Below are 57,671 nucleotides of genomic sequence, written 5' to 3'. Positions count from 1 at the left end.
GGGGCGTGCGGGCCCTTGACCAGATGGATGTAGCGGCCGTCCACCAGGTCGATGGGCAGACAATCGTCGATATCCATGACCGCGTCGGTGTGGGCCTGGGACCAGTGGCGCAACAGGTGCTGCTTGCCCTTGCTCATGGCTTCGCGTTTGTCGCGCGCGACCAGCAACAGGTAGTGATGGGCCTCGCCAAAACTGTTGGCCTCATAGCCGCCGAGGTTGATGAAATACAAGTGCGGCGCATCACCGTGCGGCGCCAGTTGGCTGAATTGGACCTGCCAGCCGTCGACACCCTCGACCGCCATCCACGAATCGATATGCACGCCCTTGGGGCTGCCAAACCAGGCGTCGCGCAATTGCGGGTAGGTGGCCTGCAGGGTATCCGCCACGGCAAACGCCACATCGTGTACTTCGATCCGGGCCCTGGGGTGCTTGCCCCCGAGCATGACAACAAACAGCATTGCGAGTGATTCCTGGCGATTGATCAAAGGCCAACCATACTGCGATTGAACCCTTTTGTCCGGTCAATGCCACACTGTTAATTCGCCAACTCATCAGGAGGTTGTCATGCGTACTATCGATCTGGCCGGCGTTCCCGTCCCTGTCATTGGCCAGGGCACCTGGCGCATGGGTGAAGACCCGGACCGGCACCGCGCCGAAGTGGGCGCCTTGCAACTGGGCATCGACGAGGGCCTGACCCTGATCGATACCGCTGAAATGTATGGCGAAGGCGGTGCGGAAAAGGTGGTCGGCGAGGCCATCCAGGGCAGGCGCGACCAGGTATTTTTGGTGAGCAAAGTCTATCCGCACAATGCCAGCCGCACCGGCGTGCCCCGTGCGTGCGAAGCGAGCCTTCAGCGCCTGGGCACCGACTACATCGATCTGTACCTGCTGCACTGGCGCGGCCAATACCCTCTTGAAGAAACCGTCGAGGCGTTCGAGCGTTTGCGCGAAGCGGGCAAGATCGGCCGTTGGGGTGTTTCCAATTTTGATGTGGCAGACCTGCAGGAACTGGCATCCCCCGTGTGTGCAACCAACCAGGTGCTCTACAACATTGAAGAGCGTGGTATTGAATTCGACCTGCTGCCGTGGTGGCAACAGCACCATTTGCCACTGATGGCTTACTGTCCTGTTGCCCAGGGCGGTGCGCTGTTGGCCAGCCAGACGCTCAAGGAGATTGCCCGTCGTCATGAGGCCACTCCCGCGCAAGTCGCTCTCGCCTGGGTCTTGCGTCAAGACGGCGTAATCGCCATCCCCAAGGCGGTCACTCCCGAACACATACGGCAGAACGCCGCCGCTGTGAAGCTGGTGTTGGACGAGCATGACCTGGACGCGATTGATCGCGTGTTCGGCGCGCCCAAGCGCAAGCATCCGCTGGCGATGGTGTAGTGCCGGCAGGAACGGTGCCTTCCCTGGACCGTTCCCGCCTACGCCGCGGTTAGCCGGCCACAGGGCTGCGCCAGTCATCCGAGCCGGACGTGCCGGCTACTTCATGGGTCCAGACGATCTTGCGATAGCTGAAATACACGTCCTCCAGGTGGGTGAAATGGGCGTTGTCCGGGTCCTGGCAATTGGGCATGCGCGACTGGATGTCCACAATCGTCGCGCCTTCCAGTTCAACGGTGAAGTAGTGCTCCTGGGTGCCTGCCGAAGAGGTACGAAACCATTCCAGCCGGCACGACACTTCTTCCCCCGAGGTCAGTGCACTGAATAGCAGGGGCGAGGACTTGTCGAAGACCTTGCTCACCATCAGCGGTTTATGCACACGCTGGCCGGTCGGCTGGCCCGATTGCGGATCCCGGGGAATGATCACCTGATGCGCGAACGCCTGCACCAGGATCTGATCTTCATGGCCTTCCTGATAAATGTTTCCTACCGAGTCCTGGGTAAATGTACCTGCGGTGATCAAGCCTTGTTTGACACCGGTGATGGAGAGGTACGCGGGTGTTGGCATGACGGGTTTCCTTGTCTGGTTAAGTAGGTACTCCCGAACAGCAAAGTTGCCGGGCGGGTAAATGCCTATAACAAAAAGCGTGCCTGAAAGTGCGTGCCCCAATGAAATAAAGGCGATGCCGTTGGAAAAATTTAATACGCCAGGGAGTTATGAGTTTTTTAGTAATTAAAGTTGCACACAACTGCGCAGTTAATTGCTCGTGATGATGAGTGAGTCATTAAACGCAGGTGCGGGTAACTGAAGGGTTTTCTCGCTTATTAAGTGCGCAATTCATTGCGCAGGCCTTGATTTCAAGGCGTTGTAGGAAATTCCTTAAGTCCCGCCCTGCGGCTTGCTGGTTGTTTTTAAGGTGGCTAAGGTTTGTTCACTTCGTAGCGTGTTGAACGCGGGGTTAGCGGCACTCTGATCCGTATTTCTCGGTATCTGGTTTGCCTATTCAGCCTTATTAGTTGTGTGCGGCCAAAAAATGGTTCATTCAGAAAAGCTTTGCGCTTATTACCAGGAACTTGCACGAAGCCCTTGTTCGCCGGGGAATTTCGCCGGCAACGACGTGCGTTTTTCGAGTGAGTTTGAAACCGTGGAAACCGAGGTCGCCAAGACACACTCGATACATGGTGCGAGCCTGCCGGATTGGCAGCAGGTCTGCGAGCTCAGTGAGCGCTTGCTGCGTGAGCAATCCAAGGATCTGCGCGTCGCTGTATGGCTCACCTGGGCACTGCACCAGCGTGATTCATTTCCCGGACTGCTGGCCGGTCTCGTCTTGCTGGTTTATCTCTGTGAGCACCACTGGGCACAGGTGTATCCCGCCAAGCCACGCACCCGCGCTGCCGCGTTGGGTTGGCTGGTGGCGCGCCTTGACTCGCTCTTCTCGCACAACCTGTCTCTTGTCGACCAGTTGCCGTTGTTCCGGGCGCTGCATGAACACCTCGTGCGCCTTGATGAGTTGTTGAACGAGCATCTGGGCAGCGACGCCCCGTTGTTGTTGCCGAGCCGGCGTCAACTGGCGGAGCGCCTGGCGCGTGCCACCCAGGGCGGCGAGGAGCCGGCGGGCATCGCGGGTGTCATTGCCCAGGTCAGGCAGGCGAGCACGCAACTGTTCAAGCCTGAATCGCCCATCAACAACGAGAAGGATGCCCACAAAGCGCTGCGCGCCTTACAGGAACAGGCCCGAACGTTATGTAGCTGGTGGTTGCGCCACAATGCCACCGACCTGCGGGCCTTGCGTCTGGGGCGAACCCTGGCCTGGCTGAGCCTCGTCAACTATCCCGATGCCAACAGCGAGGGGGTGACGGCCTTGCGCCCGCTGGCTCCCGACAAGCTTAAGCGTTACCAGGATCGTCTCGGTCATGGCCATCACGCCGAGCTGTTGCTTGAGCTCGAGGCCAGCCTGGCGGGCGCATTGTTCTGGTTTGATGGCCTGCGCATGGTCTGGGAATGCCTTGAAGCCTTGCACGCAAGCCAGGCAATGACTGAGCTGGAAATGAGCTTCGCGCTGTTATTGCAACGTTTGCCGAACCTGCCTGAATTGCGCTTCGACGACGGTACGCCGTTTGCGGCCCCCGCGACTGGTGAATGGATCACGCTCCACGTGATTCGCCACCTGCACAAACCCGAGCCTTTCACGGCTGTCGCCGATGTCGGCAGCGAACCCTGGGAAGCCGCCTTGCAGGCGGCCATGCCGAGCCTGCGCCAGGAAGGGCTCAAGACTGCAGTGGGCGTGCTCAAGCAAGGTTTGCAGAGCGCATGCAGTGAACGCGCGCGCTTTCATTGGCGACTGGCGCTGGCCAGGTTGTGCATACGGGCGGGCAAGCCTGACCTGGGCAGGATTCAACTGGAACAGCTGGACCTCGAATTACAGCGCGCGGGCCTGGACCGCTGGGAGCCGGAACTGGCCCTGCACGTCGGCAGGCTTTTGTACCGCTGCTATGACCTGTTGCCGCAAAGCCACGCCGTGCGCGAAAGCAGGGAGGCGACGCACCGCCGGCTGTGCCATTTCGATCTGGAAACGGTACTCGAATAAAAATCATCAAAAGGAGTAACACCATGGCCAAAGACGGTTCGGTAGCACCCAAGGAACGTATCAATATCACCTTCAAACCCGCCGTTGGTGGTGCGCAGGAGGAAGTCGAGCTGCCCTTGAAACTGCTGGCGCTGGGGGATTTTTCACAACGCGAGGACCCACGCAAGCTTGAAGACCGCAAGCCTATCGGCATCGACAGGAACAGCTTCGACGAGGTGTTGGCCAAACAGGCCCTGAACTTGACATTGAGCGTGCCCAATCGCCTGCAGGAAGACGCTGACGTCGACGATCTGGCGATCCAGGTGCGGATCAACTCGATGAAGGATTTCAACCCCGCCAACCTGGTCGAGCAAGTACCTCAGCTGCAAAAGCTGATGGTGCTGCGAGAGGCATTGGTGGCGCTCAAGGGGCCGCTGGGCAACACCCCGAGCTTTCGCAAAGCCATTGAGCAGGCACTGGCCGATGACGACTCCCGTGCTCGGGTACTGGCCGAGTTGGGGCTGAGCAACGCTGATGCCGAACCTATTCAGTAAAAGGACACTGACACCATGACAACTCCCCAGCATGACCCGCAGCCCCTGCCAAAAGCCGCCGACGAGTGCAGCATTCTCGACAACATCATTGCCCAGACGCTACTGAGTGCCGATGACGAGGCGTACAGCATTGCCAAGCGCGGTGTGTCGGCGTTTATCGAGGAACTGGTCAAGCCCCACAACCGCGAAGAACCAGTCAAGAAACGGCTGGTCGATCGGATGATCGCCGAGATCGATGCCAAGCTCAGCCGGCAGATGGACGAGATTCTGCACCATCCGGATTTCCAGGCCCTGGAGGCGGCCTGGCGCGGGCTGCAACTGCTGGTCGAGCGCACCAACTTTCGTGAGAACATCAAGATAGAGCTGCTGAATGTCTCGCGGCAGGACCTGCTGGACGATTTCGAGGATTCCCCGGAAGTTACCCAGTCGGGGCTCTACAAGCACATCTACAGTGCGGAATACGGCCAGTTTGGCGGGCAGCCGGTAGGGGCGATCATCGCCAACTACTTCCTGTCGCCCAGCGCGCCTGATGTAAAGCTCATGCAATACGTGGCTGCTGTTGCCGGTATGGCTCACGCCCCTTTCATTGCGGCGGCCGGGCCAGGTTTCTTTGGTCTGGAAAGCTTTACCGGCCTGCCTGACCTCAAGGATCTGCGGGATCATTTCGAAGGCCCTCAGTTTGCCAAGTGGCAGAGTTTTCGCCAGAGCGAAGATGCGCGCTACATCGGCCTCACGGTCCCGCGCTTTTTGCTGCGCACGCCGTACGACCCCCTCGAATGCCCGGTCAAGACCTTTGCCTACCAGGAGACTGTGGTCAACAGCCACGAACACTACCTGTGGGGCAATACGGCCTACGCCTTCGCTACACGCCTGACCGACAGCTTCGCGCGTTTTCGCTGGTGTCCCAACATCATCGGCCCCCAGAGTGGGGGAGCGGTCGAGGACCTGCCGTTGCATCACTTCCAGAGCATGGGCGAGATTGAAACCAAGATTCCTACCGAGGTACTGGTTTCGGACCGGCGCGAATATGAGTTGGCGCAGGAAGGGTTCATCGCCCTGACCATGCGCAAGGGCAGTGACAACGCGGCCTTCTTTTCCGCCAGCTCCGTGCAGAAACCCAAGACGTTCGGCATCAGCGAGGAGGGCAAGGCAGCCGAACTGAACTACCGGCTGGGTACCCAGTTGCCTTACATGATGGTGGTCAATCGCCTGGCTCACTACCTCAAGGTTCTGCAGCGTGAACAATTGGGCTCGTGGAAGGAACGGACCGACCTGGAGTTGGAACTCAACAAGTGGATTCGCCAGTACGTGGCGGATCAGGAGAATCCCAGTGCGCAAGTGCGCGGGCGGCGTCCACTGCGCGCAGCGCGCATTGTCGTCAGCGATGTCGAGGGGGACCCGGGCTGGTACCGCGTCAGCTTGAGCGTACGCCCGCATTTCAAGTACATGGGGGCGGACTTCACCTTGTCCCTGGTCGGCAAGCTCGATAAAGAATGAGTCGAAGCCAGGGAATGCGCCACTGCAGAAGCCTCTTCGAGCGCCTTGAGCCCGACGCCTGCGCCAGTGTGTGCCGCGTGACGTCCGTCGCGGCGCATTTGACGAAAATGCTCAGCACCCGCGCAGGCAGCGTCCAGACATTGCCGGATTACGGCTTGCCTGATCTCAATGATATGCGGCTCAGCCTGCACGAATCCCTGACGCAGTCGCGGCTGCTGATCGAGCGCTTCATCCAGGCCTACGAACCTCGGCTGGTGAATGTACGCGTCAGGGTGCTGCCCCGCGTGCACGAAACGTTGGCATTGGCATTTGCCATTGACGCCGGACTGCTCATTGACGATGGCACCCAATCTGTCGTGTTCCATGCGCGCCTGGCGGATGCAGGGCAAGTGGAGGTCTGCGCAGATGGCCTTTAACCGTTATTTTCAAAGCGAGCTCAGTGCCCTGCGGCAACTCGGGCGGCGCTTTTCCGAGCGCAACCCGGCCCTGGCACCGTTTCTCGCCGAGGCCGGTCAGGACCCGGATGTGGAGCGTTTGCTGGAGGGCTTTGCATTCCTGACCGCGCGCCTGCGTCAGAAGCTGGATGACGAGCTGCCTGAGCTGACGCATTCCTTGATGCATCTGTTATGGCCCAACTACATGCGGCCGATGCCTGCTATGAGCATCCTGCAATTTGACCCGTTGAAGTGCGCCGGCCCCAGTATTCGAGTGGCACGGGATACCGCCGTGGAAAGCCTGCCCATCAAAGGCGAACGTTGCCGTTTCAAAACCTGCTATGCCATCGACGTCATGCCGTTGCAACTGCGTAGCCTGGACTATACCTGCCAGGGCGCAGTGGACTGGTTGGACCTGCGCCTGACCATGAGCGCAGCGGGCAATTTCAGTGCGTTGACATTCGATTCGTTGCGCCTGCACCTGGCCGGAGACCGCTCTGTCAGCCAAGGCCTGTACCTGGGCCTGTTGCGCCATCTGCACAGCATTGAGTTGCAACTGTTGGACCAGGACGGTTCGCCGGTCAACGGAATCGATGATCAGCCTGCCACGCTAAGGCTCAGCGCCGGCCAGGTCCGGCCGGTGGGTTTCGCAGAGGAACACGCACTGATTCCCTACCCGCAAAACACCTTTTGCGGTTATCGCCACTTGCAGGAATATTTCACGTTTCCCGAGAAGTACTTGTTTGTCGATATCGAAGGCTTGGCTGCCCTCCATCGGTTTCCCCAGGAGGTGCTCAAGCAGGCGCACGGCATGCTGTTGCGCTTCGAGCTACGCGGCCAGGGCCGTGCGCTTGGGCGGCCCACCCTGGACAACGTGAAGCTGTACTGCACGCCGATCGTCAACCTGTTCAATCACGATGCGATACCCATTCGGCTGGACGGAAAACAGGACGAATACCTCCTGCTGCCCGGGGAATACTCCCCGGCAAATGCCGGTGTGTTTTCGGTTGATCGTGTTACAGGATGGCGCCCCGGTGGCCTGGGGCATCAGACGTACGTGCCCTTTGAGTCGTTCGAGCATGAAGGCGACCTGCAGACTACGGGCGCGCGCCCCAGCTTCAGCATTCGTCAACGGCCTTCGGTACAGCATGATGGGCTGGCTACCTGGATAAGGTTTGATGGTCGCCGCGAGCAGGGCCCGGAAACCCTGTCAATCGAGCTGACGTGCACCAATGCCGGCCTGCCGCGACAGTTACGGGCCGGTGAAATCAACCAGCCCGGCGAGCACGCCCCGGAGTCGTTGACGTTTGGCAATATCTGCGCGCCGACCGCGAGTTTTGCGCCGCCGCTGGACCAGGACTATCTCTGGAAGCTGATCAGCAACATGTCGCTCAACTATCTGTCGTTGACCGATATCAACGCGCTGAGGGTGATTCTCGAAACCTACGATCTGCCGCGCTATCACGATCGACAGGCGCTGAACATCAGCCGGAAAAAGTTGGGGGCGCTGCGCTCGATCCAGCATGAAGCGGTTGACCGTTTACACCGTGGCCTGCCGATTCGCGGATTGCGGGTGGACCTGACCGTGGACCCTCTGGGGTTTGCCGGCCAGGGCGATCTGTTTGTGTTCGCTTCGGTTCTCAATCAGTTCTTTGCGCTGTACGCCAGCCTCAATTCCTATCACGAGTTGCGAGTTATCAGCACACAAGGAGACGTGTACCTATGGCCGTTCCAGATGGGTCAGCAACCCCTGCTTTGACTCGGCTTTGCCGTGGCATCCGCGAATACACGCTGTTCCAGGCGGTGGTGCAGGTGGTCGCACGCTTGCGCCAAGCCCATCCACGGCTGGATGAGGAGGCGCTGTACGACCTGCTGGAGTTCCAGGCCAATCCGGGCCTGGGGTTTGCGGGGCACGATATTGACCGCGTGGAGTTTTTCATGGACCACGAGACGTTGCGGGCGCGCCTGCGCATCAATGTGCTGGGGTTGTTCGGCGCCGGTTCACCATTGCCCGCGTTTTACGCTGAGCAGGCATTGGCGGAACGCGCGGGTGGTAATCCCACGCGGGATTTCCTCGACATGTTCCACCACCGATTGCACCGCCTGATGTTACCGATCTGGCGCAAGTACCGTTACCCGGCCTGTTTCCTACAGGGCGCCAGTGATGGGTTTTCGCAGCAGATGTTTGCGCTGATCGGCCTCGGCAGCCACGCGCTAAGGGGTGCCTCGCGTCTCGATTGCAAGCGCTTGCTGCCTTACCTCGGGCTTCTGAGCCTGCGAACGCACTCGGCTGCGCTGATCGAGACCGTCCTGCGGTATTACTTCAAACATGCCTCGGTGTTCATCGAACAGTGGGTCGCGCGCACGGTGGACGTTGCGCCGTCGCAGTGCAATGACTTGGGCCGCGCCAACTGTGGGCTTGGCCAGGACCTGATGCTGGGGCGCCGGATCGCCGACCGCAGCGGCAAGTTCAGGGTGCATATCACCGCGTTGGGTTGGCAGCGCTTTCACGATTTTCTCCCCACGGGAACGGCGTATGCCCCGGCGTGTTCGCTGGTGCGTCTGACCGCGCCGGACGCGCTGCAATTTGACCTGCGCCTGGTGCTGGCGCCCGGCGAAATCCGGGCGCTGCACATCGGCGCTGACAATGTGTGCCGCCTGGGTTGGACCAGTTGGCTGGAGCATGAACGAGCCGAGGGTGCGATCACACTCGCCGGGCATTTTCATTAAGGATCGATGAGCATGATTAATGTGGACCTGCAACAACTGATCCGCACGTTGACGGACCAGACCCGCCGTGACCTGACGCGTGCCGCCGAGCGCTGCATGACGAGAGGCGGCCATGAAGTGTTAGTGGAGGATCTGCTCCTGGCCTTGCTCGAGCATCCCGCCGGGCTGATGGCCAAGGCGTTGTCCGATGCCGGCGTTGCCGTGGGCGAACTGCAGGCGGCCTTGCAGCCCAGGAGTGAGCAGAGTGCTACACGCAACCCGGTATTCGCCCAGGCCTTGGTGCTGTGGTTACAACAGGCGCTGGTCATTGCTCACGCGCAATTGGGTCAACGTTTCGTCGATCACGGCGCGCTGTTGCTGGCACTTTTACAGCACCCGCTGGAACATGCGGGCAGCGGGTATTACGCCGTGCTCAGCCGCCTGGACACAAGCAGGCTGCAGGATTTCCTGAAAAGCCGGCCCTGCGAGAATCAGCCGATTGCCAACGAGTCGCTGTTGCAGCGCTTTACCCAGGACCTCACCCGGCAGGCTCGTGAGGGCCGGATAGACCCCGTGCTGTGTCGTGAGCGTGAAATACGCCAGTTGATCGATATTCTGCTGCGGCGGCGCAAGAACAACCCGATTCTGGTGGGGGAGGCCGGGGTGGGGAAAACGGCGATCGTCGAAGGCCTTGCGTTGCAGATCGTCGCTTTGCAAGTGCCCGAGGCCCTTAAAGCAGTGCGCGTGCTGGTCCTCGATATGGGCCTGCTGCAAGCGGGGGCCGGCCTCAAGGGCGAGTTCGAGCGGCGTCTCAAAGGGGTAATCGATGAAGTGAACGCATCACCGCAGCCGGTGATCCTGTTTATCGACGAAGCCCATACCCTGGTTGGCGCCGGCGGCCAGCCGGGAGGCCTGGACGCGGCCAACCTGCTCAAGCCGGCGCTGGCTCGCGGCGCACTGCGTACGATTGCCGCCACCACCTGGTCGGAGTACAAGCGCTACATCGAAAAGGACCCGGCCCTGGCGCGGCGCTTCCAGCCGGTACTGGTCGAGGAACCCGGTGTCGAGCAGGCGGTAACGATTCTGCGGGGACTGGTGCCTGTCTATGAAGCGAGTCATGGCGTGTATGTGCGTGATGATGCAGTGGTGGCGGCCGCTCGCATGAGCGCACGCTATCTTGCAGGCCGACAGCTGCCGGACAAGGCAGTGGACGTGCTGGACACCGCCTGTGCCAGTGTTCGCGCGCGTCAGGCCATGCCGCCACAGGCATTGCAGGCGGTACGCGCCGAACTGATCGAGGGTCAGCGGCAGGCGCGGGCGCTGGGTCGAGACGCCGAACTCGGTTTGCCGGTGGACACACAGGCCTTGCAGGCGTTGAAGCTGCGCCTGGAAACCCTCGAGCACGAGGGCCTGGCACTTGAGCGGCGCTGGCTTGAGCTGGGTGAGCAACCGTTGGCCAAACCTGAGGTGTGCCCGCGTGGCATAGCGCACGTCATCAGCGCGTGGACCGGTATTCCCACTGAGCAGCTGGCCTTCGAACCCAATGAAAAAGTCCTGGGTTTTGCCGAGGCTTTGCGCGCGCGCGTGCTTGGGCAGGAACACGCCGTCCAGGCCCTGGATCGTGCCTTGCGTGCGGTCGCCGCCGGGATCGACAAGGTCGATGCGCCTGTCGGGGTGTTTCTGCTGGTGGGGCCAAGCGGCGTCGGCAAGACCGAAACGGCGCTGGCGCTGGCCGATCTCCTGTACGGCGGTGAGCAGTTCGTCACCACGATCAATATGTCGGAATACCAGGAGAAGCACGCGCTTTCCCGACTGATCGGCGCGCCACCGGGTTATGTCGGTTATGGCGAGGGCGGGGTATTGACCGAAGCCGTACGCCAGCGCCCCTATTCGGTGGTGCTGCTCGACGAGGTGGAGAAAGCCGATCCGCAGGTTTTGAACCTGTTTTACCAGGTCTTCGACAAAGGCCGTGCCAATGATGGCGAAGGGCGGGAAATCGACTTTCGCAATACCGTGCTGCTGATGACTTCCAACCTGGCAAGCGACTGTATCAACGCGCTCTGCGCAGACGGTCAACGACCTGATCCCCAGGTGCTGCAAGACGCGATTTACCCGGTACTGCGTGCCCACTTCAAGCCCGCCTTGCTCGCCCGCATGCGTGTCGTACCGTATTACCCGATTGGGGAAAAGGTGCTGCACGAGGTGGCCGCACTCAAACTGGCGAGCCTTGGCCAGCGGCTGCAGCAACGCCAACTGGCGTTCACCTGGTCGCCGGGATTGGTTGCGCACATGACCGAGCGTTGCGCTGACGGTGACAGCGGTGCGCGGTACATCGACCAGTGGATCGAGCGGCATTTATTGCCGCAGATGGTGGATGGCCTGCTCGGCGCCATGGCCGCGGACGCACCGCTTGCCTCGGTGCATGCCCGATTGGATGGCAACGGCCAGCCCGTCTGTGAGTTCAGCCAATGACCGAAAAAAGCCTTGAGCAACTGCCTGATCCGCTTGCCCATGCCAGCGCCATGCTCGACTGGTTCACACGAATCGGCCTGGACACTGACGTCGCTTCATTGCCCGGTGTGTGCGTTTCGGCTGCGGCCCACATGAGCGGCTGTGAACTGAGCCAGTTGTACCGGCTCGATGAAGAAACCGGCCGGCTCGATCTGATCGCCCAGCACCTGAGCGCGACACCCTCGCTGGTGGTTGCGGCTGCAGCTATCGATCTGCGGCAGGTGCCGTTGCTGCGCGACACCGTGAACCAGGGCGTTGCCGTCCATGTGAATGACGGGCAGGACAGCCCCTACGACACGACTTTCTTGCCAGTGCTCGCGTCACCCTGGCGCGCCCTGTTGAGTGTGCCGCTGTTCAACCGCCTCAATGCAGTCACGGGCGTGCTGCTATGCGCCGCTCAACGCCCGGCGCGGTTACAGGGGTACGCGTGCTCGCTGGGCCGGTTCGGCAGCTTCGCCTTGCACCAATTGGCCCTGTTGCGCAGCCTGCGGTGGGTGCCGGCTGTTGCACCGCAAGGGCCCGAAAAGTCGCTGGTCGACACTTATGGCCTGATTGGCGGCAGCACAGCAATGGCGCGGACCTGCCAATTGATCGCCAAGGTGCTGCATACCCCTTATACCGTCCTGCTGCGGGGCGAAACCGGCACCGGCAAGGAAGTGGTGGCTCGGGCCATCCACCTGGCAGGGCCGCGCGCGGCCAAGGCATTTGTGGTGCAGAACTGCGCAGCGTTCCCGGAAGGCTTGCTGGAGAGTGAGCTGTTCGGCTACCGAAAAGGCGCGTTCACTGGTGCCGAGCGCAACTATGCCGGGCTGTTCGACGCGGCGCATGGCGGCACGTTACTGCTGGATGAAATCGGCGACATGCCGCTGTCCCTGCAAGCAAAGCTATTGCGGGTATTGCAGGAAGGTGAAGTTCGCCCATTGGGCGCCAGTGCCGCGCACAAGGTTGATGTGCGCATCATCGCGGCCACCCACCGCGACCTGGCGGCCATGGTCGCCGCAGGCAGCTTTCGCGAAGACCTTTATTACCGCCTTGCCCAGTTCCCCATCCAGTTGCCGGCCTTGCGTGAGCGGGATGGAGATGTGCTGCAACTGGCACGGCATTTCGCCGCCAAAGCATGCGCAAGCCTGGGGAGGACGCCTGTGCAGTGGTCCAATATCGCCCTTGATCAACTGTCGAGTCATCCCTTTCCCGGCAACGTGCGTGAACTCAAGTGCCTGGTGGAGCGAGCCGTGCTGTTGTGTGACGACAACGTGATTCTGCCGGTGCACCTGTCGCTGCCCCAGGCGGTGGCCAGCGCCGTTGATGATGTAACGCTGCGCCAGCGTATGGAGCGGGTAGAGCGGGTGTTCCTGCTCGATTGCCTGCACAAGAATCGTGGCAACCGAACCCGTACCGCACGGGAACTGGGGGTTGCACGGCGCACGCTGCTGTACCGGCTTGCGCGCTTGAACATTGCCTGCGGCGATGCCGGCGTGCCTATTCACCGAGGAGAAACCTGATGCTTGATCGTCCCCGACACCTCGTCGTGCTTGTGCTGTGTCTGCTCGGCGGTTGTAACGCCAACTATGTATTCGATGACGCCCAATACCGGCCTTTGGGTGAGCCTCAGGCGGTCATCCGTGGCCGCTGAACAGAGGAGGGAGCCTGACCATGCAACTCGTGTTTGAAGTCAGTGAGGCCGCAGGCGCCGGTTCGGCGTCCACGGTGCGCAAGGTTTTTGACGGCGTCGGCGGCGTGATTGGCCGTGGCTCCGGCTGTGACTGGGTAATCCACGATCCCAGTCGCTTGCTCTCCAGCCACCATGCTCTGGTGGGGTGCCGGGAAGGACGTTACTTTCTCACCGATATCAGCAGCAACGGTATCGGCATGCCAGGCAGTGGCGAACGACTGCGCAAGGGGCAGGCGCGCTTGATCGAGGATGGCGATGTGTTCGAACTGGGGATGTTGTTGGTACGCGCGCGGTTGATGGAACCTGCTCAACCCTTCGACGAGCAGTCGATCAGTACGGGGACACCGATTCCCGATGACGCGTTCCTGGGGCTGGACCCGTTGCAGGCGCTGGACCTCGAGCACCAGCGGCATAATGCCTCGGATGAGCTGGCGGCGTTGAGTACAGGTGTTGGCGAACTCGGCGCGTGGGCTGATCGGTATGCCGCAGACCGTGAACATGTCGCGATACCGTGCCGGGTCGAGCCCGTCAGAGAGATGCCGGCGGTTGAGCCGGTCGCGATGGCAACCTCGCCCGACGAGGTCTTCTGGATCGCGTTCGCAGCCGCGCTTGGGCTGGACCTGGGCAGGCTTGACAGCGCTGCCCGAGAAGCGCTGGCAATCAAGGTTGCGCGCTTGTTTCGGCTGGAGGTAGAACGCCTGCAAAGCAGCCTGCGCACCTGTGAGCAATTGCAGGGCGAACTGGCAACGCTGCCTGCCGACGCGTTGCGCACCGCCCACAACCCCTTGCGCAGTTGTATCGATACCGACGCAGCGTTAACCGCGATATTGGACATGGCGCAAGTGGCCCCGTTGTCTGGCGAACAGGCGATCGCCCAGGCGCACCGGGCGCTGCAAGTGCATCAGGTCGCGTTGCTGAGTGCCTGTCGAAGTGCGTTGCGTAACGCTCGGGCCGCTTTTGCTCCAGGCCATTTACTGGCATGCGCCGAATTTCAGGAAGCAGCCCCCCGATGGAGTTCCGACGGCGCGCGCTGGCGGGCATACCTGCGTCACTACCGGCGCCTGGTGGCGGATGGGCAGTTCGACGAGCGACCGCTGGGCAGCGACTTCGCCAGGGCCTATGAGGAACAGGTGCGCCTGATCTCAACCCTGCACAACGATTATCCAGGATGACGTTCATGTATCGAGCCGCGCTCACATCGTTGTCGCTCATGCTCGGCCTGTTGGCTGGCTGCAGCGCTCTATCGCCGTTCTCGACGTTGACCAAACTGGACCTGGTACTGAGCGCCAATGAGCGCGTCAACCCGGATCTTCAGGGTCGACCCTCGCCGGTCGTGCTGCAGTTGATTGAACTGCGCCATGGCGTTGCCTTTGAGAATGCCGACTTCTTCAGCCTGTATGACAACGCCGAGCAGGTTTTGCCGAAGGACTGGGTGAGCAGTGAGGAAGTTGAACTGCGCCCGGGCGATAGACAGGCACTCAAGTTGAGGGTCGAGCCAAACAGTCATTTTGTCGGCGTTCTGGCGGCCTATCGCGACTTGCCGCACGTTCAGTGGCGACTGCTCGTTCCGCTCACCGCCCGGCAATTGAACCGTGCCGAGCTGGTGCTGGACCAGGACGGAATCCGGCTTGCCGACCCGCGTTCCGACAAGGAGGTGCAGTGATATGCACGCACATAAAGTCATATGGCAGGAAGGCATGCTGTTGCGGCCACAGCACTTGCAGCACAACGACCGGCATTACCAGCAACAGCTCAACCAGACGCGTCTGCTGGGCCCTGATGCCTGGGGATTCCTCACGCTGGAGTTCGATGTGCAGTACCTCAACCTGGGCAAGCTGGTGGTCACTCAAGCCAGCGGTGTGTTGCCGGACGGCACTCTGTTCGACCACGGTACCGCCATGGAACCGCTGGTATTACAGGTGCCCGCCAATGCCGGGGAACAGGCCGTTTACCTGGCGCTGTTACTGGCGACCGACAATCAGATTGAAGCCCGTCAACCGGAGCAGGGCGATGTCCTGGCGCGCTACCTCAGCTGTGAAGTGGAGGTGGGCGACTCGAATGCCGGGACCGGCTCGCGTTGCCTGATTCATTGCGCGCGGCCTGATCTGCGTCTCCTGCTGGGTGAGCGGCAGCGGGAACAGGGTTACGTCACACTCAAGGTCGCACAGGTGCTGGAGTCTACCGACGCGGGGGGCGTGCGCCTGGACGCGGAGTTCGTGCCTACGTTCATGTTTATGCAGGACCGCGGGTATGTCGCTTCTTGTCTCAAGGAGGTGATCGGCTTGCTTGCGTCGCGAGGCGATGCCATCGCCGCGCGGATCAGGGGGGAGAGCACCGCCGCCGGCACTCAGGTGGGCGATTTTCTGATGCTGCAAGTCATCAATCGTACCGAGCTTGCGCTGCGTCACTGCTTGAGCCAGGCCCGGGTTCGCCCTGAGGCGGTGTTCAGTGCACTGCTCGCGCTGCTCGGCGAGTTATCAACGTTCGCCAGCGATAGCAGGCGCGCTGAGCTGGACGTGCATTACCGGCACGCCGACCAGGGGGCAAGCTTCCGTGGGCTGATGGAAGCAGTGCGTGGCGTGCTGTCGGTCGTGCTGGAACAACACTCTATCGAGTTGACGTTGCAACAACGTCAGTACGGCGTACTGGTTTGCCCGGTAAGCGACTTGAAATTGCTGGGCACTGCGACGTTCATCCTGGCGGCCTCCGCGCAGTCTGATTCGGAGCAATTACGCCAACGCCTGCCAGCGCATCTGAAAATCGGTCCCGTTGAGCGCATACGCGAGCTGGTCAACCTGCATCTGGCGGGGATCAAGGTCAAGCCACTGCCCGTAGCGCCGCGCCAGATTCCGTTTCATGCCGGCAAGACGTATTTCATGCTGGACATGAGTGCCCGCGACATCGCACAGCTGCAGCAGTCGGGTGGGTTCGCCTTCCACGTGGGGGGCGAGTTCTCCGGGCTTGAGTTGACCTTCTGGGCCATCAGGAATTGAACGCTATGGACAGTGAATATTCGCAGGATGAAAAGACCGTCTTGCTCGACCGCGACGGCCTTGGGTCCGCACAAGGGCCGCTCACGCAGTTCCCTTCGCCGCCACGCTACGAACAGTTACAGGATCGGATGATCTATGCGAGCCAGGCATTGGACGCACACAGCTTCACGACAACGCTCAACCCCTTGGTGGTCGCGGCTTGGGAAGTATTGTCGCAAGTGGTCCGGCTCAAGGGCTGCTCCGGTCGTGAAAACCTCGTCACGATCAACGATCGATTGTCATCGGCGGTGACTCAATTTGAAACCCGTGCCCTGCAGGGAGGCGTTGAAAACACTCAGGTCATGTCTGCGCGCTACGTGTTGTGCAGCCTGATTGACGAAGCCGTCGTCACCACGGCGTGGGGCGCTCGAAGCGACTGGTCGAAGATGAGTCTGTTGAGCCGCTTTCACCACGAGACATTTGGCGGCGAGAAGGTCTTCCAGTTGCTTGAACGCCTGGCGCGTGACCCGATAAAAAACGTGGCGATGCTTGAGTTGGGGTACCTGTGCCTGTCCCTGGGGTTCGAAGGAAAGTTTCGCGTGATGGAGCGGGGGATGCTGCATCTCGAGGCCGTCCGCGATGGCCTGTATCGACAGATCCGGCAGGTGCGTGGCAACCCGTCGTCGGCGCCGGTCTTGCCGACCGGGCAGAGACGCGCGCGAAGCAGGTGCATACGCGTCATCCCTGCCCGCTGGTGTGTTGCCTTCACGCTGTGCTGTTTGCTCGCGATGTACGCCGGCTTCTGCTGGGTGTTGGAGCGAGAAAGGGCGAACGCGCTGCAGCCTCTTCAACTTTCGGCGTCGGAGCTTACCCGCACGCCCTTGTAAAAAAACGCAGGGAGCAATGAATGAACGCATTTTTCAAGGGCGTGGGCGCCGTGCTGGGCAGAGTCTGGGTTTGGAGCCTGATACTGGTGCTTTGCTGCGCTGTGCTGGTGTGGTGTGTCGGGCCACTGCTGGCTGTGGACGACCACCGGTTCTGGCAGGGCGCGACTGCCCGCCTGGTCACCATCAGCGTTTTGTTTCTGCTGTGGGGGTTGGCGATGGTCATGGCGGGTGGGCACCGCGCCGCCGCCCGCGAAACGCCCGATTCGCCCGCGAGCCAACCTGCGCTGGCGGCGGTGGAGGAGGAGCGCAAGCACGTCCGTGGCCGTTTCAGGGAAGCGCTGCACCGGTTGAAAACCTCCCCTCGCTATGCAGAGCGTAATGCGCGCTGGCGCCATGACTTGCCCTGGTATTTGGTGATCGGTGAACCGCGCAGTGGCAAGACCCAGCTGTTGGAAGCAGCCGGGTTGCGGTCACCGCTCGATCAGATGGACACAGGGTCCACAGGCAGCAGCGCACAGTGTGACTGGTACTTTGCCGACGACGCTGTGCTCATCGACACGCCAGGGCGCTATCTGCTTCAACCCGACCGTTCGGTGGATGTCGCCGGCTGGACCACACTGTTGAACAGGCTGAAGTGGCGGCACCGAGTGCGTCCGCTCAACGGCGTAGTGGTGACGCTTTCGGCGGACAGTCTTCTGAGCGCTAACGAGCACGACCTGGAGCAGTTGGCACGCCACGTGCGTTCGCGCCTGCAGGAAATCCAGCAGGTGCTACATGTGGATGTACCCGTTTACCTGGTGTTGACCCAGGCTGATCGACTGTCGGGGTTCACCGAGTACTTCGACTCACCCTCGGCGGACGATGTCGACGCGGTGCTGGGCCAGCCGCTGGGGGCTGAGAAGGCGGGCAATGACATGACCCAGGTTCGCCAGGCGTTCGAGCAGTTGCTGCAACGTTTGCACACTGAATTGATCGAGCGATTGCACCAGGAACGCGATGTCGAGCGTCGCAGGCAGATGCTTGAGCTTCCCCGGCAGGCGGCGCGAATGGGCGAGCAGTTGTGCCTGTTCATCGAGTGGGTGTTCGGTGCCCATCGCTACCCGCGCAGCAACGGTTTACGCGGGTTCTACCTGACCTGTGCCAGTGACAGGCGCAGCTATTTCGTACAGGGGCTGTTCAGCCGGGTGATTTTTGCCGAGGCGGATCTGGCCGCGTTGCAGAGCCGCGAGCGACAGCGCATCTGGCGGCGCAACGGCTTGCTGGGGAGTGCCGTTGCGCTGGTTCTGGCGTGTGCCGGTGGGCTGTGGATGCACAGTTACGCGATCAACCAGCAGCGTTTGGCTCAGATCGCTGCACTCAGCGCGCCCGTTGCTCCGGGTAGCGATGAAACCTTGACGACCCTGGCGCTGCTGGACGCGCGCTGGGCGGCAACCCGCCTATTTCCCCCCGCAGGCGACACTGCGCTGATTGAGCGTGCCGGCCTGTATCAAGGCGAGGTCAGCCGTCCATGGGTGACGCGCGCCTATGAGCAGGCGTTGCAGCAGCGACTGCTGGGCCGCACCGCGGCCCTGCTGGAAGAGCAGGTACGCGCCAGCCTCGGCGACAGGGAACGCCTGCTCGACAACCTGCGTGCGTACCTGATGCTCAATCTGCGCGAGCGGCGTGATACCGCGTGGCTGGCGCAGCATATGGCGAGCTTTTGGTCGCTGCGGTTTGCCGGTGATACGCCGGTACAGACGCGCCTGAATGAACATTGGGCGCGACTGCTCGAACAGCCGTTTTCAGCACCGCTCAATGACGAGTTGGTGGCCCAGGCGCGTGCCGCGCTGCGGGGAGAGTCATTGGCCGATGTGGTGTATAGGGTGCTGCGCGAACAATCGCGCGACCTGGAGCCGTTGCGCCTGGCCGAGGGCAAGGTATTTGCGGCCATCGAGCCCTCTGTTCCCGGTTTCTACACCAAAAGGTATGTGCAGTACTTCCAAACCCAGGGCCCTCGGCTGGTGAACGCCATCGCCCAGGATAATTGGGTACTGGGGGAAGGCACTGACTTGAGCGCCGAGGATTTGCAGCGTCTGATGACCGAACTGCAACAGCGCTACTTCAGCGAATACGCCCAGGCCTGGAGCGACGTCCTCGGGCGTGTCAGGCTGTTGCCAACCGACAGCCTTCGCGGGGATGCTGAACGGCTCGCGGGGCTGACCTCGGCGCAATCGCCGGTACTGCTGTTATTGCAGCAGCTTCGTGAGAACACCCGTTTACTGCCTGGCCTGGAGTTGCCGGCCACGGCGGCCCAGCCGGCAGGTGCGTCGGGCTCCATTGCCAAGGCGGCGTTGGCGCAGGGGCAGGCAAGCCTGGGCGACTCGGCGCGCCGGGCGTTGCAGCGGCGGTTTGAACCGCTGCATCAATTGCTGGACGAGCAGCAGAATCCCGGCGCCGAGCTGGCCCGGGGGTTGGGCCTGCTCGACCAATTGCACCTGCAATTGGCGGCGCTGAACCGTGAGGGTTCGCCTGAGCAGGCGGCTTTTTTACGGGCAAAGCGGCGCATGGACGGCCAGCAGGACGTGCTGGGTGACCTGCGTGAAGCGGCCGCCCGTCTGCCGCTTCCGCTGGCCGGATGGTTCGAAGGGATTGCCGAAGAAACCTGGCGCCATGTGCTGGACCAGGCCTATGCCCACGTCAATCAGCACTACCAGAGCGAGGTGCAGGGTCTTTACGCCAGGACGATTCGCCAACGGTATCCGTTCACTGCCCACGCCACGAGTGATGTGGCCCTTGAGGATTTTCGCGAGTTTTTCAAACCCCAGGGCGTCCTGGCGCGTTTTTACGAAGCTTACCTGCGTCCTTTTGTCAGCGCCGATGGCACGCGCTACCGGTTACGCGGACTGGACGGGCAGGGTTTACCCCTCTCGCGCTCGCTGCTGGATCAATTGACGAAAGCCCAGCTTATCCGGCGTGGCTTCTTCACCGAGGAGCAGGGCGAGCTGGCCGTGCGTTTTACCCTGGCGCCCTACAGCCTGGATCAGTCGGTCAACCGCGCGACTTTGCGCTTGGGTGGACAGCAGCTGGAATACCGGCACGGCCCGATCATCCCCATGGCGTTCCGCTGGCCCATCGAAGCGGACAACGGTCGTGCCAGCCTCGTGCTGGAGCGAGGCGCCGAACTGCGGCCCCTGGGTATCGAGAAGAACACCGGCGCCTGGTCGTTGTTCCGGTTTTTCGACCTGCTGCACCGAGAGCCTGCCACCGGCGGCAACGCGCAGATCGTCAAGGCCGACCTGGCCGGGCTGCGCGCCTATTACCTGCTGGCGAGCCAGCGAACACCCAGCCCATTTGAAATGGACACGTGGCGCACCTTTCGCCTGCCGGAGCAACTGTGAGCCCCACATGGCGCAGTGCCGGGCGTACACAGCGCGGGCAATCACGGCCGCGTAATGAGGATGCCTTGCTCGATTGCCCGCAGCTGGGCTGTTGGGCCGTGGCGGACGGCATGGGCGGGCACCGGCACGGCGATGTCGCCAGCCAGTGGGTGATCGGCAGCCTGGCTGCGTTGCCCGCGCGGGGCAGTCTTGATCAGCGGGTCGATGCGGTCCGGCAGAGCTTGCAGGGTGTCAATCAGCGGCTGGCGAATGCGCGGCAGGCGCCAGGGGCATCCGGCAATGCCGTGACAGGCAGCACGGTGGTGACGCTATTGCTGGAGCACGGGCGTGCGGCGTGTGTGTGGGCGGGGGACAGCCGCTGTTATCTGTGGCGCGAGCAGACCCTGTACCAGCTGTCCCGGGATCATTCGCTGTTGCAGCGTCTTATGGACGAGCGTCGGCTGAGTGCAACCCAGGCTCGCGCTCACCCTGATGCCAGAGCCTTGACCCGTGCGGTTGGCGGGCACTCGCCCTTGCGCCTGGAGGTGCTGGAGCTCAGGACCCGCCCCGGCGATGTATTTTTACTGTGCAGCGATGGTCTCTACCAGGCCCTCAGCCATGCCCAACTGGGCCGGGCGTTGAGCGCCGGCGGGCCGCGACAGGTTGTGGACAGATTGTTCGCCAGCGCGCTGCACACTCCGGCGCGCGACGACCTGACCGCCGTGGTGGTGCAGTCATGAAGACAGGATCGACTCCGCTGTTGCTGGTCGGGCGCTACCACCTTGAGCACGTCTTGGGCCGGGGTGGAATGGGCGTGGTGTACCGCGCGCGCGATCTGTTGCAGGAGCAGTTCGGCGAACCTTGTTCAGGTGTGGCGCTCAAGCTGCTGGACGAGTCTTTATCGGCGTGCCCGGATGCCCATGTATTGCTGCACAGCGAGTTTGCGTTGTCTCGGCGCCTGCGCCACGAACATGTAGTGAGGATGTATTCGTTTGAGGTGGATACCTGCAGCCAGATCGCTTTTTTCACCATGGAGCTGCTGCATGGCATGACGCTTGACCGGTTGCTGCTGGAATGTCCCGACGGACTGCCTTGGTCCGAACTGCAACCGATTGCCCTGCAACTGCTGGATGCGTTGGCTTACGCCCATCAACACAACGTGCTGCATGGCGATATCAAACCGGCCAATGTCATCGTGGGAGAAGAGGGCGTGCGCCTGTTCGATTTCGGCCTGGGGCAGTCCATTGTGCAAACCACAGCGGACTTGCCGAGTGTGAGTCGCAGCCGGTTGAATGCCTGGACTCGCGCCTATGCAGCGCCTGAGTTACTCGCCGGTGGCGCATTGACGCCCGCGGCCGACCTGTATGGCGTGGCGTGTGTTCTGTATGAGCTGGCCCAGGGGCGTCGCCGTGACGATCACCCGCCGGGCCACAGACTGTCACGGCCCACGCAGTTGCCCCGGCGTTGCTGGCCGGCACTCCATACTGCGTTGGCGCCGGACCCGCAACGGCGGACCCTGACGGTGGCCGAATTGCGCGAGGCCATCGGTTGCAAGCGGCCTCGCTGGTACGGCTGGCCGCCGCGTCAGCCGCTCAAGTCATGCAGTTGGCAGTAGTCGGCCCAGCTCATGCCGGCCATCTGTGCGACTTCCTTATGCACCTCAAGGCGCTGGGCTTCGAAGGCTTGGCTGGAGTCGGTCGTCAGCTTGAGGGTCAGCTCCCAGGCGAACAAGCCTTCGCGCTCGGCCTGCGCCTCGAATGCTTCGTATAGACGCTCGGTACGATACTGCGCCACGCTTTCCCCCCTGGCTTGGGCGGCCAGAGGGTTGAGGCTGTCCAGCTCGGCGGCGACGTCCGGGTGTTCGCGCAGGAATCGGTCCAATGCGCGTTGATAGTTATCGCCAGGTGCTGACAACGCCAGGCCCTCAGTGAGAGGGATGGGTGTCGACGTCGGGCGCGTGCCTGCCGACGTGACGCCGAGCGCGCTTGCGCGACCTGCGCTGGATCCAGCGCTGCACCGGCGCCAATAAAAAGAACATCAGGTAGGCGACGAGCACCAACGCCAGGTCTATCCAGGTTTCCGCGACGGGCCCGGTGAACAGTTCGATGACATTCTTGATCACAAATAACAGCACCACACTGCACAACCACAACAGGATGGTGACGAACAGAGGACGCATGGGGCTGGACTGCTTATCGTGCATGGTAAAGCTCTCTCCTTTGTGCCTGCTTGCATACAGGCCGTATTCCCTGAGTAGACACCCGGCGTTAGCCAGGTTGTAACATCCTTCGACACACGGAAAGCTGCGGATGATACCGACTCAGGCAGGGTTAGGGAGCAGCACACGTCAGAAAGTTCGATTTTTTATGTGGGTATTTTCCTATGTCTCCGAGTTTTTCGCCGAAAGCGCCAGTGGCGATGGCAAAAAGCTTTCGCTCCGAGCATAAGGGCGTGTAGCGTTGACGCGTATTCCGGCGCTGATCTCCAGAACCCGTGAATACGGGCAGAGGGAGGCTCATGGCGCAAACGCTGTTCAAACTTTTCCTTACCCAGCGCCTGGCGGCCCTGGCCAGTATCGAGTCGTTGCGTGCGATTCGCGAGGGATTGTTGTGGATCCTGCCCTGCCTGCTGGTCTCCGCCGGTTTCCTTATCCTGTCCGAATGCGCCAGGATGCTCGGGTTCAGCCCTCAGACCGCCAGCTTCCTGGCAGGTCTGCATGACCGCATCAGCGCGGTCATCCCGCTGCTGGTCGCCGCCTCCATCGGTTACATGCTAGCCATTCAGCACCGCTTGCCACAGCTGCCGATCGCCTTCTTGTGCCTTACCCATGTGGTGGTGGCCACGTTTCTGTTGCGTGAATACCCTCGAGCGTCGGCCACCTTTCTGCTGTTTATTGCCATCGCTTCGCCGCTGATCAATGTGCCCGCCGTTGCCTGGCTGCACCGTTTTCGTTGGACACGCCTGGTCTATGAAGACCTGATCGGACACAACCTCAAAGGCACGATCAACATGGTGCTGCCCGGCGCGATCAGCGTGTTGGCATGGGTGGTGGTGCTGTCGTTGCTGCTGCAGATCCCCTACGTGGCGCAGTGGCAGGGGCCGCAGGTACTCAATGCGTTACAGGCGCCCTATGGCAGCGGTTTGTTCGTGACCTTGATGAACTCGCTGTTGTGGTTTTTCGGCATTCACGGTGTGTACGCCCTGCAGCCGCTGTTCGATGTGCTGGATCAGGCCGTGACGCTCAACGCTGCGGCGCTGGCTGCGGGGGAGCCGGTGCGGTACCTGCTCAACAGTGGCCTGTTGGGCAGCTTCGCGTTTATCGGCGGGTCAGGCAGCGCATTGTGCCTGCTCCTGGCAATTCTGCTGTTTTCCAGGAGCCGGTCCATGCGGTTGCTGGCGATGGCCAGCTTGCCGCTGTCGTTATTCAATGTCAGCGAAGTGCTGTTGTTCGGTTTGCCGATCATCCTCAACCCGCGGTTGTTCATCCCGTTTCTGTTGGTGCCGGCGTTGAACGCGATGGTGGCGTTGGCAGTGGTGCAATTGGGCTGGGTGTCGCCGGCAGTGACCAGCGTGCCGTTTACCGCGCCGGTGTTGCTCAATGCTTACCTCAGTACCCATGGCGACGTCGCCGCCGTGGTGCTGCAGATTGTGCTGACGGGCCTGGGCACGCTGGTGTATGCGCCTTATGTACGGGCGATCCATCGCCAGGCCAGTGAGGGCGGCACGGTGTACCTCAAGTCACTGGACATGACGTTTCGCGGCCTTGAGGAGAAAGGCCGGTTGCTGGAGTTCGACCCGATCCTGGCTTCCCATCGCACCCTGGCCCGCCAGGCCATTGAGCTGAGCCGCATCCAGCAGATCAGCGATTACGATTTCTACCTTGAGTTCCAGCCCCAAGTCTCCACCCGTACCGGCTTGTGCACCGGCTGCGAAGCCTTGATGCGGGCCCGGGACGCCCAGGGCACGGTGCATTCGCCCTGGGAGTTCCTGCAATGGCTGGCGCAGGCGCGGTTGATGCCCGACGTGGACGTGTGGGTGGCGTCCCAGGCCGTGCGCCAACATCAAAAGTGGAAGAAGGCCGGTTTTGAATTGCCCATCACCATTAATGTGTCCAGCTTCACGCTCAAGGACGCGGCCTATGGTGATCGCCTGGTGGAGATTCTCGCCCAGGCCCACGGCTGGGTGTCGGTGGAGATCACTGAAGACGCGCTGGTCAGCGATATCCAGGCCGCCCGTCAGACCATTGGCAAACTGCAGGCGTTGGGGGCCAAGGTGTATATCGATGATTTTGGCACCGGGTTTTCGGCGTTGAGTTACCTGCACCAGTTTCCGGTCGATTTCATCAAGATCGATCGCAGCTTCGTGGTCGCCCAGCACGATCCCAAGGGCGCGCAGGTACTGACGGGCATGCTGCGTTTCTGCGAGGCATTGAACCTGGGCGTGGTGGTCGAAGGGGTCGAGACCGCCGAGCAACTGGCGTTCCTGAATACGGGAGCCGAGTTGTTTATTCAGGGATGGTATTTCAGCAGGGCGTTGCCTGGGGATGAGGTGCCGCAGTTTGTGCGCGAGCGCGCCGCGTTGGCTTGATCAGGTGGGCAAGGCGCCCCGGTTGGAATGTGGGAGCGGGTGGGCTCCCACATTTTTACGCCATCTAGGCGGCCTCGTAGGCCCGATTGGTCTGTTCAATCTCCTCGACCAGCCCATCGATCCCCTGCAGCCGGGCACGATTGTCATGATCCCATGGGTGAAAACCCGGTTTGAAATAGTGCAGCCATGGCCGCAGCATGCGGGGAAACACGCCCTTGGGGCCATACAGAAACTTGAGCATGCGCCAGCACCCCTTCACCAGCCCGCCCGACTTGCGGTCGGCAATCAGCAGGCGCACGTGGAAGTCGAACACCACCAGCCAAAAAAGCACCGTGGTGAACAGCATGGTGCCGGTGCGCAACAGGTAGCGCCCGGGCCCAGGCTTGATCACCTTGTTCCACACATCGAAGGCCACTGCTTTATGTTCGGTTTCTTCCAGGGCGTGCCAATACCACATCTGCCGGTAGCCCTTGAGTGAATCGCCAAAACGCGACGGGTCGCTCAGCAGGATCTCCGCGAGCATCGCGGTGTAGTGCTCAAGGGCGATGGTCACCGCCAGATTGAATGACGGTGGCAGGTGTTTCTTCTGCAGGTCCAGGAAGAATTTCAGGCGCCGGTCGAGGCGGTGCGCAGGCAGGCCCGCTGCGTGCAGCAGCTCGTTGTAGGCCACGTGTTCACGGCTGTGCATGGCCTCCTGGCCGATAAAGCCCTGGATTTCCTTCTTCAGGTCCGGATCGTCGATGCGGGTGCGGTAATGGCGCACGCTGTCCATGAAAAACAGCTCGCCCTGGGGAAACAGCAGCGACAGGGCATTGAAAAAGTGCGTCACGAACGGGCCTTGCTCATGCCAGTTGGTGATGCGCCCGGCGGGCAGGGCAAAGCGGATATCACGGCGAATGGGCAACATGGGGCGTACTCCTGTTCAGAGGCGAGGCTCGTCGTTGGTTTCAAACACGGGCGTGCGCGGTTTGGGGGCCATGCGCTTGCTGGCAAACACCACCAGCGCTTGATAGGCCGCCGGCAGGCAACGGGCGAGCAGGTCGAGGAAATAGGCATCGCGGCCGATCAGTATGCGGCGCTTGTTTTTGCGCACTCCGTGCAGGATGACTTTGGCGGCCTGATCGGCGTCGGTGATAAACAGTTTTTCGAAATCGGCGCGCGCCTGTTGTTCGCTGTGGATCAGAAAGCCGGTCATGTTCGCGTCGATACGGCTGCTGCGGCAGATATCGGTGCGAATCCCGCCGGGATGCACGCATGTGGCCGAGACGCCGCAGCGTTGCAGGTCCAGCTCCTGGCGCAGCGCTTCGGTGAAGCCGCGCACCGCGAATTTGCTGGCGTTGTAGCCGCTCATGCCAGGCTGGGCGAACAGGCCGAATACGCTCGAGGTGTTGACGATATGCCCGTCGCCGCTGGCCTTCAGGTAAGGCAGGAACGCCTTGGTGCCGTGCACCACCCCCCAGAAATTGATGCCGACGATCCACTCAAGGTCGGCATAGTCCACGCCTTCCACGGTGCTCGACAGCGCCACGCCGGCATTGTTGAAGACCAGGTTGACCTGGCCGTGCTCGGCCGCACAGCGCGCCGCCCACTCCAGCATGGCTTGGCGGTCTGCTACATCCAGCACCTGGGTGGTGACGGTCACCGGCGACAGGGTCGAGGTCCTGATCAAGTCCAGGGTCTGCTCCAGCCCCTGGCTGTTCTTGTCGGCCAGGGCCAGGTGGCAGCCTTCCCGTGCCAGGGCCAGGGCCAATGCGCGGCCCATGCCGGAGGCCGCTCCCGTGATCGCCGCCACGCGGCCGTTGAATGACTTCATGACAGGCTGCCTTCTGTGGCGCAATGAGGGGTTGGCTGCGCACGCGGCACCGATGCCGCCGGCGCCTGGCTGACCAGGTAGTCCTTGAGCGCAAAATGCCGGGTGATCTGCTTGAAGCGCCACGTCGAGCCGGGCCACAGCGTGGTGTTCCTGCCGGTGCGCGGGTCGAGGTACCAGCTGCGGCAGCCGCCGGTGTTCCAGATAGTGCGCTTGAGCTTGCCTTGCAATTGCTCGTTGTAGGCCTGCTCCACGGCAGGTTTGACGTCCACCACGCTGATGCGCTGGCGCTGCATCTGTTGCAACGCGCCAAGGATGTAAGTGACCTGGGCCTCGATCATCAGGATCATCGAATTGTGCCCCAGGCCCGTGTTGGGCCCGACGATCAGGAACAGGTTGGGATAGCCCGGCACCGTGGTGCCTTTGTAGGCGTGGGCACCGTCCTGCCAGGTGTCCATCAGGTCGACGCCGTTGCGCCCGATGATGCAATCACGGGGCAGGGGATCGGCGGCCTGGAACCCGGTGCCGAAGATCAGGCAATCGGCGGGGTGCCTGATGCCGTCGGCGGTGATCACGCCATCGGCTTCGATGCGCAGCACGTTGTCGGTCACCACCTCGACGTTACTGCGTGACAACGCCGGGTAGTAGTCGTTGGAGATCAGCACACGCTTGCAGCCGATGGTGTAGTCCGGCGTCAGGACTTTGCGCAGGGAAGGGCGGGCCACCTGGTTGCGCAGGTGGCGCAGGGCGATTTTCTGCACCATCTTCATCAAGCGCGGGTGCAGGGCAAAGCCCACCACGCGGCCTTCCAGTGCCCAATAAAAGGCGCCGCGCACCAGCCGTTGGGTAAACGGCAGATGCTTGAACAGCCAGCGTTCGGTACGGGTGATCGGCCGGTCGGGCTTGGGCATGATCCAGGGCGGTGTGCGCTGGAACAGGTCCAGGTGCGCCACGTGCGGTGCAATCTGCGGCACGAACTGAATGGCGCTGGCGCCGGTGCCGATCACCGCGACGCGTTTGCCCTTCAGGCTGTAGTCATGGTCCCACTGCTGCGAATGGAAACGCTTGCCCTTGAAACTCTCCAGCCCGGGGATGTCCGGCAGTGCCGGGCGCGACAGCCCGCCCATGCCCGACACCAGCACGCGCGCACTGACCTGGCGGCCGTCGCTGAACATCAGTTGCCAGCGCTGTTGCTGCTCATCGAACACCGCCCGCTGCAACCCCATGCCGAAGCGCAGGTACGGCGCCAGCTCGAAACGCTGCGCGCAGTGCTCCAGGTAAGCGCGAATCTCCGCCTGCGGAGCAAATTGGCGCGTCCAGTCGGGGTTGGGCGCAAAGGAAAACGAATAGACGTGGGACTGCACATCACAGGCACAGCCGGGGTAGTGATTGTCACGCCATGTGCCGCCCAGGCTGTCGGCCTGCTCGGCGACAAAGAAATCGGTGAACCCGGCTTCCTTGAGTTTGATCGCCATGCACAGGCCGGCGAAGCCTGAGCCGATGATCGCGATGTCGACGTTGTCACTGTGGGCATTCATAGGTTGTCCTTTGTGGGCATCGGATGTGCTCCCGTTTTTGTTGTGTGTTTTAGATAGAACACCATTGCAAAGAAAAATTGAATTAATTATTTTAAAAAAAGATTTTAAATAATCTACCTGAAAATTTCGCCGCCGCCAGGGTCTTGTTCGATACATGCGACTTGTCCGACAGACGCGCATAGAGGTTGGCCCCAAGGTAGGGACGAAAGTTGAGGCCTCGATCAATCCCGGTCAGGTCGCCAGCAGCAGGGAAGCAGAGGACCGAGCTATGGCTGTCGAGTGGGTTGTCGCTGCGGGTGTGGTAATAGGCGCGAGCGCTGCGTTGTGGGCGTTCAGTGCGTGGATGACACGGCGCATCGAAGCGGCTGTTCCGATCAATGGGCGCTTTGTCGAAGTAGATGGCGAGCGCTTTCACTATGTAGAAGAAGGCGCAGGCCCGGCGCTGGTGATGATCCACGGGCTGATGGGCAGCAGCCGCAACCTGACCTATGCGTTATCCGGTCAGTTGCGCGAGCATTTTCGCGTTATCAGCGTAGACCGGCCAGGCTCGGGCTACTCCACCCGGCAGCGCGGCACTGCGGCGGATCTGCCGGCCCAGGCGCGCCAGATGGCCGCCTTCATCAACACCCTCAAGCTGGACAAGCCGCTGGTGCTTGGGCATTCCCTGGGCGGGGCGATTGCCCTGGCCTTGGCCCTCGATCATCCCCACGCGGTATCGGGCTTGATTCTGGTGGCGCCCTTGACCCATCCCCAGCGCATGTTGCCGTTGGTATTCCTGTCATTGGCGGTGCGCCCCGCCTGGCTGTGTCGCTGGATGTCGCGCACCTTGACCATGCCTGTCGGCCTGCTGACCCAGGGATCGGTGGTCAAGGGCGTGTTCGCCCCCGATGCCGCCCCGGCGGACTTCGCCACGCGCGGCGGTGGCCTGCTGGGGATGCGTCCCGACAACTTCTACGCGGCGTCCACCGAGATCAACCGCGTCAATGACCACTTGCCGGACATGGTCACGCGTTACCCGCAGCTGACGCTGCCCATCGGCCTCATCTACGGCACGCGTGACAAGGTGCTCGACTTTCAAAAGCATGGCCAGGGCCTGGCCAGCAGGGTGCCTGGGCTGAAGCTGCAGGTCGTGGAAGACCGTGGGCACATGCTGCCGATTACCGCCACCGAGCGTGTGGTGGCGCTGGTCGAGCAGGTCGCCAAGCGGGTTCGACCGGTACAAACCGCCACCGTGTTGCATCCTTCGTTCGCCGTGGCGAGCAAATAATCGTGCCATTTCATTCGCGGTTCCAGCGCGTCAACGCTTGCCCTAGACACCTGGCCGACGGTCTAAAAAAACGACTGTACGGTCACGGAAAAAAGGTCTGGATAAACTAGTTGACGACCTAACGATTCCGCGCTATTTATTTAAAAAAATTATTTCAATGTGTAATTTGAAACAGTTTTTGAAATGCCTAAGAGCGAATAAAATAATGAAAAGAACGCCTTTTATCGCATGGTTGATGTCTCGCAGCGGTCAGCGCTGCGCCACTGCCTTTTCTGCCTTCGGATGCCTTCGGAGGTTGCCATGAACCCTGCTCTGACTGTTCCAGGCGTGTGGGCCGACGGCAAGCGCTACCTCTGGTGGCTCGGCATCATGCCGCTGGCAACCCCATTGCTCTCGGGTGCCCTGGCGATCGGCACCGGCATCCAGCAACTGTGGTGGGTCGGTGTGCTGGTCATCTTCGGCGTGATCCCGTTGATCGACGGCCTGCTGGGCGAGGATGTCAGCAACCCGCCCGAATCCGCCGTCAGCCACCTCGAATCCCAAACCTATTACCGTTGGATCGTCTACACCGGCGTGCTGTTTGTGATCGCCTCGGTGGTCATCACCGGTTGGCTTGCCGCCGGCGGCATTGACTGGATCATCGGCGGCGGTTTGCTGCGGGCCACCGCGATGCTCGACCCGTCCAGCGGTTGGGCGAAAGCCGCAGCGTTCATCACCTCTCGCACCGAGTTGCACGGCCAGGTCAGTGGCTTCACTTATCTGGGCATGGCGATGTCTACCGGGGCGGCCACCGGTATCGCGATCAACACCGCCCATGAGCTGGGCCACAAGCCCAAGCCACTGGAAGTGTTCCTGGCCAAGGTAACCCTGGCGCCGACCTTCTACGGCCACTTCTACACCGAACACAACCGCGGCCACCACGTGCGCGTCGCCACACCGGAAGACCCGGCCAGTTCGCGCCTGGGTGAAAGTTTCTGGGCTTTCCTGCCGCGTTCGGTGTGGTTCAGCGCACGCTCGGCGTGGAACCTGGAGCGCGAACGCCTGCGCAAACTCGGGCTGCCGGCCTGGCACTGGAAGAACGCCGTGCTCAGCGCCTGGATGTACAGCGTGCTGCTCTGGGGCGCAATGATTGCCTGGCTGGGCACGGCAGTGATCCCGTTTCTGATTATCCAGGGCATCTACGGTTTCTCGCTGCTTGAAGTGGTCAATTACGTCGAGCACTACGGCCTCAAACGGCAGAAATTGCCCAACGGTCGTTATGAGCGCTGTTCGCCGCGTCACTCCTGGAACAGCAACCGGATTGTGACCAATATCTTTTTGTTCCAGTTACAACGGCATTCCGATCACCATGCCAATCCAACCCGTAGTTATCAGTCGCTGCGCCACTTTGATGAATCACCGCAACTTCCGTATGGCTACGCAAGCATGATTGTCTGGGCGTATGTGCCTTACTTGTGGCGCCGACGGATGGACCACCGGGTATTGAATCATTATGCAGGCGATATAACCTTGACCAATCTTCAGCCGTCACAACGCTTGAAGTATCTGGAGAAGTACAGCGGCGAAGCCAAGCCGTTTTAATTTGAAATAAAAGCGCATTTTCAAAGGATATTTCGATAAGGATTTCTACGTCTATGGTTTGTTAGTTTAGTTGCAAGGCGGTTGTTTACCCGAACGAAAAATAATTTCAAGGGAAGGGCGTAAACATGCAAGTAACTCCTATAACTATAAAGTTCACCATTAACTTCGTATTGGCTGCGCTGGGCCTGATCGGCTGTCACCAGGCACAGGCCGCCCGTATCGAACCTGCCGGGAGTGCGTTTACAGCCCAGGGCCCGATCAGCTTTTCCAAAGGCGCGTTGATCAGTGCCGACTGCACCATCAAGGTGGCCGGCAAGGTGGCGGCCGATGGGACATCCGTCAATATCGACAAGGTGGCGTTCGATGGTGGGCTCAAGTGCAGCCGGGTCGAAGCTATTAACTTGCCCTGGATCTTGATTGCAAAGGATACAAAAAGCGGCTCGATGTCGAAGATCAGCGTGGATGTGCATGCCTTCGGCCTGGGCGGCAAGTGCGGTCCTTCTACCGCCGTCGGTACGTGGGATAACGCCACCGGCAAGTTGCAGGCTGCCAATGTACCGATTGGTGATGACTGCATCATTAAAACGGTGTCAATCAAGATGCCGCCTGATTTCAAAGTCGTTGAATAAGGTTGTCGGATTTAACTGAATTTGGCTGGAATACGAAGCTCTGCAGTTTTACCCGTGGCTTCGTGTTCATGGTCATTACCCCAGGCGAATAATTCGCCATTACATGTGAGGCAAAATAATGAAAAGCTTGAAAACCCTCGTTTGTGCAACTTCGTTCGCCCTGAGCCTTGGTGCAGTGTCGATGGCCAACGCTGCCACTATCGCGCCTGCCGGCACGGCGTTCTCCACATCGGGCTCGATTACCGTTACTTCGCCCGCGTCCCTGAACCTGCCGGTGACCTGCAACATCGCCTTCACCGGTTCCGTCGCGGCTGATGGCTCGAGCGCTTCGATCACCGGCGCAACGGTCAACGGTTCCAACTCGCTGTGTGGCGTACCCAAGTTGTTGGGCCTGCCGTGGACATTGAACGTGGCAAGCGGTGGCCCTGATGCCTTCAACGGTACGGTGTCGGGCGTGAATTTCCAGATTCTCAACAACTGCTCCGCTTCGCCGGTGACCATCAATGTCGGCTTCAATAACTCCACCAACCAGCTGAAGGTGCCAAGCACACAAACCGTTGGCAACTGCAAAATTACCGCTCTGACCGCTACACCAAGCCCGGCCTTTACCGTTACCCCATAAAGGTCGTGAGCGTTTGACGTGATGATCACACGTTGAAATACGCCAGTGCCTCGCAAGGGGCACTGGCTGCGGGAGGCCAGGTCGGGACAACCGATCTCGGAGGATAAAAACAATAAGGAGTGGAGCATGAATAATAAAAAGCAACAGGCACGTACGTTGTTGAGCCTGGCAATTCTCGGCGGCCTTATCACGGCAACGGGACCCGCACACGCCGGCGGTTTCACCACGCCGACCTTCGGTGCTCCCGGGTGGGGGCGCGCCTTCGGGGGGGGCTCACTGTTCCAGAATGATCCTTCCGCGGCCTACAACAACCCGGCCGGCATGGCGTTCATCGACCATACGATTTCTCAATTTACCGTTGATTACGCGCGCATCAACGTTAAATACAAGGGCACGGCCACGGACTACGCCGGCAACGCACCTGCGGCGGTCGACCCTACGGATTTGAGTTCCACGCCGCGCACCGGCGATGGTGGGCAAGGCGGGTTTACCGCCTGGTTGCCGACCGGTTTCATGGTGATACCGATCAACGACCGTTTTGCATTCGGGCTCAGTCAGGTGGTGCCGATGGGTGCGCGCACCACGTGGGATCAAGACTGGATCGGTCGCGACTTTGCCGTCGATACGCGTATTGAAACGGTGGGTGTCACAGGCTCCCTGTCGTTCAAGGTCAATGACCAGTTCTCGGTGGGTGGCGGTGCCATCGTCCAGCACACCAAAGGTTTTGTAAGCCAGAATCTGGACCTGTATTCCGCAGCAGCCCTGTCGCCGGCGATCGGTCTCCCGTTCCCTTCCGGAGTCGGCTCCTCGCTGATGCGGGTCAAGGTGGACAACACCTCGGTCGGCTGGTTTGCCGGTGTGGTCTGGAAGCCTACCCAATTCGATACCCTGGGTCTGAATTACCACGCGAAAATCAAGAATAAACTCGAAGGCAAGTACAGCCTGTATGCCGACGAGGCGAACAAGTCACTGATCGAAGGCGGCCTGCCGGCGCTGGCTTATCCGGGGCTCGACCTCAACGTCAACGGCGCCAAGGCTTCGACGCAACTGGACGTGCCCGCCAACGCCTCCATCGACTGGGTGCACCAGTTCAATGATCGCCTCACCCTGGGCGCCAGCGTCACGTGGACCCAATGGTCGTCGTTCAAGGCGCTGACATTGAAGTCCGAGGGCACGCAACTCGTGTCGATTCCCTATAACTACAAGGATGCCTGGATGGTGTCGCTGGGTGGCGATTACAAGTTTACCGACGACTTCACCTTCCGCGCCGGTGTCGCCACCGACCAGACGCCCACCCGCAACTCTACGCGTGACCCGCGTATCCCCGACGGAGACCGGATATTCGCCTCCCTGGGCTTTGGCTACAACATCCGCGCGATTCCCGGTTTGAGCATCGACGGCGCCTACTCGCGGCAATTCGTCGAAAAGGCCAAGCTCAGGACGCACAACCAGGATCGCCTGGGCGGTGCAACCCTTGACGGTAAAGCCGACGCCAAGGGTGAGGTGGTCAGCCTTTCAGCGACCTACGCGTTTTGATCGGTTGATGACGCGCGACCTGTGCTGGACAGGTCGCGCAGGCAATGCAGATACAACCCGTTGATGACTTGACAGGCTGACCCGCTCAGCCCGTTATTTCTTCGCCAAAGCGTTAAATAAAAATTTCAAAACAAAATTTGAATTTGTCTTTCCAAGTTTGTAGTGTGGACCTGAGTCGTCGCCCAATCCGAGCGGCCGCAGGTGTCACGCCCTGGATCAAGTAGAGGTATCCCATGGTTATCTGGTTATTGGTGGGTTTCGCCGCAGCGATTGCACTGGCGTATCGACAAGCCGCCGCCACCCTGTGGCTGGGCGCTGGCCTGGTATGGCTGGCGGCCGGTTATCTGTTTAACGCAGTAGCCGCATTCGGTATCACCGTCGCGGCGGTGCTGGTGCTGCTCCCGGCCGTGGTGCTGGCGATCAAACCCCTGCGCCGTGTGCTGTTGACCAACAAGGCCCTGGGGCTGTTTCGTACGATCATGCCGGCGATGTCCGACACCGAACGTGCGGCGATTGAATCCGGCACCGTGTGGTGGGACGCCGAGCTGTTCAGCGGCAAGCCTGACTGGCAGCGCCTGTTGCAAGCCGCACCGGCCAGCCTGAGTGCCGAAGAGCAGGCGTTCCTCGACAACGAAGTGGAAACCCTGTGCGACATCGCCAATGACTGGGAAACCACTCAGGTGTGGCAGGACATGTCTCCCGAGGGCTGGCAGTACACCAAGGACGCGGGCTTTCTTGGCATGATCATTCCCAAGCAGTACGGCGGCAAGGGCTTCTCCCACTATGCGCACTCCCAGGTGGTGATGAAGTTGTCGACCCGCTGCTCGGCGGCGGCCATTTCGGTGATGGTGCCCAACTCCCTGGGCCCCGCCGAACTATTGCTGCATTACGGCACCGACGCCCAGCGCAACTACTACCTGCCGCGTCTGGCGCGGGGCGAGGACATCCCGTGCTTTGCGCTGACCAGCCCGTATGCCGGCTCCGACGCCGGCGCAATTCCCGACGTGGGCATCGTGTGCAAAGGCCTGCACGAAGGTGAGCAGGTGCTGGGGTTCAAGGTGACCTGGGACAAGCGCTACATCACCCTCGGCCCGATTGCCACGGTGCTGGGCCTGGCGTTCCGTGCCGAAGACCCGGACGGGCTGCTCGGTGCCGCCGGTTCCCTGGGGATTACCTGCGCGTTGATTCCCACCTCCCATCCGGGCGTGAACAGCGGTCGGCGCCATTGGCCGTTGAACGCGGTGTTCCAGAACGGCCCGACCACCGGCAAGGATGTGTTCATTCCGTTGGAGTGGGTGATCGGCGGCCGTGAACAAGTCGGCAACGGCTGGCGCATGCTGATGGAATGCCTGGCGGCGGGCAGGGCGATTTCGCTGCCGTCTGCCAACGTCGGCCTGGGCAAAGTCGCCGTCCGTGGCACCACTGCCTACGCGGCGATGCGCAAGCAGTTCGGCCTGCCCATCGGCAAGTTCGAAGGGGTGCAGGCGCCCCTGGCGCGCATGGCCGGGCACCTGTATGCCTGTGACGCGGTGCGCAAGGTGTCGGTGGCGTCCCTGGATGCCGGTGAGAAACCTTCGGTGATCTCGGCCATTGCCAAATACCACGTCACCGAGCGCGCCCGCATGATCGTCAACGATGGCATGGACATCGTCGCCGGCAAGGGCATATGCATGGGGCCCAACAATTTCCTGGCCCGTGCCTATCAGCAAAGCCCCATCGCCATCACGGTGGAAGGCGCGAACATCATGACCCGCTGCCTGATCATCTACGGCCAGGGCCTGATCCGCTGCCATCCCTATGTGTTCCGCGAGATGGAAGCGGCGCGCCAGCCGGATCGGCGCAAGGCACTGGAGGCGTTCGACAGTGCGATGTTCGGCCATGTGAGCTTTGTATTGGCCAACACCGTGCGTGCGGCGGTGCATGCATTGACCGGTGGCCGGTTGCTGTCTGCCCCGGCCAAGACCGACCCGGCGCTGGCGTCCTACTATCGTCAGGCCAATCGCCTGTCGGTGGTGCTGGCGCTGGTCTCGGACATTTCCATGGGCGTGCTGGGCGGTGCCCTCAAGCGCAAGGAAAGCATCACCGGGCGCCTGGGCGATATTCTTTCGCAGCTCTACATCCTGTCCTGCGTGCTCAAGCGCTTCGAGGATGACGGTCGGCCCCAGGCGGACCTGCCGCTGGTGCATTGGGCGGCCCAGGATGCCTTGCTGCGCGCCCATGAAGCCCTGGCTGAAGTGCTCGACAATTACCCCTCGAAAGTCGCTGCCGGGGTGCTGCGCGGTTTGAGCTTTCCGTTCGGCATTCCCTTGCATAAGCCGTCGGATCGCCTGTTGGCCCAGGTCGCCGATGTGGTGCAGGTCCCCGGCGAGACCCGCGACCGGCTGCTGGCCAATTCCTACATCCCCCGGCCGGAAATCGACAAGCTGGCCTATGGCGAGCTGGGACTGCGCCTGTTGCCCCAGGTTGAGCTGATCGAGGCACGGCTCAAGCCCGCCATCAAGCAAGGCCTGCTTGAGCCGATGCCGATTTCCGCCGTGGCCTTTACCGACTGGCGCGTCAAGGCGCGGGCGCTGGATTTGATCAGCGACGACGAAGAGGCCTTGCTCGCACGCTATGTGGAATACGCCGACCACGCTATCCAGGTCGACGACTTCCCGCAGGACTTCGGTTTGCTGGAGGCCCTGCAACAGCGCAAGCAAGCATTGGAGCCCGCCGCCAAGCGTCGCGCCAGCCAAAGCGAAAATGCGTCGGTCAATTAATCCAAATGCGGTCCCAATGTGGGAGGGGGCTTGCCCCCGATGGCGGTCTGACAGGTGCATCTGTGTGGGCAGACACACCGCTATCGGGGGCAAGCCCCCTCCCACAGGTGACCGGGTTTCCACGGCAGGATTGTGTTGTGAATGGATCTATCTATGAGTGACAGCTACCTTTCTTTCGTCAATTCCCCCTGGGGCCGTCGTCTGGCCCAGGCCGTCGGCTTGCCGCAACCTCTGCCCCTGCAGCGCCACCGCAGTGGCCAGCAGGGGCTGGCCAACCCGGTGATCCTCGCCGGGGCAGGGCGCCTGGCGGAGCAGGTGCAACGCATCTTCATCAGCACCGATACCGTCGCCGCCAGCCCGGCCACTCTCAGGGCGCCGTCCACGGTGAAGGTGCAGGGCGCGGTTTTCGATGCCACCGGCGTGACCGACCCGCAGCACCTGGACGAGCTCTACCGGTTCTTTCACGCCAATGCCAAGCGCCTGGGCCAACACGCGCGCGTGGTGGTACTCGGCACTGCGCCGGAACACTGCCAGGACTTGCCCCAGGCCGTCGCCCAGCGCGCGCTCGAAGGGTTGGCGCGCTCGCTGGCCAAGGAGCTGCGCCGGGCAATTACCGTGCAATTGATCTACGTGGCGCCCGGCGCCGAAGACGCGCTGGACAGCAGCCTGCGCTTCTTTCTGTCGCGTCGTTCGGCCTATGTGTCGGGGCAAGTGGTACGCCTGGAAAAACCGCTGGACGACGCGCTGAGTGTTAATTGGGACAAGCCGTTCGCCGGCCGGCGCGCCCTGGTCACCGGTGCCTCGCGGGGCATCGGCCTGGCCATTGCCCAGGTGTTGGCGCGCGACGGTGCCCATGTGGTGTGTGTCGACGTGCCCCAGGCCCACCTGGCGCTGCAACAGGCCGCCGACAGCGTGAACGGCTCGGCGCTGCCCCTGGACATTACCGCCGCGGATGCCGCTGCGTTATTGCAGGCGCATGTCGGCCAGTACGGCGCCTTCGATGTGGTGGTGCACAACGCCGGGATTACCCGCGACAAGACCATCGCCAAAATGACCGAAGTTGCCTGGCGCAGTGTGCTGGCGGTCAACCTTGAAGCGCCGTTGCAGCTCAGTCAGGCGCTGCTGGATAACCAGGGCCTGAACCCTGGCGGGCGCATCGTGTGCGTGTCGTCGATTTCCGGGATTGCCGGCAACCTCGGGCAGAGCAACTACGCCACCTCCAAGGCCGGCGTGATCGGCCTGGTGCAGGGCCTGGCCCCGCAGGCGGCGGCGCGCCAGGTAACGGTGAATGCGGTGGCGCCAGGCTTTATCGAAACGCAGATGACCGCGAAAATTCCGCTGATGATCCGTGAAGCCGGGCGGCGCATGAATTCCCTGTCCCAGGGCGGGCAACCAATCGACGTGGCCGAGACCATCGCCTGGCTGGCCCATCCCGGCTCGGGTGGAATCACTGGCCAGGTAGTGCGGGTGTGCGGCCAAAGCCTGCTGGGAGCCTGAGTCATGGACTATGTAACGCAGATTATCGACCCGCCGCCCTCGCGCACCCAACTGTTGCTCGACGGCGTGCGCGGCTTGCGCAAGCCCAAGCCCGACGCCGCGCCGCCATTGCCCAGGGAGCGCCTGGTGCGGCCGGCGGTGGAATTGTCAGGCGCCGCCATCACCGCTTATGGCCGCGCCTGTGGCTTTCGCCGCGAGCAGGGCGTGCCGCTGTCCTATCCCCATGTGCTGGCGTTCCCGCTGCACTTGATGCTGCTGACCCGCCCCAGCTTTCCGTACCCGGCCAGCGGCATGGTGCACCTGGCCAATCGCATTCGCCAGCATCAACGCTTGCATGAAGGTCAGGCGCTGCGCCTGGAAGTGTTTTGCGAGCGTTGGGTCGCTCATCCCAAGGGGCAGGCGTTGAGCATCGCCACCCGTGCCTACGCTGAAGAAGCCCTGGTGTGGGAAAGCGACAGCCTGTACCTGCGCCGCGAGGTGAAAAATCCCGTCGGGGAGCTGTGGGCGGATGCACTGCCGTTGCAGGAAGAGGGGTTGCTGCGCACCCAGCGCTGGGTCTTGCCCGCCGACCTGGGGCGCCGCTTTGCCAAGGTCTCGGGAGACTTCAATCCGATCCATACATCGGTCATGGGCGCGAAGATCTTCGGCTTTCGCCGCGCCATCGCCCACGGCATGTGGACCTTGGGTCGGGCGCTGGCTGCCCAGCAGCCACCGGGTGGCCTGGACCGCGCCGAAGCCCATTGCGATTTCAAGTTGCCGATCTTCCTGCCCGGCCAGGTCGCCCTGTGGAGTCACCCTGTGACCGGCCCGCTGCGCGAGTTCGAAGTGCGCAGTGTCGCCGGCGACAAACCGCATATGCGCGGGTTGTTTATGTGGGATCAATCGCCTGGAATGAGAGCCTTGCATGAGTGAATACAGCTTCAATCCGCCCCCGAGCCGACGCGTGGCGATCATTGGCGGTAATCGCCTGCCGTTCGCCCGTTCCAACACCGTCTATGCCCATGAGACCAATCAGGACTTGCTGGTGGCCGCACTGCAGGGCCTGGTCGACCGCTACAATCTGCACGGCCAGTGCCTGGGTGAGTTCGCCGCCGGTGCGGTGATCAAGCATTCGCGCGATTTCAACCTGGCCCGTGAGTCACTGCTGTCGACCACATTGTCCGCGCAGACGCCCGCCTACGATGTGCAGCAAGCCTGCGGCACGGGCCTGGAAGCCGCGTTGCTGGTGGCCAATAAAATCGCCCTCGGCCAGATTGAAGTGGGCATCGCCGGGGGCGCGGATACCACCTCCGACGCGCCCATCGGCATCAATGAATCCCTGCGCCACACCTTGCTCCAGGCCAATCGGGCCAAGGGCCTGGGCGATAAACTCAAGACCCTGTTGAAGGTGCGTCCGTCGATGTTGTTCAAGCCGTTGCTGCCGCGCAATGGCGAGCCACGCACCGGCCTGTCCATGGGCGAGCACTGCGAAGAAATGGCCAAGCGTTGGCAGATCAAGCGCCTGGCCCAGGATGAGTTGACCCTTGCCAGTCATCAACGCCTCGACGCGGCCTATCAGCGCGGTTTCTTCGACGACCTGATCAGCCCCCATCGGGGCCTCGCACGGGACAACAACCTGCGTGCCGACATCAGCCTGGAAAAACTCGCCGGCCTGGCACCGGCCTTCGACCGCCACAACGGCACGCTCACCGCCGGCAACTCGACGCCCCTGACCGACGGTGCCTCGGTGGTGCTGCTCGCCAGTGAAGACTGGGCCGCGGCCAATGGCTGGCCGGTGCTGGCCTACCTGCGCACCGGCGAAACGGCGGCGGTGAATTTCGTCGACGGCACCGAAGGCCTGTTGATGGCCCCGGCCTACGCCGTACCGCGCATGCTCAAACGCGAAGGCCTGGGCTTTGCCGACTTTGATTTCTTCGAGATCCACGAAGCCTTCGCCGCCCAGGTGCTGTGCACGCTCAAGGCCTGGGAAGACCCGGACTACTGCCGCGAGCGTTTGGGCCTGGACACGCCGCTGGGCGCTATCGACCGCAGCAAAATGAACGTCAACGGCGGCTCGCTGGGTTGCGGCCATCCGTTTGCCGCCACCGGCGGCCGGCAACTGGCGGCGCTGGCCAAGGCCATCCATGAGCGCGGTGGCGGTCGCGGGTTGATCTCGATCTGTGCGGCGGGCGGGTTGGGTATCACCGCCATCGTCGAAAAGTAGCCTCATCCACAACAACAATAAGGACACTGCCATGAACGCCATCAGCCTGGAACAGACCGAACGCATCTGGTTGAACGCCTACCTGCCCGGCGTGCCGGCGGACATCGATGCGGCCATCGAGGATTACCCCTCATTGCGCGAAGTGTTCCTGGAGCACCTGGAAAAATTCCGCGAGCGCGTGGCCTATGTCAGCATCGGCACGCCAATGACCTATGCCGATTGGAACACCCAAGGCCACGCCTTCGCCGCCTGGCTGCAGGGTCAGGGGGTGAAGAAGGGCGACCGTGTCGCGCTGATGATGCCCAATTGCTTGCAGTACCCGATCTGCCTGCTGGGCACGATCCTGGCCGGCGCGGTGGTGGTCAACGTCAATCCGTTGTACACCGCCCATGAACTCAAGCACCTGCTCAAGGACAGCGGCGCCGAGACCGTGGTGATCTTCGAAAACTTCGCCCACACCCTGGAAAAAGTCGTGTCCGGCAGCAGCGTCAAGCGCGTGGTGGTGGCGGCCATCGGCGACCTGCTCGGTACCTTCAAGGGCGCGGCGATGAACTTCATCCTGCGCAGCGTGCAAAAGCAGGTGCCTGCTTTCAGGTTGCAAGGTTCTGTGCGTTTCAACCAAGTGCTCAAGCAGGGGCGGGCGCTGACGTACCTGCCGGTCAGTCTGGACCGCGATGAGCTGGCCTTCCTGCAATACACCGGCGGCACCACCGGCGATGCCAAGGGCGTGATGCTCAGCCATCGCAATATCATCGCCAACCTGTTGCAAGCCAAGGCCTGGGTCGGCGACCAACTGGACCAGGACAAGCAGGAAACCAACGTGACCCTGCTGCCGCTGTACCACATCTTTTCCCTGACGGTGAACTGCCTGATGTTCATGTGCCTGGGTGGGCGCAATATCCTCATCGCCAATCCCCGGGACGTGAAACGGGTGCAGATGATCCTGCGCAAGGAGCGCTTCAACGGGATTGCCGGGGTCAACACGCTGTTTAACGGTTTGCTGGAGAACAAGGAATTCTGTGCGCGGGACTTTTCCGACCTGCGCCTGGTGATCGCCGGAGGCATGGCCACCCACACGGCGGTGGCCAAGCGTTGGAAAGAAGTCACCGGGCTGCCGATCGTTGAAGGCTATGGGCTGACCGAGTGTTCACCGGTGGTGAGCATCAGCCCCATCGACATTCATCGTATGCGCGAAATGGCGTTTACCGGCAGCATCGGCGTGCCGTTGCCGTCGACCTGGGTGCGCTTCATGCGTGAAGACGGTGAACTGGCCGAAATCGGCGAGCCGGGCGAATTGCAGGTGCGCGGGCCGCAAGTGATGCAGGGCTACTGGAAGCGCCCGAAGGAAACCGCCGAAGTGCTGGACGCCGACGGCTGGTTGTCCACCGGTGATATCGGGGTGATGGATGAACGCGGTTACATTCGCCTGGTGGACCGCAAGAAAGACATGATCCTGGTCTCGGGCTTCAACGTGTACCCCAATGAAATCGAAGATGTGGTGGCGATGCACCCAGGGGTGGCGGAAGTAGCGGCGATTGGCGTGGAAGATGGCGTGACCGGCGAGCGGGTCAAGATCATCGTGGTACGCAAGGACCCCAAGCTGACCCAGGAGCAGATCCTCGCCCACTGCCGGGAATACCTGACCGGGTACAAAGTGCCCAGGTATGTGGAGTTTCGCACCACGGAGTTACCCAAAACCACCGTCGGCAAGGTGCTACGCCGAGCCCTGCGCTGATAGTGAAGGTAACGCAGACCAAATGTGGGAGGGGGCTTGCCCTGATGTCTGTAGGAGCGAGCTTGCTCGCGAAAAACATCAACGATAACGCGTGCTTTCTGAATGAACGCGGTGCCTGTGAGTTTTTCGCGAGCAAGCTCGCTCCTACAGTATTAGGGCAAGCCCCCTCCCACATTTAGATCGAGTTCACTTGGACCCAGCGTTCTTCTTTGGACGCCATCCGAATCGCCGTCGCCAACCGCTCCACCGCCCACGCCGCCTCAAAATCAGTGCCATCGCCGCCTTGCCCCGCCAGCGCCATGATCAGCTCCTGTACCTCCAATGTCTTAAGCTCGTTGTAACCCAACTGATGCCCCGCCGCCGGGCTGAACGCGGCATAACCGGGCAGGGTGGGGCCGGCGAGCAGACGCTGGAAACCGTCCTGGCCGACGCGGCACAGGCGCAATTCGTTCAAGCGCTCCTGATCGAACGCGAGCGTGCCCAGGGTGCCGCTGATTTCGAAACTCAGGTGGTTTTTGTAGCCGTGCTTGAGCCAACTGCTGCTGACCGTGCCGCGCGCGCCGTTGGCAAAGCGCAGCAGGGCGTGCACCTGGTCATCCACGGCGATGGATTTCAGCTCGAGGCTGCCTTTGAAGGCCGGCCGTTGCGCGTGGACGGTCTGGGTATCGGCGCACACGCTGACCACTTCGCCCACCAGATAATGGGCCATCGACAGCAAATGGCTGCCGAGGTCCGCCAGCGCGCCGCCTGCGTGTTCCACCTCACAGCGCCATGACCAGGGCGAGGCCGGATCGGCCATGAAGTCTTCGCTGAACTCGCCCTGGAAACTGATGATCTCGCCCAGCTCGCCGCGGGCAATCATCTGTCGCGCCAGTACGATCATCGGGTTGTGCTGGTAGTTGTAGCCGACGCGCGTCACCACCCCTGCCGCGCTGGCCGCGCGACGCATCGCATCGGCCTGTTCCAGGCTGACCGCCAGCGGCTTCTCGCAATACACCGCCTTGCCCGCCGCAATCGCGGCCATGGCCATGGGGTAATGCAGGTGGTTGGGCGTGGTGATGGCCACCACATCGACCCTGGGGTCGTCGATCAGCGCCTGCCAGTCGACATGGGCCTGGGCAAACCCCCAGGCACTGGCGCAGCGTTGCGCACGCTCAGCGTCGGCATCGGCCAGCGCCGCCAGTGCAAGCGTGACCGGCAGTTCGAAGACCGCCCGGGCGTTGTTGAACGCCAGCGCGTGGGCGCGCCCCATGAAGCCTGTGCCGATCAAGCCGATTCCGAGTTCACGCATCGCCGTGGTCCTTTGGATTATTATTTTCAGGAAGGGCATTAATGGAATAAATATTCTCAAAATTCAATAGATGGAATAAAAATTCATTTGATGTGCGAATCATCATTTCAGCTGATGCAGGGATATTCAGCTTGTGGCCAAATGCCGTCAGTTAACAAAAGATAACGTAGCGCCGATTGTCAGACGATTCGAAAGCCCGATAGGATGGCCCGTGCTTGCCCCAGGCGCTCTAGATTGCAGGTTTCAGAGCCCTGCGCCAGGCGACACGACCTAACAATAATAAATGGGAGAAAGGTCTATGAGTGAGCCTGTCATGGGTTGGGTTGTTTGCCGCCCACGCGCCGCACGCAAGCTTGCGTTGCTGGCCACAGCGCTCTCGCTGTTTGGGGCCGTCGCATTGCCGACGGTCGTCCAGGCCGCCAGCGATACCACTTTTGCGATTGAATCCCCCAAGGCCGCCAAAGGCCTGATGATCGATGTCGTGCATGCCGGCCAGCGCCTGGTGGCGGTGGGTGATCGCGGGCACATCCTCTATTCCGATGACCAGGGCAGCACCTGGGCCCAGGCCAAAGTCCCCACCCGGCAACTGCTCACGGCGGTGTTTTTCGTCGATGCCAAGCACGGCTGGGCGGTTGGCCATGATGCGCAGATCCTGGCCAGCAGCGACGGTGGCGCCAGCTGGACCCAGCAATACCAGGACCTCAAGCGCGAAGCGCCGCTGCTCGACGTGTGGTTCAACGATGCCAATCACGGCCTGGCCGTAGGCGCCTACGGGGCGCTGATCGAGACCACCGATGGCGGCGAGACCTGGGAAGACGTCAGCGACCGTCTCGACAACGAAGACCAGTTCCACCTCAATGCGATTGCCTCGATCAAGGACGCCGGCCTGTTTATCGTGGGGGAGCAGGGCAGCATGTTCCGCTCCAGCGATGACGGCCAGACCTGGGAAAAACTCGAAGGCCCCTACGAGGGCTCGTTGTTTGGCGTGATCGGCACCGCTCAGCCGCGCACCCTGCTGGCCTACGGCCTGCGCGGCAACCTTTACCGTTCCACCGACTTTGGCGGCACCTGGGCGCCGGTCGAGTTGAATGCCGCCCGTGGCGCCCTCGAATTCGGGCTGTCGGGGGCGACCTTGCTCGATGACGGTTCCATCGTCGTGGTGGGCAATGGCGGCAGCGTGGTGGTCAGCCACGACGATGGCCAGACCTTCAGCGTATTCAACCGCCCGGACCGGATTTCGCTTTCAGCGGTGACGGCGGCAGGCAATGGCAACTTGATTCTGGTCGGGCAGGGCGGCGTTCGCGTCGCGACAGCTGCTGGCGCCGAACCGACGAAACAATAAGAAAAAGGCGGGAAGCATGAGCAGTCATCACAACGATAAAGCGACCTTTCTTGAGCGCCTGATTTTCAACAATCGCCCGGCAGTGATCCTCATTTGCCTGCTGGTGAGTGTCTTCCTGTTCTGGCAGGCGACGTTGATTCGCCCCTCCACCAGCTTTGAAAAAATGATCCCCCTCAAGCACCCCTTCATCGAAAAGATGATGGAGCACCGCAATGACCTGGCCAACCTGGGCAATACCGTGCGCATTTCGGTCGAGGCCAAGGATGGCGACATCTTCACCCAGTCATACATGGAGACCCTAAGGCAGATCAACGACGAGGTGTTCTACATCTCCGGCGTCGACCGCTCGGGCCTCAAGTCGCTGTGGAGCCCCAGCGTACGCTGGACCGAAGTGACCGAGGAAGGCTTCGCCGGCGGTGAGGTGATCCCGCAGAGCTACAACGGCTCGCCGCAAAGCCTCGATCAACTGCGCAACAACGTGCTCAAGTCCGGCCAGGTCGGGCGCCTGGTCGCTAACGATTTCAAGTCGAGCATCGTCGATATCCCGCTGCTGGAGTCCTACCCGGACCCCCAGGACCAGGGCAAGTTGCTGGCCCTGGACTATCGCAAGTTCTCCCATGAACTCGAAGACAAGATCCGCGACAAGTTCGAAGCCCAGAACCCCAACGTCAAGATCCACATTGTCGGCTTTGCGAAAAAGGTCGGCGACCTGATCGATGGCCTGGTGATGGTGGTGCTGTTCTTCGGCGTTGCGTTCGTCATCACCCTGATTCTGCTGCTGTGGTTCACCAATTGCCTGCGCAGCACCATTGCGGTGTTGAGCACGACACTGGTGGCGGTGGTCTGGCAACTGGGGCTGATGCACTTCTTCGGTTTTGGGCTGGACCCGTATTCGATGCTGGTGCCGTTCCTGATCTTCGCCATCGGCATCTCCCATGGCGTGCAGAAGATCAACGGCATTGCCCTGCAATCCAGCGAGGCGGACAACGCCTTGACCGCAGCCCGGCGCACCTTCCGGCAACTGTTCCTGCCGGGGATGATCGCGATCCTCGCTGACGCCGTGGGCTTTATCACGCTGCTGATCATCGACATCGGCGTGATCCGCGAACTGGCCATCGGCGCGTCCATCGGCGTGGCGGTGATCGTGTTCACCAACCTGATTCTGCTGCCGGTGGCGATTTCCTATGCGGGCATCAGCAACCGCGCCATCGAACGCAGTAAAAAGGACGCACACCGCGATCATCCGTTCTGGCGCCTGCTGTCGAAATTCGCCAGCGCCAAAGTCGCCCCGGTATCGATCCTGCTGGCCCTGGTCGCCTTTGGCGGCGGCCTCTGGTACAGCCAGAACCTGAAGATCGGCGACCTCGACCAGGGCGCGCCGGAACTGCGCCCGGATTCGCGCTACAACAAAGACAACAACTTCATCATCAGCAACTACTCCACCAGCTCCGACGTGCTGGTGGTGATGGTCAAGACCAAGGCTGAAGGCTGCTCGCGCTATGAAGCCATGGCGCCCATCGACCAGTTGATGTGGAAGATGCAGAACACCGAGGGCGTGCAGTCGGCGATCTCGCTGGTGACCGTGTCCAAGCAGATGATCAAGGGCATGAACGAGGGCAACCTGAAATGGGAAACCCTGTCGCGCAACCCGGACGTGCTGAACAACTCCATCGCCCGCGCCGATGGCCTGTACAACAACAATTGCTCGCTGGCGCCGGTGCTGGTGTTCCTCAACGACCACAAGGCCGAGACCCTGGACCGTGCGGTGCACGCGGTGCAGGACTTCGCCAGGGAGAACAACAAGGACGGCCTGGAATTCATCCTCGCCGCCGGTAACGCCGGGATCGAGGCGGCCACCAACGAGGTGATCAAGGAGTCGGAGCTGATCATCCTCATCCTGGTGTACCTGTGCGTGGCGACCATGTGCATGATCACCTTCCGTTCCTGGGCGGCGACCCTGTGCATCGTGCTGCCGCTGGTACTGACCTCGGTGCTGGGCAACGCGCTGATGGCGTTCATGGGCATCGGCGTCAAGGTCGCGACCTTGCCGGTGGTGGCCCTGGGTGTCGGCATCGGCGTGGATTACGGCATCTACATCTACAGCCGCCTGGAAAGCTTCCTGCGCGCCGGCCTGCCGCTGCAAGAGGCGTATTACCAGACGCTCAAGTCCACCGGTAAAGCCGTGCTGTTCACCGGTCTGTGCCTGGCCATCGGCGTGTGCACCTGGATCTTCTCGGCGATCAAGTTCCAGGCCGATATGGGCCTGATGCTGACCTTCATGCTGCTGTGGAACATGTTCGGCGCGTTGTGGCTGCTGCCGGCACTGGCACGGTTCCTGATCAAGCCCGAGAAGCTGGCAGGGCAGAAGGGCAACTCGTTGTTTGCGCACTAAGTGTAGGAGCGAGGGGGACGCCTAGTTCTTGCTCGCGAAAAACGTCAACGATAACGCATGCATTCTGGATAAATGCGCTGTCTGTGAGTTCTTCGCGAGCAAGCTCGCTCCTACATTATTGCTTTGGGCTATCATTGCGACCTTCCTCGTAAATGATTGACTGCCATGACTGCCGACACTCTGACCACCGCCCTTGCCACCAGCGACATGCTGATCATCAACGGGCTGCACGCCTTCGACTTCACGCTGGACCGGCAGTTGCTGATCGAAAGCATGGACGGTCGGGAACTCAAGCGGTGGACCTTCAGTCCAGAACAACTGGAGGCGGCGACCTTTGATGACAGCCTGCAAAGCTGGGTGCTGTGTAACGACGACGGTGAACACCGTCTGGTCTGCCTGAGCGCCATCCAGGGCGACAACAATAACGATGAGGACGAAGCAGATGATGCGTAAATTCTGGCCCCTGTTGATGGCCGGCAGTGTCGGCGCGATGTCGGTGCAGGCTGCACCGGCCGACACCTATGAACTGCTGGTCGGCAGCTATACCGCCGGCAGCAGCGAGGGGATCTACCGCCTGCAATTCGACAGCCGTACCGGGCAGTTCAGCGGCAAGCCGGTGCTGGCGGCGAAAACCGCCAACCCGTCCTGGCTGACGCTTTCCAAAGACCAGAAGCAGCTGTTTGTTGTCAACGAAAACGGTCCGGGCCAGGACGATGTGGTCGGTCGCGTCAGCAGCTACCGTATCGATCCGCAGAATTATCAGCTCACCCTGATCAATCAGGTGCAGAGCCTGGGCAATGAGCCGACTCATTCCAGCGTGGCCGCCGACGGGCGTTATCTGTTTGTCGCCAACTATTCGGTGGTGGAAGACCCGGGCGGCAGCCTGGCGATTTTGCCGCTGGACACCGACGGCAAGCTGTCGGCCCCGGTGCAGTTGAGCGGGCACCCGGCCAGCGGTGTGAACCCTGAACGCCAGGCTTCCAACCACGTGCATTCGGTGGTGTCGTCGCCGGACGGCAAGTATGTATTCGTGCAGGACCTGGGTGCGGACAAAGTGTTTGCCTACCGCTACGACCCCAAGGCCAACCACGAACTGCCGCTGACCCCGGCCGAGCCTGCCGCCGTGCAACTGCCACCGGGCAGCGGCCCGCGCCACTTGCTGTTCAGCGCCGATGGCAAGCATGCCTGGCTGACCACCGAGATGAGCGCCCAGGTGGCGGTCTTCGACTACAACGATGGCAAGCTTGCGCAAACCCAGTTGGTGGATTTCGCCGCCGGCCAGCCGGTGTCCGATAAAGCCGGCGCTGCGCTGCACGCCTCCAGCGACGGCAAGTTCCTCTACGTCAGCAACCGTGGTACGGCCAATCAGCTTGTGGTGTTCAGCATCGACCCGGCCACCGCGCACCTCAAGGAAATCCAGCGCCGCTCGGTCGAAGGCGACCACCCGCGCGAGTTCAGCCTGGACCCGAGCGGCAAGTTCCTGCTGATCGCCAACCAGAAAAGCAATGAAATCGTGGTGGTTGAACGCGACCCCAAGACCGGCCTGCTGGGTAAAACCGTGCAGAAATTGCCGATCGATGCGCCCAGCGACCTCAAGTTCCTGGCGCGTCAATAAGCCACAGGCCCCGAACGCCGGGGCCTGACCTTCACTATTAATTTTATTGATGACGGCTACTGTTTCAAAGCATTTCTAAGCTTCAACCCTCGGGCGTAAGTTGGCTTCCAAGGCCTCCCGGCCACCAAAACCAACGCACACGAGGGTTACCGTCATGAACTTCAATCTCTTCTCGATCATCGCCGCTTCCGCCGTTTCCGCGACCGTTGCTCTGCCTGCGGCAGCCAGCGTGGACGTCACCGGCAAAAAATCCGGCACCACTGCCTATACCCAGAAGTACCTGCAACAAAGTGCCAACTTCTATGCCGCGCTGGATCACAAGACCCAGGGCTAACAAAGATCAACCTGTGGGAGGGGGCTTGCCCCCGATGGCAATGTGTCAGTCTGCTTATCTGTAGCTGACCCACCGCAATCGGGGGCAAGCCCCCTCCCACAGGTTGATTGATGTTGGTTTCAGGGTTTTGCCATCACTGCCATAAACAGCGGTGACTCCAGAATCCGCTGCAGCCATGCCTGAAGCCGTGGATACGGCGCCCCCGCAAACCATTCGCGATCCACATGAGCGAACTGCCGTACGAACGGCACAACGGCCGCGTCCGCCAGACTCATGCGCTCTGCAAGCAAGTAGTCATGGTCCCCCAGCAAGTCCTCCAGCATTTGCAGGAACACCTCACCCTCGGCCCGATAATGTTCCATTGCGTGCTCGGGGTAGCGCTCGGCGTACTTGTATCGATTCAAGTGATGTCTGAACACCTGGTCATTCTCGGCGATCAACGCCAGCACCGCAGGATCGCGTTGCAGCAGCCAATCCTCGGGATCGTGCTGCGCCAGGGCCCATTGCATGATCTCCAGGCTTTCCTCGATCACCCGGCCGTCAAGGCTCAACACCGGCACCGTGCCCTTGGGCGACAACGCCAGCATGTCGGCCGGTTTGGCCTTGAGGCTCACCTCGATGATCTCCACCGGTACGCCTGAATAGCGCAACGCCAACCGTGCGCGCATGGCATAGGGGCAGCGCCGGAACGAATACAGCAGCGCCGCGCTCACTTGACCTCCAGGGTGCTCAAGCCATTGCCCTGGCGCTTGACCTGGATCTGCACCGGGATGCGTTCGTGCATTTCCTGCACGTGGGAGATCACCGCCACCTTGCGCCCCTGGGCCTGCAAACCGTCCAGGGCGTCCATCGCCAGTTGCAGGGATTCGGGGTCGAGGCTGCCGAAACCTTCGTCGATAAACAGCGACTCGATCTTCAAGGTACTGGACGCCATCGACGCCAGGCCCAGGGCGAGCGCCAGGGAGACGAGGAAGGTTTCACCGCCCGACAGCGAGTGCACCGAACGCAGTTCGTCGCCCATCTCGGTGTCCATCACCAGCAGGCCAAGCATGCTGCCGCCGCGTTTAAGGCGGTAGCGGCGCACCAGTTGGCGCAATTGCACGTTGGCGTGGTGCACCAGCAGGTCGAGGTTGTAGGCCTGGGCGATTTTGCGGAACGTGTCGCCAGTGGCCGAACCGATCAGTGCATTCAGGCGGGCCCAACGCTGCCATTGGTCATAGGCCTTGGCGATCTGTTCGGCCAGGGCGTGATTGGCGTCCTGGCGCCGCTGGTCTTCGGCCTGGCGGGCGCGCAGTTCGGCGCAGTGTTTCTCGCCCTCGGCCAGTTGCTGGTTGAGCACGGCGAGGCTGTTGTCCAGCTGCTCGGCGTCCAGGTTGCCGTTGTGCAAGGCCTGATGTTCGGCCAGGCGCTGTTCGCGCTCCTGCAGCAAGACACCGGCTTGTTCAACGGCTTTTTCGCGGGTGTGCAACTGCTGGCGCAGGTCCGTGACCTGGGCCTCGTCGAAGGCCAGCAGGCGGGTCAGGCCTTGGTCATCCAGCTCGGGATGCGCGGCGCGCCACGCAGTGATGCGCGTGTCCAGGGCTTGTTGCTCCGTCTCGAGCGCTTGCTGACGTTCAAGCAGGGCCTTGAGATCGGCGACCAGTTGCACCAGTGCGGTGTGCACCGCGTGCAGTTCCTGGCTGGCGTCGGCTTCGCTTTGGCGCGCCTGGCTGACGGCCCGGTCCAACTGCTGTTGCCACTGTTCGGCGCTCTCGTGCGCACCGAGCAAGTCGCTGAGTTTGGCCTGGGCGTCGTGTTGCTGGGTGCAGAGCTGCGCGACCTGCAGATTCAGGGCTTCTGACTGCTGCTGGCGATGCTGCTGATGGGTCTGTTGTTTTTCGATGGCCTGCTGGCGCTCTTGCTGCTCGGCCAGTTCATCGCGCTGATGGCCCAGTTGCTCGAGACGCTGGCTGACCTGCTGGTCGAGTTGCATGAAGGTCGCCGCCGGCTCACTGCGCAAACCTTCCAGGGTGGCGGCGGGCAACAGGCTGGCGAAGCTGGCAAGCTCGGTGTCGAGGCGCTCGCGGTCACCGGCCAGGGCGCGCTGCTGGTCGAGCAACAATTGTCGGGCCTGCTGGCTCGCGTCCTGGGCGGCCTGCAATTGCTGCTGCAAACGCCCGGCGTTTTGTTGCAGGTTGAGCAGGGCGCCCTGGCGCTGTTCGTCCTGGGCGATGCTTTGCGTCAGTTGCGCCAGTTGCTGGGCCAGCCAGTCGGTGCGCTTGACCGCGTCCTGATGCAACAGCGTCGCGTACAGTGGGTGCGCTTCAAGGCTCGGCGCCAACGCCTGCTGCTGCAGCGCCAGCTGTTCCTGTTGCGCCAAAAATTCCTTTTGCTGGGCGATCAGCCCACCGACTTCGCCGCGTAGCTCGGTGAGTTTTTCCTTGAGGCGGTCGACGGCTTGCTGCGCTGTGGCCTCTTCGCTTTCATCGTGGCGACCCAGGCTCTGCAACAGCGCTTCGGGCTGGTGATAGGGATGTTCGTGGCTGCCGCAGACCGGGCAGGGCTGGCCATCCTGCAACTGTTCGCGCAGTTCCTCGACGCTGGCACTGCGGGCCAGGCGCTGGCGCTCCAGCAGTTGCTTGGTCACCGTCAGGGTTTGCTCGGCTACCGTCAGTTCGGCTTTGGTTTGCAGGCCGGTCTGGTTCAGTTGCTCGCGCTGCTGCGCCGCGTCGGCGAGTTTCTGCGCCAGGGTGCCGGCCTGGGTGTCGAGCTGCTGTTGACTGCCCCACAAGCGTGCGAGGTCTTCGAAAGCGCGTTGTTGCTTGCGATTGTCCTGCAGGAGGCTGGCGAGCAATTGAATTTGCTCGGCCACCGCGTGGGGTTCGGCGCCGGCCTCCTGGTACAGCAGGTCCAGGGCCTCGCGTTGCAGGGTAAATTGCTCGACGGCGGCGTTGACGCGCTGTTCAAGCTGCGGCAGTTCAGCCTCGCCCTGGTTCAGGCGATTGCCGATCATCATCAGTTGTTGCAGGCGGTCGCGGTAGGCCGTCCAGGCATCGCTCAGTGGCGCGAGGGTGGCGCTGCGCTCAAGTTCGGTGGCCAGGCTATGCAGGCGCTCGGCGACCTGGGCCTGTTTGTCCTGCAAGCCTGTGAGCAAGACGTGGCCTTCGTGGCAGGCGCTTTCGTGCTGCTGCTTTTCCTCGGTGCGCTTGGCCAGCTCTTTGGTCAAGTGGGTGAGGGTGGTCTGTTCTTCGAAGGCCTGGCGCAGCAAAGGCGCGGCGCTTGCCTGGTTCTGTTGGGCTTGGGCCAGGGCCGATTGGGCGGCGGCCTGCTGTTGTTGCGCCTGTTCCTGACGGCTGTGCAGCGCGGTTTGTTGCTCAAGGTGCTGTTGAATCTGCGCGGCGAGCGGGGCCAGCAATGCGTCGAGTTCAGCGCGACGCACGAAGTGATGGCGCTGCGGCGCGAGCTGGTCCAGGCGCGTCAGGTCCTGGCGCTGCTGGCCTTGGCTGTCCCACAGTTGTTGGGCTTGTTGCAGCTGCTCGGCGGCGCTTTGCCGGCGCTCCTGCCATTCGCGCAACTCCTTGAGCCAGGTGTGCTGCAACTCCAACTGCTTGAGTTGGGCCTGGTGGGTTTTGAGTTGCTGTTGTGCCTGACTCAGTTGTTGATCCAGCTCGGCGCGGGCTTCGGCAGCCAGAGGCACCACGCCGCTGGCCTGGTCCTGCAATTGTTTGTGCACGTCCCTGGCATCCTTGGCCTTGTCGAACGCACGGCGGCCCAGTTGGGTATACAGCGCGGTGTCGGTGAGCTTTTCCAGCAGTTCGCTGCGCTCGTTGTCGTTGGCCTTGAGAAAGGCGCTGAACTCGCTTTGCGCCAGCAGCACTGCGCGGGTGAATTGTTCGAAGTTCAGGCCCAGGGCCAGTTCCAGCTGGGTCTTGTATTCGGTTTTCTGACTGGCCAGCAGTTGCTCGCTGTCCAGGTCGATCAAGCTCTGGCGGCTGTTCTGCAACTTGCCGCTGGCCTTGTCGCGCGCGCGATTGGCTTCCCAGCGCGCACGGTAGCGGCGGCCGCTGACGCCGACGAAATCCACCTCGGCATAACCACCGCCGGTGCCCCGTCTGAGCAGGGTGCGCGGGTCGCCGATGGAAATGTCGCTGTCGGCATCCGGCATCTTGGCCTGGCCGGTATCGCCCAGGCGCGGCACCGCGCCAAACAGCGCCAGGCACAGCGCATCGAGCAGGGTGCTCTTGCCGGCGCCGGTCGGCCCGGTGATGGCGAACAGACCGGCACTGGCCAGCGGCTCGGCGGTGAAGTCGATCTCGAACGGTCCGGCCAGGGACGCGAGGTTTTTCAGGCGGATGGCGAGGATCTTCATGGCTGTTCGCCCTCCTGTTGCACTTCCTGGAGCAGCACGGCGAAGTCCTTCAAGGTCTGTTCATCCACTTCGCTGCCATAGCTGTCCTGCCAGGCGCGGCTGAACAATTCCTGGGGGGTGAGTTGGTCGAGTTCGACCAGGCGCTCTTCATCACTGCCTTCGCGCGGGCCATTGCCTGCGTATTCGGCGGCGATGCGCACCAGGCGCACGGCCTTGCCTTGCAGGGCATTTTCGATCTGCTGGCGCAGGTCCGGCTGCGGTTCGTCAAGGCGTACCCGGACTTCCAGCCATGGGTGACGTTGGGTTTCGGCCAGCAAATCCACATCGGGCAAGTCGGCCAGCTGTTTGAGGATATCTGCCAGAGGCGCGGCCTCCAGGCGTTGCAGATTGACCGAGCGCGGGATCGGCAGCGGTTCGACGCTGACCAGCCTTTCGCCCTGGAACGTCACGTCGAGCACCTGGTGCTTGTAGCCGATTTCGGAAAAAGACAGCGGAATCGGCGAACCGCTGTAGCGGATACGCTCTTCGCCATTCACCTTCTGCGGCTTGTGCAAATGGCCGAGGGCGACGTAGCCGACACTCCTATCGAAGAGTTTGGCCGGCAGCGCCTCGGCATTGCCGATGATCAGGCTGCGCTCGGAGTCTTCCGACACCGATCCCCCGGCCATGTGTGCATGGCTGATGGCAATCAGCGCCTGGCCCTTTTTGCGTTTGGCGTTGGCGGCGGCGATCAGCCATTCATGCACCTGGCCGATGCCCTGCAGGTAATCATCGCCCAACTGTGCGCCCGTGACTTCCGCCGGGCGCAGGAACGGCAGCGCCAGGCACCAGGCGGCGATCTTGCCTTTGGCATCCGGCAACGGGATCAACAGGCGTTCGGCATCCAACTGGCCATCATCGAGCCACAACACCCGGCCCAGGGCGTGGGTGCGCAGGCGGCGCATCAACGGTGCGGGCAATTCGATGCGCGACCCGGAGTCATGATTGCCGGCAATCATCACGATCGTCAGTGTCGGGTTTTGTTCGTGGGCGCTGATGATGAAGTCATACAGGCGCTCCTGTGCCTTGAGCGGCGGGTTGACCGTGTCGAAAATATCGCCGGCGATCAACAGCGCCTCCGGGCGGTGGGCCTTTAACTGGTCCAGCAGCCATTCGAGGAAACAGGCGTGTTCGAAGTCGCGTTCCTGGCCGTGCAGGTTTTGCCCAAGGTGCCAGTCGGAGGTGTGGAACAGACGCAAGGCGAACTCCGTGCAGAAGAGGAAAAGGAGGGGAGTTTACCTGTAAAAGCACACGGGGTGCCTGCGGGTAGCCCCGGACCCAGTGTGGGAGGGGGCTTGCCTCCTCCCACAGGGGATCGCGTTGTTTTATTGGGTATCCGTGCCCCAACAAAAAAATGCGCCCCTGAGGGCGCATTTCTTTGTTCGGTCAGCGATCGCCTGTCAGGCAGGCGCATTCCAGGCCCGATCACCGTGCTCGTCCTTGATGCGAGTCGGCAAGCCCATCACGTCCAGCGCTTTCAGGAACGGCTCGGCCGGCAGTTCCTCGACGTTGGCCATGTGTTTCACATCCCACTCACCACGCGCTACCAGCAGCGCGGCGGCGACCGGTGGCACGCCGGCGGTGTAGGAGATGCCCTGGCTGTCGGTCTCGGCGAAGGCTTCCTCGTGGTCGGCCACGTTGTAGATGAACATCTCGCGCGGCTGGCCATCCTTGGTGCCTTTGACCAGGTCACCGATGCAGGTCTTGCCGGTGTAGCCGGGGGCGAGCGAAGACGGGTCGGGCAGGACGGCCTTGACCACTTTCAACGGCACCACTTCCAGGCCTTCGGCGGTGGTGACCGGTTTCTCGGAGAGCAGGCCGAGGTTTTTCAGCACGGTGAACACATTTATGTAGTGTTCGCCGAAGCTCATCCAGAAGCGCACGTTGGGCACGTCGAGGTTTTTCGACAGTGAGTGCACTTCATCGTGGCCGGTGAGGTAGAGGTTCTGCGAGCCGACGACCGGCAGGTCGTCGGTGCGTTTGACTTCGAACATGGTGTTGCTGGTCCACTGGCTGTTCTGCCAGCTCCACACCTGTCCGGTGAACTCGCGGAAGTTGATTTCCGGGTCGAAATTGGTGGCGAAGTATTTGCCATGGGAGCCGGCATTGACGTCGAGGATGTCGATCGAATCAATGCGGTCGAAATGCTGTTGCTGCGCCAGCGCGGCGTACGCGTTGACGACACCCGGGTCGAAGCCCACGCCCAGGATGGCGGTGATGTTCTTCTGTTTGCATTCTTCCAGGTGGTTCCATTCGTAGTTGCCGTACCACGGCGGGGTCTCGCAGACCTTGCCCGGCTCTTCGTGAATGGCGGTGTCGAGGTACGCAACGCCCGTGTCGATGCAGGCACGCAGTACCGACATGTTGAGGAACGCGGAACCCACGTTGATGACGATCTGCGATTCAGTCTCGCGGATCAGGGCCTTGGTCGCTTCCACGTCCAGGGCGTTCAGCGCGAAGGCCTGGATGTCGGCGGGAACCTTGAGGCTACCCTTGGCCTTGACGCTGTCGATGATGGCCTGGCATTTGGAGATGTTGCGCGACGCGATAGCAATACGACCGAGTTCGTCGTTGTGCTGCGCGCACTTGTGGGCCACCACCTTGGCGACACCTCCTGCACCAATGATAAGAACGTTCTTTTTCAATTGCTTTATCTCTCCTTTATCCGCCAGCTTACGAAAGGCTGGACAGGTAGTCGTCGTAACCAAATTCACGAACCACTTCGACTGTACCGTCGAGTTGTTTCACTACGATGGACGGCATTTTCAGGCCGTTGAACCAGTTTTTCTTGACCATGGTGTAGCCCGCGGTGTCGATGAACGACAGCCGATCGCCGATGGCCAGCGGACGATCAAATTGGTACTCGCCGAAAATGTCCCCGGCCAGGCAGGATTTGCCGCACACCATGACGGTGTGTTCGCCTTCGCTTGGCGCCAGCTTAGCGTTGAGGCGATAGATCAGCAGGTCCAGCAAGTGGGCTTCGATGGAACTGTCGACCACGGCCAGGTTCTTGCCGTTGTAGAGCGTGTCGAGCACGGTGACTTCGAGCGACGCGCTGTTGGTGATCGCCGCTTCCCCCGGTTCCAGGTACACCTGCACGCCGTACTTCTCGGAGAATGCTTTCAAACGCGCGCAAAACGCTTCCAGCGCATAGCCTTCACCGGTGAAATGGATGCCGCCGCCGAGGCTGACCCACTGGACCTTGTGCAGCAGCGCGCCGAAGCGTTCTTCGATGGTGCCGAGCATTTTGTCGAACAGACTGAAATCGCCGTTCTCGCAGTTGTTGTGGAACATGAAACCGGAGATTTGCTCGATCACGCCTTCGATCTTCACCGGGTCCCATTCGCCCAGGCGGCTGAACGGACGCGCCGGGTCGGCCAGCAGGTAATCGGAGCTGCTCACTTGCGGGTTGACCCGCAGGCCGCGGGTCTTGCCCTCGGAGCGCTCGGCAAAGCGCTGCAGCTGGCTGATGGAGTTGAAGATGATCTTGTCGCAGTTGTCCAGCATCTCTTCGATTTCATCATCGGCCCAGGCCACGCTGTAGGCGTGCGCCTCACCTTCGAACTTCTGGCGGCCGAGCTTCAACTCATACAGCGACGACGAGGTGGTGCCGTCCATGTATTGCTGCATCAGGTCGAACACCGACCAGGTGGCAAAGCACTTGAGTGCCAGCAGAGCCTTGGCGCCGGACTGCTCGCGCACGTAGGCAATCTTCTGCATGTTGACCAGAAGCTTCTGTTTATCGATGAGGTAGTACGGCGTTTTGATCATTTTTGAGAGCCTGCGGCGGTGCCTGCCAAAAAAGGACACGCATTGTGCCCGCACTTGGAACAGATCGAAAGGTTAGTGGGCGGAATTTGCTGCGCCGGGTTTCGAGCATAGGCCCTGAGTATGACCGTCCATGGTTATACACCGACCTAGTGTGGGAGGGGGGTTGCCCCCGATGGCGGCCTCTGGGCCGACCAGGATGTTGGATTGGACCGAGTACATATCCGTTTCTGCGG

The 57,671-nt window shown here is 61.7% G+C and carries 46 protein-coding genes (1 of these 46 running past the window's edge); 33 read left to right on the top strand and 13 right to left on the bottom strand.

What is annotated here, in order from left to right; translation table 11 throughout:
- Positions 1 to 458, bottom strand: partial view of a DUF1543 domain-containing protein gene (locus tag BFP90_RS19810; protein ID WP_065887452.1) — the 5' portion only. Its footprint begins 37 nt before the window's first position; only the first 458 of its 495 coding nucleotides appear in the window; it begins with the start codon at positions 456 to 458; the stop codon falls past the left edge of the window.
- Positions 459 to 564: 106 nt separating this feature from the next.
- On the opposite strand from BFP90_RS19810, the gene BFP90_RS19805 reads away from it, so the two are divergent.
- Entirely contained in the window at positions 565 to 1,386 is an 822-nt protein-coding gene (locus BFP90_RS19805) for an aldo/keto reductase (RefSeq protein ID WP_065893084.1), read from the top strand.
- Between the two features lie 49 nt (positions 1,387 to 1,435).
- Here the strand turns inward: BFP90_RS19805 and BFP90_RS19800 are convergent, their stop codons facing one another.
- Complete coding sequence (locus tag BFP90_RS19800) at positions 1,436 to 1,951, bottom strand: Hcp family type VI secretion system effector (RefSeq protein WP_065893083.1); 516 nt, start codon at positions 1,949 to 1,951, stop codon at positions 1,436 to 1,438.
- Positions 1,952 to 2,417: 466 nt separating this feature from the next.
- On the opposite strand from BFP90_RS19800, the gene tssA reads away from it, so the two are divergent.
- The 16 genes from tssA to BFP90_RS19725 are packed head-to-tail and all read left to right on the top strand — an operon-like array spanning position 2,418 to position 22,157.
- Entirely contained in the window at positions 2,418 to 3,971 is a 1,554-nt protein-coding gene (gene tssA / locus BFP90_RS19795; protein ID WP_065897785.1) for a type VI secretion system protein TssA, read from the top strand.
- A gap of 23 nt (positions 3,972 to 3,994) precedes the next feature.
- Positions 3,995 to 4,504: a type VI secretion system contractile sheath small subunit gene (gene tssB, locus BFP90_RS19790; RefSeq protein WP_065893081.1), complete on the top strand. Its 510-nt coding sequence runs from the start codon at positions 3,995 to 3,997 to the stop codon at positions 4,502 to 4,504.
- A 15-nt stretch (positions 4,505 to 4,519) separates the two neighbouring features.
- Positions 4,520 to 6,001: a type VI secretion system contractile sheath large subunit gene (gene tssC, locus BFP90_RS19785; RefSeq protein WP_065893080.1), complete on the top strand. Its 1,482-nt coding sequence runs from the start codon at positions 4,520 to 4,522 to the stop codon at positions 5,999 to 6,001.
- Positions 6,002 to 6,015: 14 nt separating this feature from the next.
- Positions 6,016 to 6,417: a type VI secretion system baseplate subunit TssE gene (gene tssE, locus BFP90_RS19780; RefSeq protein WP_065897784.1), complete on the top strand. Its 402-nt coding sequence runs from the start codon at positions 6,016 to 6,018 to the stop codon at positions 6,415 to 6,417.
- Entirely contained in the window at positions 6,407 to 8,194 is a 1,788-nt protein-coding gene (tssF, locus tag BFP90_RS19775) for a type VI secretion system baseplate subunit TssF (RefSeq protein WP_065897783.1), read from the top strand. The genes tssE and tssF overlap by 11 nt, the downstream gene beginning before the upstream one ends.
- Positions 8,158 to 9,165: a type VI secretion system baseplate subunit TssG gene (gene tssG / locus BFP90_RS19770; RefSeq protein ID WP_065897782.1), complete on the top strand. Its 1,008-nt coding sequence runs from the start codon at positions 8,158 to 8,160 to the stop codon at positions 9,163 to 9,165. The genes tssF and tssG overlap by 37 nt, the downstream gene beginning before the upstream one ends.
- 12 nt (positions 9,166 to 9,177) lie before the next feature.
- Positions 9,178 to 11,616 carry an AAA family ATPase gene (locus BFP90_RS19765; RefSeq protein WP_065897781.1) on the top strand — a complete coding sequence of 813 codons (2,439 nt, stop codon included), beginning with the start codon at positions 9,178 to 9,180 and terminating at the stop codon, positions 11,614 to 11,616.
- Complete coding sequence (locus tag BFP90_RS19760) at positions 11,613 to 13,157, top strand: sigma-54 interaction domain-containing protein (RefSeq protein ID WP_065897780.1); 1,545 nt, start codon at positions 11,613 to 11,615, stop codon at positions 13,155 to 13,157. Before BFP90_RS19765 ends, BFP90_RS19760 begins: the two co-directional genes overlap by 4 nt.
- Positions 13,157 to 13,288 carry a type VI secretion protein gene (locus BFP90_RS27645; protein WP_065893074.1) on the top strand — a complete coding sequence of 44 codons (132 nt, stop codon included), beginning with the start codon at positions 13,157 to 13,159 and terminating at the stop codon, positions 13,286 to 13,288. Before BFP90_RS19760 ends, BFP90_RS27645 begins: the two co-directional genes overlap by 1 nt.
- Positions 13,289 to 13,308: 20 nt before the next feature.
- A complete protein-coding gene (gene tagH, locus BFP90_RS19755) occupies positions 13,309 to 14,499 on the top strand; it encodes a type VI secretion system-associated FHA domain protein TagH (RefSeq protein ID WP_065897779.1) in 1,191 nt (396 codons plus the stop codon).
- Between the two features lie 5 nt (positions 14,500 to 14,504).
- Positions 14,505 to 14,990, top strand: a complete 486-nt coding sequence (gene tssJ / locus BFP90_RS19750; protein WP_065887439.1) for a type VI secretion system lipoprotein TssJ — start codon at positions 14,505 to 14,507, stop codon at positions 14,988 to 14,990.
- 1 nt (position 14,991) lies between these two features.
- Positions 14,992 to 16,320, top strand: coding sequence for a type VI secretion system baseplate subunit TssK (gene tssK, locus BFP90_RS19745; RefSeq protein ID WP_065893072.1), 1,329 nt, complete (start codon positions 14,992 to 14,994; stop codon positions 16,318 to 16,320).
- Positions 16,321 to 16,325: 5 nt separating this feature from the next.
- Positions 16,326 to 17,186 (top strand): type IVB secretion system protein IcmH/DotU, encoded by an 861-nt coding sequence (gene icmH / locus BFP90_RS19740; protein WP_065897778.1) that lies wholly within the window; start codon positions 16,326 to 16,328, stop codon positions 17,184 to 17,186.
- Between the two features lie 20 nt (positions 17,187 to 17,206).
- Positions 17,207 to 20,563 carry a type VI secretion system membrane subunit TssM gene (gene tssM, locus BFP90_RS19735; protein ID WP_065897777.1) on the top strand — a complete coding sequence of 1,119 codons (3,357 nt, stop codon included), beginning with the start codon at positions 17,207 to 17,209 and terminating at the stop codon, positions 20,561 to 20,563.
- Positions 20,560 to 21,282 (top strand): PP2C family protein-serine/threonine phosphatase, encoded by a 723-nt coding sequence (locus BFP90_RS19730; RefSeq protein WP_065893069.1) that lies wholly within the window; start codon positions 20,560 to 20,562, stop codon positions 21,280 to 21,282. The genes tssM and BFP90_RS19730 overlap by 4 nt, the downstream gene beginning before the upstream one ends.
- On the top strand, positions 21,279 to 22,157 hold the full coding sequence (locus BFP90_RS19725) for a serine/threonine-protein kinase (protein ID WP_065897776.1): 879 nt from the start codon (positions 21,279 to 21,281) through the stop codon (positions 22,155 to 22,157). The genes BFP90_RS19730 and BFP90_RS19725 overlap by 4 nt, the downstream gene beginning before the upstream one ends.
- Here the strand turns inward: BFP90_RS19725 and BFP90_RS19720 are convergent.
- Positions 22,127 to 22,456, bottom strand: coding sequence for a DUF6388 family protein (locus BFP90_RS19720; protein ID WP_065897775.1), 330 nt, complete (start codon positions 22,454 to 22,456; stop codon positions 22,127 to 22,129). The genes BFP90_RS19725 and BFP90_RS19720 overlap by 31 nt on opposite strands.
- 10 nt (positions 22,457 to 22,466) lie before the next feature.
- On the bottom strand, positions 22,467 to 22,745 hold the full coding sequence (locus BFP90_RS19715) for a hypothetical protein (protein WP_065893066.1): 279 nt from the start codon (positions 22,743 to 22,745) through the stop codon (positions 22,467 to 22,469).
- A gap of 314 nt (positions 22,746 to 23,059) precedes the next feature.
- Here BFP90_RS19715 and BFP90_RS19710 point away from each other — a divergent pair, with 314 nt between their 5' ends.
- The gene (locus BFP90_RS19710) at positions 23,060 to 25,129 is read left to right on the top strand and encodes an EAL domain-containing protein (protein WP_065897774.1); all 2,070 of its coding nucleotides are present in this window, start codon (positions 23,060 to 23,062) and stop codon (positions 25,127 to 25,129) included.
- Positions 25,130 to 25,193: 64 nt separating this feature from the next.
- Here the strand turns inward: BFP90_RS19710 and BFP90_RS19705 are convergent, their stop codons facing one another.
- From BFP90_RS19705 to BFP90_RS19695, 3 genes are read right to left on the bottom strand one after another with little or no spacing between them, the layout of a single operon-like run.
- Positions 25,194 to 26,036, bottom strand: coding sequence for a metal-dependent hydrolase (locus BFP90_RS19705; RefSeq protein WP_065897773.1), 843 nt, complete (start codon positions 26,034 to 26,036; stop codon positions 25,194 to 25,196).
- 15 nt (positions 26,037 to 26,051) lie between these two features.
- A complete protein-coding gene (locus BFP90_RS19700) occupies positions 26,052 to 26,942 on the bottom strand; it encodes an SDR family NAD(P)-dependent oxidoreductase (protein ID WP_065893063.1) in 891 nt (296 codons plus the stop codon).
- Complete coding sequence (locus BFP90_RS19695) at positions 26,939 to 28,477, bottom strand: flavin-containing monooxygenase (protein ID WP_065897772.1); 1,539 nt, start codon at positions 28,475 to 28,477, stop codon at positions 26,939 to 26,941. Before BFP90_RS19695 ends, BFP90_RS19700 begins: the two co-directional genes overlap by 4 nt.
- Positions 28,478 to 28,745: 268 nt before the next feature.
- On the opposite strand from BFP90_RS19695, the gene BFP90_RS19690 reads away from it, so the two are divergent.
- The 10 genes from BFP90_RS19690 (at position 28,746) to BFP90_RS19645 (ending at position 42,306) form a co-directional block, all read left to right on the top strand.
- Entirely contained in the window at positions 28,746 to 29,744 is a 999-nt protein-coding gene (locus BFP90_RS19690) for an alpha/beta fold hydrolase (protein ID WP_065897771.1), read from the top strand.
- 300 nt (positions 29,745 to 30,044) lie between these two features.
- A complete protein-coding gene (locus BFP90_RS19685; RefSeq protein ID WP_065897770.1) occupies positions 30,045 to 31,325 on the top strand; it encodes an alkane 1-monooxygenase in 1,281 nt (426 codons plus the stop codon).
- A 125-nt stretch (positions 31,326 to 31,450) separates the two neighbouring features.
- A complete protein-coding gene (praA, locus tag BFP90_RS19680; RefSeq protein WP_065893059.1) occupies positions 31,451 to 31,954 on the top strand; it encodes an alkane oxidation protein activator PraA in 504 nt (167 codons plus the stop codon).
- A gap of 118 nt (positions 31,955 to 32,072) precedes the next feature.
- The gene (gene praB, locus BFP90_RS19675; protein ID WP_065893058.1) at positions 32,073 to 32,576 is read left to right on the top strand and encodes an alkane oxidation protein activator PraB; all 504 of its coding nucleotides are present in this window, start codon (positions 32,073 to 32,075) and stop codon (positions 32,574 to 32,576) included.
- 126 nt (positions 32,577 to 32,702) lie between these two features.
- Positions 32,703 to 34,112 (top strand): outer membrane protein transport protein, encoded by a 1,410-nt coding sequence (locus BFP90_RS19670; protein ID WP_065893057.1) that lies wholly within the window; start codon positions 32,703 to 32,705, stop codon positions 34,110 to 34,112.
- 233 nt (positions 34,113 to 34,345) lie between these two features.
- Complete coding sequence (locus tag BFP90_RS19665) at positions 34,346 to 36,871, top strand: acyl-CoA dehydrogenase (protein WP_065897769.1); 2,526 nt, start codon at positions 34,346 to 34,348, stop codon at positions 36,869 to 36,871.
- A 153-nt stretch (positions 36,872 to 37,024) separates the two neighbouring features.
- The gene (locus tag BFP90_RS19660) at positions 37,025 to 38,368 is read left to right on the top strand and encodes a 3-oxoacyl-ACP reductase (protein WP_065897768.1); all 1,344 of its coding nucleotides are present in this window, start codon (positions 37,025 to 37,027) and stop codon (positions 38,366 to 38,368) included.
- Between the two features lie 3 nt (positions 38,369 to 38,371).
- On the top strand, positions 38,372 to 39,280 hold the full coding sequence (locus BFP90_RS19655; protein ID WP_065897767.1) for a MaoC/PaaZ C-terminal domain-containing protein: 909 nt from the start codon (positions 38,372 to 38,374) through the stop codon (positions 39,278 to 39,280).
- On the top strand, positions 39,273 to 40,571 hold the full coding sequence (locus BFP90_RS19650; RefSeq protein ID WP_065893053.1) for an acetyl-CoA C-acetyltransferase: 1,299 nt from the start codon (positions 39,273 to 39,275) through the stop codon (positions 40,569 to 40,571). The genes BFP90_RS19655 and BFP90_RS19650 overlap by 8 nt, the downstream gene beginning before the upstream one ends.
- 31 nt (positions 40,572 to 40,602) lie before the next feature.
- Positions 40,603 to 42,306 carry an AMP-binding protein gene (locus BFP90_RS19645; RefSeq protein ID WP_065893052.1) on the top strand — a complete coding sequence of 568 codons (1,704 nt, stop codon included), beginning with the start codon at positions 40,603 to 40,605 and terminating at the stop codon, positions 42,304 to 42,306.
- 175 nt (positions 42,307 to 42,481) lie between these two features.
- Here BFP90_RS19645 and BFP90_RS19640 read toward each other — a convergent pair whose 3' ends face one another.
- Positions 42,482 to 43,597 (bottom strand): Gfo/Idh/MocA family protein, encoded by a 1,116-nt coding sequence (locus BFP90_RS19640; protein WP_065897766.1) that lies wholly within the window; start codon positions 43,595 to 43,597, stop codon positions 42,482 to 42,484.
- Between the two features lie 313 nt (positions 43,598 to 43,910).
- Here BFP90_RS19640 and BFP90_RS19635 point away from each other — a divergent pair, with 313 nt between their 5' ends.
- From BFP90_RS19635 to BFP90_RS19615, 5 genes are all read left to right on the top strand, one after another.
- Entirely contained in the window at positions 43,911 to 44,939 is a 1,029-nt protein-coding gene (locus tag BFP90_RS19635; protein ID WP_176718060.1) for a WD40/YVTN/BNR-like repeat-containing protein, read from the top strand.
- 16 nt (positions 44,940 to 44,955) lie between these two features.
- Complete coding sequence (locus tag BFP90_RS19630; RefSeq protein WP_065897764.1) at positions 44,956 to 47,331, top strand: efflux RND transporter permease subunit; 2,376 nt, start codon at positions 44,956 to 44,958, stop codon at positions 47,329 to 47,331.
- Between the two features lie 165 nt (positions 47,332 to 47,496).
- A complete protein-coding gene (locus tag BFP90_RS19625) occupies positions 47,497 to 47,784 on the top strand; it encodes a DUF5629 family protein (RefSeq protein WP_065893048.1) in 288 nt (95 codons plus the stop codon).
- Entirely contained in the window at positions 47,774 to 48,946 is a 1,173-nt protein-coding gene (locus BFP90_RS19620) for a lactonase family protein (RefSeq protein WP_065897763.1), read from the top strand. The genes BFP90_RS19625 and BFP90_RS19620 overlap by 11 nt, the downstream gene beginning before the upstream one ends.
- A gap of 154 nt (positions 48,947 to 49,100) precedes the next feature.
- The gene (locus BFP90_RS19615; RefSeq protein ID WP_065897762.1) at positions 49,101 to 49,280 is read left to right on the top strand and encodes a hypothetical protein; all 180 of its coding nucleotides are present in this window, start codon (positions 49,101 to 49,103) and stop codon (positions 49,278 to 49,280) included.
- Between the two features lie 119 nt (positions 49,281 to 49,399).
- Here the strand turns inward: BFP90_RS19615 and BFP90_RS19610 are convergent, their stop codons facing one another.
- From BFP90_RS19610 to BFP90_RS19590, 5 genes are all read right to left on the bottom strand, one after another.
- Positions 49,400 to 49,993: a glutathione S-transferase gene (locus BFP90_RS19610; protein WP_065897761.1), complete on the bottom strand. Its 594-nt coding sequence runs from the start codon at positions 49,991 to 49,993 to the stop codon at positions 49,400 to 49,402.
- Positions 49,990 to 53,628 carry an AAA family ATPase gene (locus tag BFP90_RS19605; protein WP_065897760.1) on the bottom strand — a complete coding sequence of 1,213 codons (3,639 nt, stop codon included), beginning with the start codon at positions 53,626 to 53,628 and terminating at the stop codon, positions 49,990 to 49,992. Before BFP90_RS19605 ends, BFP90_RS19610 begins: the two co-directional genes overlap by 4 nt.
- On the bottom strand, positions 53,625 to 54,866 hold the full coding sequence (locus BFP90_RS19600; protein WP_065897759.1) for an exonuclease SbcCD subunit D C-terminal domain-containing protein: 1,242 nt from the start codon (positions 54,864 to 54,866) through the stop codon (positions 53,625 to 53,627). Before BFP90_RS19600 ends, BFP90_RS19605 begins: the two co-directional genes overlap by 4 nt.
- Positions 54,867 to 55,067: 201 nt before the next feature.
- Positions 55,068 to 56,312 (bottom strand): saccharopine dehydrogenase family protein, encoded by a 1,245-nt coding sequence (locus tag BFP90_RS19595; protein WP_065893042.1) that lies wholly within the window; start codon positions 56,310 to 56,312, stop codon positions 55,068 to 55,070.
- Between the two features lie 28 nt (positions 56,313 to 56,340).
- Entirely contained in the window at positions 56,341 to 57,438 is a 1,098-nt protein-coding gene (locus BFP90_RS19590) for a carboxynorspermidine decarboxylase (RefSeq protein WP_065897758.1), read from the bottom strand.
- Positions 57,439 to 57,671: the final 233 nt, after the last annotated feature.

This window comes from Pseudomonas sp. 24 E 13 (genome assembly GCF_900004715.1).
Classification (GTDB): domain Bacteria; phylum Pseudomonadota; class Gammaproteobacteria; order Pseudomonadales; family Pseudomonadaceae; genus Aquipseudomonas; species Aquipseudomonas orientalis_A.
This window is presented reverse-complemented; position numbering and strand designations above follow the sequence as displayed.

Coding starts and splice junctions, on each gene's coding strand:
- BFP90_RS19760 (WP_065897780.1), top strand. CDS start 11,613: ATGACCGAAAAAAGCCTTGAGCAACTGCCTGATCCGCTTGCCCATGCC.
- BFP90_RS19655 (WP_065897767.1), top strand. CDS start 38,372: ATGGACTATGTAACGCAGATTATCGACCCGCCGCCCTCGCGCACCCAA.
- BFP90_RS19710 (WP_065897774.1), top strand. CDS start 23,060: ATGGCGCAAACGCTGTTCAAACTTTTCCTTACCCAGCGCCTGGCGGCC.
- BFP90_RS27645 (WP_065893074.1), top strand. CDS start 13,157: ATGCTTGATCGTCCCCGACACCTCGTCGTGCTTGTGCTGTGTCTGCTC.
- tssB (WP_065893081.1), top strand. CDS start 3,995: ATGGCCAAAGACGGTTCGGTAGCACCCAAGGAACGTATCAATATCACC.
- BFP90_RS19805 (WP_065893084.1), top strand. CDS start 565: ATGCGTACTATCGATCTGGCCGGCGTTCCCGTCCCTGTCATTGGCCAG.
- BFP90_RS19765 (WP_065897781.1), top strand. CDS start 9,178: ATGATTAATGTGGACCTGCAACAACTGATCCGCACGTTGACGGACCAG.
- BFP90_RS19615 (WP_065897762.1), top strand. CDS start 49,101: ATGAACTTCAATCTCTTCTCGATCATCGCCGCTTCCGCCGTTTCCGCG.
- tagH (WP_065897779.1), top strand. CDS start 13,309: ATGCAACTCGTGTTTGAAGTCAGTGAGGCCGCAGGCGCCGGTTCGGCG.
- BFP90_RS19665 (WP_065897769.1), top strand. CDS start 34,346: ATGGTTATCTGGTTATTGGTGGGTTTCGCCGCAGCGATTGCACTGGCG.
- tssK (WP_065893072.1), top strand. CDS start 14,992: ATGCACGCACATAAAGTCATATGGCAGGAAGGCATGCTGTTGCGGCCA.
- BFP90_RS19800 (WP_065893083.1), bottom strand. CDS start 1,951: ATGCCAACACCCGCGTACCTCTCCATCACCGGTGTCAAACAAGGCTTG.
- BFP90_RS19650 (WP_065893053.1), top strand. CDS start 39,273: ATGAGTGAATACAGCTTCAATCCGCCCCCGAGCCGACGCGTGGCGATC.
- BFP90_RS19625 (WP_065893048.1), top strand. CDS start 47,497: ATGACTGCCGACACTCTGACCACCGCCCTTGCCACCAGCGACATGCTG.
- BFP90_RS19590 (WP_065897758.1), bottom strand. CDS start 57,438: ATGATCAAAACGCCGTACTACCTCATCGATAAACAGAAGCTTCTGGTC.
- icmH (WP_065897778.1), top strand. CDS start 16,326: ATGGACAGTGAATATTCGCAGGATGAAAAGACCGTCTTGCTCGACCGC.
- BFP90_RS19695 (WP_065897772.1), bottom strand. CDS start 28,477: ATGAATGCCCACAGTGACAACGTCGACATCGCGATCATCGGCTCAGGC.
- BFP90_RS19645 (WP_065893052.1), top strand. CDS start 40,603: ATGAACGCCATCAGCCTGGAACAGACCGAACGCATCTGGTTGAACGCC.
- BFP90_RS19700 (WP_065893063.1), bottom strand. CDS start 26,942: ATGAAGTCATTCAACGGCCGCGTGGCGGCGATCACGGGAGCGGCCTCC.
- BFP90_RS19620 (WP_065897763.1), top strand. CDS start 47,774: ATGATGCGTAAATTCTGGCCCCTGTTGATGGCCGGCAGTGTCGGCGCG.
- BFP90_RS19660 (WP_065897768.1), top strand. CDS start 37,025: ATGAGTGACAGCTACCTTTCTTTCGTCAATTCCCCCTGGGGCCGTCGT.
- praB (WP_065893058.1), top strand. CDS start 32,073: ATGAAAAGCTTGAAAACCCTCGTTTGTGCAACTTCGTTCGCCCTGAGC.
- tssA (WP_065897785.1), top strand. CDS start 2,418: ATGGTTCATTCAGAAAAGCTTTGCGCTTATTACCAGGAACTTGCACGA.
- BFP90_RS19605 (WP_065897760.1), bottom strand. CDS start 53,628: ATGAAGATCCTCGCCATCCGCCTGAAAAACCTCGCGTCCCTGGCCGGA.
- BFP90_RS19715 (WP_065893066.1), bottom strand. CDS start 22,745: ATGCACGATAAGCAGTCCAGCCCCATGCGTCCTCTGTTCGTCACCATC.
- tssG (WP_065897782.1), top strand. CDS start 8,158: ATGGCCGTTCCAGATGGGTCAGCAACCCCTGCTTTGACTCGGCTTTGC.
- BFP90_RS19635 (WP_176718060.1), top strand. CDS start 43,911: ATGGGTTGGGTTGTTTGCCGCCCACGCGCCGCACGCAAGCTTGCGTTG.
- praA (WP_065893059.1), top strand. CDS start 31,451: ATGCAAGTAACTCCTATAACTATAAAGTTCACCATTAACTTCGTATTG.
- tssJ (WP_065887439.1), top strand. CDS start 14,505: ATGTATCGAGCCGCGCTCACATCGTTGTCGCTCATGCTCGGCCTGTTG.
- tssF (WP_065897783.1), top strand. CDS start 6,407: ATGGCCTTTAACCGTTATTTTCAAAGCGAGCTCAGTGCCCTGCGGCAA.
- tssC (WP_065893080.1), top strand. CDS start 4,520: ATGACAACTCCCCAGCATGACCCGCAGCCCCTGCCAAAAGCCGCCGAC.
- BFP90_RS19690 (WP_065897771.1), top strand. CDS start 28,746: ATGGCTGTCGAGTGGGTTGTCGCTGCGGGTGTGGTAATAGGCGCGAGC.
- tssE (WP_065897784.1), top strand. CDS start 6,016: ATGCGCCACTGCAGAAGCCTCTTCGAGCGCCTTGAGCCCGACGCCTGC.
- BFP90_RS19630 (WP_065897764.1), top strand. CDS start 44,956: ATGAGCAGTCATCACAACGATAAAGCGACCTTTCTTGAGCGCCTGATT.
- BFP90_RS19685 (WP_065897770.1), top strand. CDS start 30,045: ATGAACCCTGCTCTGACTGTTCCAGGCGTGTGGGCCGACGGCAAGCGC.
- BFP90_RS19705 (WP_065897773.1), bottom strand. CDS start 26,036: ATGTTGCCCATTCGCCGTGATATCCGCTTTGCCCTGCCCGCCGGGCGC.
- tssM (WP_065897777.1), top strand. CDS start 17,207: ATGAACGCATTTTTCAAGGGCGTGGGCGCCGTGCTGGGCAGAGTCTGG.
- BFP90_RS19670 (WP_065893057.1), top strand. CDS start 32,703: ATGAATAATAAAAAGCAACAGGCACGTACGTTGTTGAGCCTGGCAATT.
- BFP90_RS19640 (WP_065897766.1), bottom strand. CDS start 43,597: ATGCGTGAACTCGGAATCGGCTTGATCGGCACAGGCTTCATGGGGCGC.
- BFP90_RS19725 (WP_065897776.1), top strand. CDS start 21,279: ATGAAGACAGGATCGACTCCGCTGTTGCTGGTCGGGCGCTACCACCTT.